The organism is Klebsiella sp. GFKo11 (assembly GCF_056490265.1).
Map to the genome: position 1 here is coordinate 5852707 of NZ_CM151369.1, position 57671 is coordinate 5910377.

The following is a 57671-nucleotide window of genomic DNA, read 5'->3' on the forward strand; positions in this document are numbered from 1 at the left end:
TATGGATCATGTTCAGGGCCTGTTCCCGCTGCGCTGGGGCGTGGGCAAGCCTATTGCGGTCTACGGCCCGCCTGATGAACAGGGCTGCGATGACCTGTTTAAGCATCCGGGGCTGCTCGATTTTAGCCACACCGTCGAGCCGTTTGTCATGTTTGAGCTGCAAGGACTACGCGTGACCCCGCTGCCGCTAAACCACTCAAAACTGACTTTCGGCTATCTGCTGGAGGCAGCCCATAGCCGGGTTGCCTGGCTGTCCGACACCACCGCCCTGCCGGAAAAAACGCTGAAGTTCCTGCTTAACAATCAGCCGCAGCTGATCATCATTGACTGTAGCCACGAGCCGCGCCCGCAGCCGCCGCGCAACCACTGCGATCTCAACACCGTGCGGGCGATTAATCAGGTGATTGGCTGCCCGCGAGTGATCCTCACCCATATCAGCCATCAGTTCGATGCGTGGATGATGGCGCATTCTCTGCCTGCGGGATTTGAAGCGGGATTTGACGGTATGGAGATTGTGCTGGATTAAGAGCCTATCCCAGTAGGCGTTATTGGCGCAGCCAGCTTGAACACGACCAGCGCGCAAGAACCGGAGCGTACACGTAGTACGTGAGGATTCTGAGCACTGCCCAGGTTCAAAATGGCAAGCAAAATAGCCCTAATGGGATTGGCTCTAAGCGCACTTCATCGTCTCTTCACTAAACATCACTACCTTCCCTTCAGACTTAACCATCTGAAGGGAATCATATGAGCACAACGCGCCCCATCTTTCATCATGCCTGCTGGTTTGCATTACTGGGACCCTATGTTGGCGTACTGTGGGCGATTGTCGCCATCACATTACAATCTCGAAATCCGTCATTCAGCTTTCTGTGGGACATTGTCACCATATTGCCGTTTTTTCTCATCATCACATGGTTGATTGGCGTCGTCCCTGCGCTGTTAGCGGGCATTGCCATTGCCTGTTTACCTGCGGAAATCTACGCGTTTCACTATCGGCGTATCCTCGCTAGCGCAATAATCGGCGCGGCCATTAGCGCAGCAGCCGTGATATTAGCGATGCTGCTTCTTTCCAACCCAAACCTTAAAAATTTTATCCTCATCTTCCATGACAACGATTTCAGGACAATTGCGGGTTCAGGCCTGTTTGCCGGTCTTGTCATGGGGGGGTTAATACCTTATCTGCCGGGAATGAAGTCGGAGGAAAACGCTGGATAAACGGTCCCCGACAGCGTTAACATAACGACGTTTTACTCTCCGTATTATCGCGGCTGCTGAACCCGATTAATCTGAGAGAGAAAACATAATGGAAACAACCCGTAACCGGGACTGGCGCATTGCGCAAAAGCAGCGCAATAAGTCTCGCGATGTTCACACCGCCCTTTTACGTTTTCGTAGTGAAAAAAACTGGAAGCTGCTCTATATGCGTTCAGAAAAATTGCTACGGGCCGCACAGCTGGGAATGGAATATCCCCGTAAAACCCGTCGCCAATTGGCGCACCAAGGAATAGAAGAGCTGTTATCAAATTGATCAACGTGCTTTTTGTTTGTAGCCGCAATCAATGGCGAAGCCCTACGGCGGAACAGGTGTTCCGCCGTTATCCTGGTATGAACGTTCGCTCTGCGGGCACCAGTCGGAACGCCAGAAAACCCCTATCCCCGGAACTCCTCAATTGGGCGGATATCATCTGCGTGATGGAGCAAAAACATAAAAATCGTCTTGTCGCCGAATATCGTCGCCTGGTCGAAAATAAACCGCTTTACGTGCTGGATATCCCCGACGACTATCGCTATATGGACCCCGAACTCGTCGCGCTGCTGGAAGAGATTGTCCCCACCCTGCCCGAACTAAACTCACTTTAGACCGCCGCTTCACCCTGACTTCATTCTCACTTCACAATAATGAAATACCTTTCCTGAAGGACAAAAAAGAACTCAGGGAAAGGAAATGACGACAACACGACGAATTATTCACCATGCTGGCTGGTTTACATTGCTGGGGCCATTAGCGGGTATACCGGTTGCGATGATAGCGATAGTCGCCATTGCATTGCAGTATCATGATTCGCCAGGCGGCTTTCTGCGGCATATTGCCACCATATTGCCAATCATGTTCATCGTCACATGGTTAGTTGGCGCCACCCCGGCGCTATTGGCGGGTATTGCCGTTGCCTGTCTGCCTGCGGAAATCTATGCGTTTCACTATCGGCGCATCCTCGCCAGCGCGGCGATCGGTCTGGTCATTAGTGTGGCAATTACGCTATCAAGTGTGCTGTTTTTCACCGATAAAAATCTTATGCACTTTATCCTGCGTGAAGAAATTTTCCTGGTAGTGGCGATTTCCGGCCTGTTTGCCGGTCTTGTCATGGGATGGCTGATACCTTATCTGCCGGGGATGAAGCCGGAGGAAAACGCCTGATGAATAAATTTCTGCACCATATTTGCTGGTACGTGGGGCTTGGACCGTTTATCCCGCTGCCATTGATCCTCTTTTTTCCCGGCGGAGGTTCGATAACCAGACTCTTAGGGCAGCTTCCTGAGATATTATCCCTTACCTGGATTGTTGCCGCGCTGCCCGCACTGCTTTCAGGCGTTTTTATGGCCATTCTGTCAGGGCAAGTTTATCGCATCTGGTTTTGGCGTTTATTGACAGGGGGAATAGCGGGCGTTGTGATAACGGTTATTTGTTGCGGCATCATCGGCGCATTTATCCCGATGCTTTTCTATGTGCTTCCGCTCCTCATCGTCTCGGCGCTGCTGTCCGGTATGGTCATGGGGCTGATCATCCCCTGGCTACCGCCGCGAGTCGCCCCACATCAATAATCATCATCCAGCCGACGCTGATCGCTCTCCAGTTGCCGACGATCCTGGTCCAGCTGGCGCTGACGATCGTCAAGCTGGCGGCGACGATCCTCAATTTGCCGCTGCCTGTCGTCATACTGCCGCTGGCGATCGCTATTTTGCTGACGGCTGCCCTGATAGCGCCCGTCATCATAATCATCATCCGAACGGCTATCGCTGGGGTGATAGGCATCATTAATGGCCTGCTGAATATTACCAATGGCGTCGTCAATAATATCAGCGTGCGCCAGCGGGTTGGCCAGCGCCAGGGTGCAGAAAAGCAAAGCGGTAGAGTAACGTTTCATAAAGCCAGTCTCATCGGTGGGCTGGCTCTACGTTAATCAACGGCTATCATCGCGAGTAGCGGAGGAATCTCAAATCCGCTGTTGTTCAATCGCGCCGATAGCATCTACCCGACCCTGATGACGCCCCCCTTCAAACTCGGCTGCCAGCCAGGCATCGACGATCATTTTCGCCAGTTCAAGACCAATCACCCGCGAACCAAAAGCCAGGATATTGCTGTCATTATGCTGGCGTGAAAGCTGCGCGGAATAAGGCTCGCTGCACACGACGGCGCGAATACCGGGGTGTTTATTAGCGGCGATAGAGATGCCGACGCCGGTACCGCAGATAAGAATTCCGCCGTCCACTTCCCCGGCGGCAACGGCCTGAGCGACGGCGCTGGCGTAGCGCGGATAGTCGGTGCGCTCCGTTGACCATGCTCCTTTATCCACGACCTCGATACCGCGCTGGTGCAGGTGCGCCAGAATATCGTCTTTCAGGATAAACCCGACGTGATCGCAGCCAAATGCAATCCTTTTCATACATAGCCTCGCCTGTTGTTAACTTTACGAACATAGGTTGTCTTGTGATTTAAACGGCAATTTTTGCCGATTTAAACAGCAAACCTACCGTCATCTGCGCCTGTTCTACACGGCACCATTTCACAAATCAAGTGTAAAAAACATTTAATCCGAGTATTTTCAATTTTTAAAACGTTAAAATAAACAACATAACTAAATGATTTTTATGCATTTAAATCATAAATTCATTTTTTAAAGATTCAATGAAACTTCACAAAATACAAAACTTTATAAAAATACATTTTTTGTGAAGTTGATTGTATCTTTTCTGTTTTGCCTGTGGTGATATAGTGGCGTCTTCATTTTATGGACAAAGAGAAAGCGATGAGTCAGTCAGAATCCAGTTCGCTCCCCAACGGTATCGGCCTCGCCCCCTGGCTTCGCATGAAGCAGGAAGGTATGACCGAAAACGAAAGCCGAATCGTCGAATGGTTGCTTAAGCCCGGCAATCTGAGCGATGCGCCAGCTATAAAGGATGTCGCGGAAGCGCTGTCGGTATCCGAAGCCATGATCGTGAAGGTTTCTAAACTGCTGGGCTTTAGCGGTTTTCGTAATCTGCGCAGCGCGCTGGAAGCGTATTTTTCGCAATCTGAACAGGTCCTCCCGGCAGAGCTCTCTTTTGATGAAGCGCCGCAGGACGTGGTGAACAAGGTCTTTAACATCACCCTGCGCACCATTATGGAAGGCCAGTCGATCGTCAACGTTGATGAGATTCACCGTGCGGCGCGCTTCTTTGCCCAGGCCAATCAGCGCGACCTGTACGGCGCGGGCGGCTCTAACGCCATCTGTGCTGACGTGCAGCACAAATTTTTACGCATCGGCGTGCGCTGCCAGACTTATCCGGACGCGCATATCATGATGATGTCCGCGTCGCTGCTGAAAGAAGGCGACGTAGTGCTGGTGGTTTCCCACTCCGGGCGCACCAGCGATATTAAATCGGCCGTGGAACTCGCGAAGAAGAATGGGGCGAAAATTATTTGTATCACCCACAGCTACCATTCGCCGATTGCCAAATTATCTGATTTTATTATTTGTTCGCCAGCACCAGAGACACCTTTATTGGGACGAAACGCCTCAGCACGTATATTACAACTGACACTATTAGATGCGTTCTTTGTTTCAGTTGCACAACTAGATATTGAGCAAGCGAATTTAAATATGCAAAAAACCGGCGCAATTGTTAATTTCTTTTCACCAGGCGCGCTGAAGTAAATAAAAAGCTGATCCCACATCAGTGGGATCAATAAAACTGTACCTTACACCGAGAGTATTGATATGAATAAATATCTGAAAATTTTCAGCGGTACGCTCATGGGCGTCATGTTATCCACCAGCGCCTTTGCCGCCGCCGATTACGCTGTCGTATTAAAAACATTATCCAACCCATTTTGGGTTGATATGAAAAAAGGTATTGAAGACGAAGCAAAAACGCTGGGTGTGAGCGTCGATATTTTCGCCTCCCCTTCGGAAGGCGATTTCCAGTCGCAGTTGCAGCTATTTGAAGACCTGAGCAACAAAAACTACAAAGGTATCGCCTTTGCGCCGCTCTCCTCCGTAAACCTGGTGATGCCGGTGGCTAAAGCCTGGAAAAAGGGCATCTATCTGGTCAACCTCGATGAAAAAATCGATATGGATAACCTGAAGAAAGCCGGCGGCAACGTGGAAGGGTTTGTCACCACCGACAACGTGGCGGTCGGGGCAAAAGGCGCAGACTTTATCATCGACAAGCTGGGCGCTGAAGGCGGCGAAGTCGCTATTATCGAAGGCAAAGCCGGTAACGCGTCCGGTGAAGCTCGTCGTAACGGCGCCACCGAAGCCTTCAAAAAAGCCAGCCAGATCAAGCTAGTTGCCAGCCAACCCGCCGACTGGGACCGTATTAAAGCACTGGATGTTGCGACTAACGTGTTGCAGCGTAACCCGAACGTCAAAGCGATTTACTGCGCTAACGACACCATGGCAATGGGCGTCTCGCAAGCCGTCGCTAACGCTGGCAAAACGGGCAAAATTCTGGTCGTCGGCACCGATGGCATTCCGGAAGCGCGCAAGATGGTCGAAGCCGGGCAGATGACGGCTACCGTCGCGCAGAACCCGGCGGATATTGGCGCAACTGGTCTTAAGCTGATGGTCGAAGCCGAGAAGAGCGGCAAGGTGATCCCGCTGGATAAAGCCCCGCAATTTAAGCTGGTGGATTCTATTCTGGTGACGAAATAATTTAGGTTTCTTGCGGTCTGGTGCCCTCACCCCAACCCTCTCCCACAGGGAGAGGGAGAAGGGCAGACCGCGCCAAACTCACCAATAGCGCCAGGCGGGTTAGGGTGAGGAGAAGACAGCACGTTCCCAGTAATAGGTAATAAAGGAAATTCTCTATGCTCACGCCATATATTTCGATGGCGGGGATCGGCAAATCCTTTGGTCCGGTTCACGCATTAAAATCGGTTGATTTAACTGTTTACCCTCACGAAATACATGCGTTATTAGGGGAAAATGGTGCCGGTAAATCAACGCTGATGAAAGTTCTGTCGGGAATACATGAACCGACCAAAGGCACCATTACCATTAATAACGTCAACTACCACAAGCTGGACCATAAATTAGCGGCCCAGCTCGGCATCGGTATTATTTATCAAGAACTCAGCGTTATTGATGAATTAACGGTGCTGGAAAATTTATATATTGGTCGTCACCTGACGAAAAAATTCTGCGGCGTCAATATTATCGACTGGCGAGAAATGCGCGTGCGGGCGGCAATGATGCTGCTGCGCGTTGGATTAAAAGTCGGCCTGGACGAGAAAGTGGCGAACCTGTCCATCAGCCACAAACAGATGCTGGAAATCGCCAAGACGCTGATGCTCGACGCCAAAGTGCTGATTATGGATGAACCCACCTCTTCGTTGACCAACAAAGAGGTGGATTACCTGTTTCTGATCATGAACCAACTGCGCAAAGAGGGCACCGCCATCGTGTATATCTCGCACAAGCTGGCGGAAATTCGCCGCATCTGCGATCGCTATACGGTGATGAAAGACGGCAGCAGCGTGTGTAGTGGGATGGTCAGCGAAGTGAATAACGATGACATCGTGCGCCTGATGGTGGGTCGCGAGCTACAGAACCGCTTTAACGCCATGAAAGAGAGTACCGGCAACATCGTGCGCGAAACGGTCTTCGAAGTGAAAAACGTCACCAGCCACGACAAGAAAAAAGTTCGCGATATCTCCTTTAACGTTAATCGCGGTGAAATTCTCGGCTTTGCCGGACTGGTGGGCTCCGGGCGCACTGAATTGATGAACTGCCTGTTCGGTGTCGATAAGCGCGCAGGCGGCAAAATCTACCTGAATGGCAAAGAGATCTCTCCTCGCTCGCCGCTGGACGCTTTAAAGAAAGGCATGGGCTACATCACCGAAATTCGCCGGGAAAACGGCTTTTTCCCCAATTTTTCCATCGCCCAGAATATGGCGGTCAGCCAGAGCCTCAAGCGCGGCGGTTACAAAGGCGCAATGGGGCTATTTCACGAAAGCAGTGAACACAAAACGGCCGAAGAGCAGCGCCAGCTGCTGGGGCTGAAGTGTCATTCCGTCGATCAGAATATTGGCGAGCTTTCCGGCGGAAACCAGCAAAAAGTGCTGATATCCAAATGGTTATGCTGCAACCCCGAAGTCATTATTTTCGATGAGCCAACGCGCGGTATCGACGTCGGCGCAAAAGCCGAAATTTATAAAGTGATGCGCCAGCTGGCCGATGACGGAAAAGTCATCCTGATGGTGTCGTCCGAACTTCCTGAAATTATCGCCGTCTGCGACCGCATTGCCGTGTTCTGCGAAGGGCGACTGACGCAAATCCTGACCAATCGCGACGATCTGAGCGAAGAGGAGATTATGGCATGGGCACTACCACAAGAGTGAAAGGCGACATGGACGAGAAAAAACCGTTTAACTTCGCGCTGTTCTGGGATAAATACGGCACCTTTTTTATCCTCGCAATCATCGTCGCGATATTTGGCACCCTGTCGTCGGAGTATTTCCTGACGACCAACAATATTACGCAGATCTTCGTGCAGAGTTCGGTGACCGTGCTGATCGGCATGGGCGAATTCTTCGCGATCCTCGTCGCCGGGATCGACCTGTCGGTCGGAGCGATCCTCGCGCTCTCCGGGATGGTCACCGCCAAGCTGATGCTGGCGGGCGTCGATCCGTTCCTTGCGGCGCTGATTGGCGGCGTGCTGGTGGGCGGTGCGCTGGGAGCGATTAACGGCTGCCTGGTCAACTGGACCGGCCTGCATCCGTTTATTATCACCCTTGGCACCAACGCTATTTTCCGCGGCATTACGCTGGTGATTTCCGATGCCAACTCGGTGTACGGCTTCTCATTTGGCTTCGTTAACTTCTTTGCCGCCACGCCGCTAGGCATTCCAGTACCGGTCATTTTCTCGCTGATTGTGGCGGTTTTGCTGTGGTTTTTGACCACTCGCACCCGGCTGGGACGCAATATCTATGCGCTGGGCGGCAACAAAAACTCCGCGTTCTACTCCGGTATCGACGTCAAATTCCACATGCTGCTGGTGTTTATTATCTCCGGCGTTTGCGCTGGCCTTGCGGGCGTGGTTTCTACGGCACGTCTCGGCGCGGCGGAACCGCTGGCGGGCATGGGCTTCGAAACGTACGCCATCGCCAGCGCCATTATCGGCGGCACCAGCTTCTTCGGCGGCAAGGGACGCATCTTCTCAGTGGTCATTGGCGGTTTAATCATCGGTACCATCAACAACGGACTGAATATTCTGCAAGTACAAACCTACTACCAACTGGTGGTGATGGGCGGATTAATCATCGCGGCTGTCGCTCTCGACCGTCTTATCAGTAAGTAAGGAATTTATAATGAAAATTGCTCCCTCTTTAATGTGTATGGATCTGCTGAAATTCAAAGAACAGATCGAGTTTATCGACCAGCACGCAGACTATTTTCACATCGACATTATGGACGGCCATTTTGTACCGAACCTGACGCTGTCGCCGTTTTTCGTCAGCCAGGTGAAGCGGCTGGCCAGTAAACCGCTGGACTGCCATCTGATGGTCACTCGCCCGCAGGATTACATCAGTCAGCTGGCGCAAGCGGGCGCGGACTTTATCACCCTGCATCCGGAAACCATTAACGGCCAGGCCTTCCGCCTGATTGAGGAAATCCGTCGCCACGGTATGAAAGTAGGGCTGATCCTCAACCCGGAAACCCCGGTTGAGACCATGAAATACTACATTCATAAAGCCGACAAAATCACGGTGATGACCGTCGATCCAGGCTTCGCCGGACAGCCGTTTATCCCGGAAATGCTGGAGAAAATCGCTGAGTTGAAAGCCTGGCGCGAGCGCGAAGGACTGAGCTACGAAATCGAAATCGACGGCTCCTGCAACAAAGCGACCTACGAAAAACTGATGGCGGCGGGCGCAGATGTCTTTATCGTCGGCACGTCCGGTCTCTTTAACCATGGTGACAACATCCATGACGCGTGGCAGGTGATGGCGGAGCAGATCCTGGCGGCGAAAAACGAGGTACTGCCTCATGCAAAAACAGCTTAACGTCGTCGCGGGCGTGGATATGGGGGCGACCCATATCCGTTTTTGCCTGCAAACGGCGCAGGGCGCAGCGCTGCACTGCGAAAAACTGCGCACTGCGGACGTTATCGCCGCCAATGGCCTGGTCAGCGGTATTCAAAACCTGCTACAGCGACAGCTTGCCAGCCACTCTGCCCACTGTTGTGGGCTGGTGATGGGCTTTCCGGCGCTGGTGGCGAAAGACAAACGCACGATTATCTCTACCCCCAATCTGCCTCTGACCGCCGACGATCTGTATAACCTGGCCGACCGGCTGGAAGCAGCATTAGGCTGCCCGGTGGAGTTTTCCCGCGACGTTAATTTGCAGCTCTCGTTTGACGTCCAGGAAAATGGTCTGCAAGAGCAGGAGGTGCTGGCGGCTTATCTCGGTACCGGAATGGGCTTCGCTATCTGGCTGAACGGCGCGCCGTGGACCGGGGCGCACGGCGTGGCGGGCGAACTGGGGCACATTCCACAGGGCGATGACGCTCTCACCTGCGGCTGCGGTAATCCCGGCTGTCTGGAGACCGTCTGCTCCGGCATTGCGCTTAAGCGCTGGTACGAACAGGAGCCGAGGGCTTATGAACTTGGCGAGCTGTTTATTCACGCCGTACAGGAACCGTTTGTCCAGACGTTGTTGAACCACGCCGCTCGCGCCATCGCCACCAGTATCAACCTGTTCGACCCCGACGCGGTGATCCTCGGCGGCGGCGTGATGGACATGCCCGCCTTTCCGCGCGATGCGCTAATCGAAATGGTCAAAACCTACGTTCGCCGTCCTCTGCCGTACCAGGCGCTGCGCTTTATTGCAGCATCCTCATCGGCCTTTAACGGCGCACAGGGCGCGGCGGCGCTGGCCCGCAGCCGTTATTTACCTCTGCTTGTGACAGCTTAATTTATTAACGTTGAACCTGATGTCAGCAAATTCGGCATCGGATTCAACGTTTCATGAAATATTACATTCAACAAAATAAATTCTGCGCCGTTAAACATATCAAATGCAATTATATCCATTATTCATCCCTCTGTATTTCGCACAAATACCTTATAAAAATAGTTAACTACCTCACACTTCTTATTCTGAAAAAATAAAAAAAAGTCATATTATTTGAAAAAGCGAAACCGCGTTTATTTCATTAAGATAAACATTCACAAAACAAATAAAAAATAAGGATATATATGAATAACTCAAAGTTATTCCGTTTAAACAGGACTTTTATTGCCATCACTGTAGCAACAGGCTTTTTTACTCACTCTTCGTTTGCCAATGAAACCCCTAAGGCCGCAACTGAATACACGCAACAAATTAACCAGCAATATACTCAGTCACTGCCGTTCAGCGATCGCCAGGATTTTGAAGACGCCCAGCGCGGGTTTATCGCACCGCTGCTCAATGAAGGCGTGTTAACCAATGACAAGGGTAACGTTTATTATCGCGCTCACGATTATCAATTTGATATCAATGGCCCATCACCAGAGACCGTAAACCCTAGCCTGTGGCGGCAGTCACAGCTCAATGGCATTTCCGGTTTGTTTAAAGTTACCGATCGTATGTATCAGGTGCGCGGCCAGGATATTTCCAATATTACCTTTATTGAAGGTGATACCGGTATTATCGTTATCGATCCGCTGATTTCCGCGCCTGCGGCTAAAGCCAGCCTCGACCTGTACTTTCAGCATCGACCAAAAAAACCTGTCGTAGCGGTCATCTATACGCACAGCCACATCGATCATTACGGCGGCGTAAAAGGCATTGTCTCTCAAGACGACGTGAAATCTGGCAAAGTGCAGATTATTGCCCCAGCCGGCTTTATGGAAGAAGCCATCAGCGAAAACGTGCTGGCAGGCAATATCATGAGCCGTCGCGGTTCTTATTCTTATAGCTCTTTATTACCACACAACCCCCAGGGCAATATCGGCAACGGTTTAGGCGTGGCCGTCACAGGCGGCTTACCAACCATTATTCCGCCAACCATTTCCATCACTAAAACCGGCGAGAAGCGGGTAATTGACGGTCTTGAATTCGACTTCCTGATGGCTCCAGGCAGCGAAGCGCCTTCTGAGATGCATTTCTATATTCCAGCGCTAAAAGCCCTGTGTACCGCAGAAAATGCCACCCATCTGCTGCATAACTTCTACACTCTGCGCGGCGCAAAAACCCGTGATACCAACAAGTGGACGGCGTACCTGAACCAAACGTTGGATATGTGGGGCAGTCAGGCCGAAGTGCTGTTTATGCCGCATACCTGGCCTGTCTGGGGCAATCAGCACATTAACGACTATGTTGGCAAATATAGAGACACCATTAAGTACATTCACGATCAGACTCTGCACCTGGCCAACCAGGGCTATACGATGAATGAAATCGGCAACATGATTAAGTTGCCACCGGAGCTGGAAAAAAACTGGGCCAGTCGGGGTTACTACGGTTCCGTCAGTCATAACGCCCGTGCGGTTTACAACTTCTACCTCGGCTATTTCGACGGTAACCCGGCGAATCTGGATCCTTACGGGCAGGTCGATATGGGTAAACGCTACGTCGAAGCGTTGGGTGGTGAAAAACACGCAATAGAACTGGCACAGCAGGCTTATGACAAGGGCGATTATCGCTGGACGTCAGAACTGCTCAAGCAGGTTATCGCCGCTGACCCTGACAACCAAACAGCAAAAAATCTGCAGGCGAATTCTTTTGAACAACTGGGCTATCAGGCCGAGTCTGCCACCTGGCGCGGTTTCTACCTGACTGGTGCGCAAGAGCTTCGCAACGGCGTTAAAAAACTCCCAGTTGGTGCGACCACCTCCCCGGATATGCTCAAAGGTATGACGGTAGAAATGCTGTTTGATTACATGGCTGTGCGTCTGGATAGCGAGAAATCTGCGGGCAAAGATATTAGCCTGAACTTCAATCTGGATAAGGGAGATACTCTCAACCTGACGCTTAACGACAGCGTATTAAACTACCGTCAGACCCTGCAGCAGAAAGCCGATGCATCGTTCGATATTAGCCGAGCGGATCTACACGCCGTACTGGCAGGCCAGGCGAAGATGGCTGATTTGATCAAAGAGAAGAAGGTTAAGGTCACTGGCGATGCGGCTAAACTGGATGAAATCGTCAACTGCCTGGATAACTTTGATTTCTGGGTAAATATCGTTACGCCTAATTAAACCACCGCTCAAAACGCTGAACGGCGGCTATCAGGCCCACAGCTAAAAAATACCCCCATGCCGCGTGACGTCCGTCGCGCGGTATTTTTTCGACACGTCAAAACTGACGATAGCCTGTTTTTCGTCATCATTTAGCACAAAAAAACGACGTATTATCAGTCGATACCCACAATGAAAACATGGCATAGAAGATGCATAGTAACGGCGCGATAGCGCGTATGCGCCAATTGATTAACTGGAGCAAGACCGATGAAAAAAGTCGTCACGGTTTGCCCATATTGCGCATCAGGTTGCAAAATCAACCTGGTGGTCGATAACGGCAAAATCGTCCGGGCTGAGGCGGCGCAGGGGAAAACCAACCAGGGTACCCTGTGTCTGAAAGGCTATTATGGCTGGGATTTCATTAATGATACCCAGATCCTGACCCCGCGCCTCAAAACCCCAATGATCCGTCGCCAGCGTGGCGGCAAACTGGAATCCGTCTCCTGGGATGAGGCGCTCGACTACGTCGCCACCCGTCTCAGCGCCATTAAAGAGAAGTATGGCCCTGACGCAATTCAGACTACCGGTTCGTCCCGCGGGACGGGTAATGAAACTAACTATGTGATGCAAAAATTCGCGCGCGCCGTTATTGGTACTAATAACGTCGACTGCTGCGCTCGCGTCTGACACGGCCCTTCGGTTGCAGGTCTGCACCAATCGGTCGGTAACGGCGCTATGAGTAATGCCATCACTGAGATCGACAATACCGATCTCGTATTTATCTTCGGGTACAACCCGGCAGATTCACACCCTATTGTGGCGAATCACGTAATTAACGCCAAACGCAATGGGGCGAAAATTATTGTCTGCGATCCGCGTAAAATCGAAACCGCGCGCATTGCCGATATGCACATTGCGTTGAAAAACGGCTCGAACATCGCGCTACTCAACGCCATCGGGCACGTCATTATTGAAGAGGATCTCTACGATAAATCCTTCGTCGCCAGCCGTTCTGAGGGCTTCGAGGAGTATCGCAAAATCGTCGAAGGCTATACGCCGGAGTCGGTGGAAGAGATTACCGGCGTCAGCGCTCAGGAGATCCGCACCTGCGCCCGCATGTACGCCAGCGCGAAATCCGCCGCGATCCTGTGGGGCATGGGCGTCACTCAGTTCTACCAGGGCGTGGAGACCGTGCGTTCACTGACCAGCCTGGCGATCATGACCGGCAACCTCGGCAAGCCGAGCGTCGGCGTCAACCCGGTGCGTGGTCAGAACAACGTTCAGGGCGCCTGCGATATGGGTGCGCTGCCGGATACTTATCCCGGCTATCAGTACGTCAAGTTCCCGGAAAACCGCGAGAAATTCGCCAAAGCCTGGGGCGTTGACAGCCTGCCGGAACATACCGGTTATCGCATCAGCGAACTGCCGCATCGCGCGGCGCATGGTGAAGTGCGGGCGGCGTACATCATGGGTGAAGATCCGCTTCAGACCGACGCCGAGCTGTCCGCCGTGCGTAAAGCGTTTGAAGAGCTGGAACTGGTTATCGTCCAGGATATTTTCATGACCAAAACCGCATCAGCGGCTGATGTCATCCTGCCGTCCACTTCGTGGGGCGAGCATGAAGGTGTCTATACCGCAGCGGACCGCGGCTTCCAGCGCTTCTTTAAAGCGGTAGAGCCGAAGTGGGACCTGAAAACCGACTGGCAGATCATCAGCGAAATCGCCACCCGGATGGGCTACAAGATGCATTACAACAACACCCAAGAGATCTGGGATGAGTTGCGTCATCTGTGCCCGGATTTCTACGGTGCCACCTACGAGAAAATGGGCGAACTGGGCTACATCATGTGGCCGTGCCGCGATGAGTCCGACGCCGATCAGGGGACCTCTTATCTGTTTAAAGAGAAGTTCGATACCCCGAACGGTCTGGCGCAGTTCTTCACTTGCGACTGGGTCGCGCCGATTGACAAGCTCACCGAGCAGTACCCGATGGTGCTGTCGACGGTGCGTGAAGTCGGCCACTACTCGTGCCGCTCGATGACCGGCAACTGTGCGGCGCTGGCCGCGCTGGCGGATGAACCTGGCTATGCGCAAATCAATACCGCCGATGCCGAACGTCTGGGCATTGAGGATGAAGCGCTGGTGTGGGTTAACTCGCGTAAAGGCCGCATCATCACCCGCGCGCAGGTTAGCGATCGCCCGAACAAAGGGGCGGTCTATATGACCTATCAGTGGTGGATTGGCGCCTGTAACGAGCTGGTGACCGAGAACCTGAGTCCGATAACCAAAACGCCGGAGTACAAGTACTGCGCCGTCAACATTGAGCGGATCACTGACCAGCGTGCCGCCGAGCAGTACGTGATTGACGAGTACAATAAGCTGAAATCCCGCTTGCGCGAAAGTGCGATGGGTTAATCAAGCCGCCTCCCCGGAGGTGGTGCTTCGCACCTGTCCGGGCTTGTATGATGACTCCATCAGAAAGAACCGGCCAGTTCTCTCTGATGGCGGTCCGGATGCCGTGTCCGGGCTTAGGCTTTCGCGCCTGTTCCGTAGATCCTTTGCACCGGACCGCCGTTCTTTCTCATGTGATAAACCGGACAGTATCATGGACCGGCTTTCACCGGTAACCCGTATTCGCAAGGTTGGTTTCACTATGGAAAATGAACTGCACTTCATCGGCATTGATGTTGCCAAAGCTAAGCTCGATGTTGATATCCTGCGCCCTGATGGTCGACATCGCGGTAAAAAATTCGAAAATACGCCCTCCGGACATGAAGCGCTTGTCCGCTGGCTTCGCAGCCATGATGTGAACCATGCCCATGTCTGCATGGAGTCCACCAGTACCTACATGGAAGAGGCTGCCGCGTATCTGAGTGATGCCGGTTATACCGTCTCCATTATCAACCCCGCCCTGAGTGCCGCCTTCGCCCGTAGTGAAGGGTTGCGCAGTAAAACCGACAAAGTCGATGCCCGTATGCTGGCGCACTTCTGCCGGGAGAAACGTCCGTCAGCATGGGAGGCACCGCACCCGACAGAGCGAGCCCTGAAAGCGCTGGTGTTACGGCATCAGGCGCTGACAGAGATGCAGACGCAGGAGAAAAACCGTCAGGAAACAGCCCCGGAGGTCCAGTTAGCGAGCATCGATGTGCTCCTGGAGTGCCTGAGTGCTGAACTGAAACGTATCGAAAAACAGATAAAAGACCTGACGGACAACGACCCGGATATGAAGCAACGGCGGAAGCTGCTGAACAGCATCCCGGGTATCGGCGAGAAAACGGCGGCGGTCCTGCTGGCGTATACGGGACTGAAGCTGAGGTTTGCCACAGCGCGGCAGTTCGCCGCGTATGCAGGGCTGACGCCGGTGCAGCATGAGTCAGGCAGTAGCGTGATGCGGGCGAGCCGGATGAGTAAAGCGGGTCCGGTTCAGTTGCGCAGAGCATTATATATGCCAGCAATATCAGCGCTGTATCACACGGCGTGGGGAAAAGCGTTCAGAAAGAGACTGGAAGGGAATGGCAAACGCGCGAAAGTTATCATAGGGGCGATGATGCGCAAGCTGGCGCAGGTGGCGTACGGAGTGCTGAAGTCAGGGGAGCCGTTCGATGCGTCACAACATGGAATAGCGGTAGCGTAGGGACGAAAAGACTGCGGGAATAGAAAAACAGCACCCAGAGGGTGCTGTCGGTGGTGTGTCTGTCATCCAGAAACCGGAGAGAGCCCCGCAACTAAAAATGGTTGCCGATGCTCACAGTATCTACCGGACCGCAAACGGCTGTGAATTTGTAATCCCGGATGGCGGCTAACTCCTTATCCGGGCTACCGGACCGCAAACGGCTGTGAATTTGTAGCCCGGGCAAGGCGCGCTAGCGCCGCCCCCGGGAAACAGGCGGCACTATTGTTCGGGTAAAGCATGAGAACTCCCCACGAGTTCCCGTCGTTTTCTTCTTCTTCGCCTCCCTTTATACTGCTCACTATGTCCTCTACCGATAATAAAAAATGAAATACCTCTCTTTACTGCTGGTGATGGTAAGCCTCACCGCAGGAGCCATGGAACCTGGCAGCCAATACAAACAGCAAGCCGAAGCGGGCGATCCGCGCGCACAATATTACCTGGCGGATACTTACGTCAGCTTCGGTGATTTTCCGCAGGCCGAATACTGGGCGCAAAAAGCGGCTGACAAGGGTGACGGCGATGCGCTAGCGCTGCTGGCCCAACTTAAGATTCGCAATCCGCAGCAGGCCGACTATCACCAGGCCAAAGCGCTGGCGGAACAATCCGTGCAGGTTGGCAGCAAGGCGGGTGAAATCGTTCTCGCTCGGGTACTGGTGAACCAGCAGGCCGGAACGCCGAACTATCCGCACGCCATTACGCTGTTGCAGGATGCCGCTCGGGACCCGGAAAGCGACTCCGCCGTCGACGCCCAAATGCTGCTGGGATTGATCTACGCCAGCGGCGTTCATCCTCCGGAAGATGACGCAAAGGCGACGCAGTACTTTAAAGAGAGCTCCGCCCTCTCCCGCACCGGCTATGCCGAATACTGGGCCGGAATGTTGTTCCAGCAAGGGGAAAAAGGCTTTATCGAACCGAATAAGCAGAAAGCGCTGCACTGGCTCAACGTCAGCTGTCAGGAAGGGTTTGATACCGGGTGCGAAGAGTTCGACAGGATCAGTAAAAGATAAGAAAAAGCCCGGTGCGATATGTCACCGGGCTTTTTATTTGGACAAGCCTGCTTTAAACATTGTGCCCGCATTTCTGCCGGGCGGCGGCTAACGCCTTACCCGGCCTACGAAACCCACAATATCAAACGCTAGCGCAAGTGAAACGTAATTCATTGCGCCGTTTTATCAAATTTGCCCAGCACTTCACGCTCATACGCCAGCGCTTTTTTGCGGTCAAACTTGTGTTCCCATTTGGCGATAACCAGTACCGCCAGCGCATTGCCCACCACGTTCAGCGCGGTACGCGCCATATCGAGGATACGGTCAACGCCAGCGATAAACGCCAGCCCTTCCAGTGGGATCCCCACGCTGCCCAGCGTCGCCAGCAGCACCACGAAGGAGACGCCCGGCACACCCGCAATCCCTTTCGACGTCACCATCAGCGTCAGCACGAGGGTAATTTCCTGCCAGATAGAGAGGTCAATACCGTACAACTGGGCGATAAAGATAGCCGCGATGCTCTGGTACAGCGTTGAGCCATCAAGGTTAAACGAGTAGCCGGTCGGCACCACGAAGCTGGTGATCGCCGCCGGTGCGCCATAGGCTTCCATCTTCTCAATAATACGCGGCAGCACGCTCTCAGAGCTGGCGGTGGAGTACGCCAGAATCAGCTCGTCTTTCAGAATACGAATCAGGATCCAGATACTTAGCCCGCATACACGCGCCACGATGCCCAGCACCACCAGTGCGAAAAACAGAATCGCGAAGTAAACCAGAATCACCAGCTTCGCCAGCGGCCACAGTGAGGCGAAGCCGAAGGTCGCCACGGTCACCGAGATCAGCGCAAATACCCCGATCGGCGCATAGCGCATCACCATGTGCGTCACTTTGAACATGGTTTCGGAGATGGAACGGAACACCGTGACCAGCGGTTCACGATGGGTGGCGGGCAGCGAAGATAAGCCTAAACCGAACAGCACCGAGAAGAAGATGATCGGCAGCATGTCGCCTTTCGCCATCGACGCCACGATGTTGGTCGGCACCAGCGAAAGGATCGTGCCCATGAAACCATGCGCGTGGCTCTGCACTTCCGCCGTGGTGCTCTGATATTTCGAGATATCGACCGCCGCCAGCTGCGACATATCGATCCCGGTTCCCGGCTGGAAAACGTTAGCCAGGGTAATCCCCAGCACGATCGCCACCGTAGTGATCACTTCAAAATAGATAATGGTTTTCGCGCCGATACGGCCCAGCTGTTTCGCATCACCCACGCCCGCAATGCCAACCACCAGGGTCGAAATCACAATCGGTACAACGATCATTTTTATCAGATGGATAAAGATATCGCCGGCAGGCGTCAGGAGATTCGAGATTAACCAGTCGCGGCTTTCAGCGTGGTAATGCAGGTAACTACCCAGAAGTATGCCCAGCACCAGGGCCAGCAAAATTTGCCAGGCCAGGCTGACTTTTGTTTTTTTCTTCACTACAGACTTCCTCAATGAAAGGCACCATTCCAGGAGGTAATGACGCCTGCTGAAAGGGGTATGAATTGTGTTGCGTTGCTTTATAGGATTATTTAACGCGCAGTATCAGTATCATTTGCACGGCATGCTGCGCAAGTCTTTAAGAACAGGGGTTTAATCTTGTTTTCTGCATAAACTCGCTAATATTGTCGCCTTACATTGCATAAGTATTTGTTATAAAAAATATTTAATAAATTCAATTTCTATAAATCCACTCAAGAAATTATTTCACCTCAAAGTTTCATTTGATTGCTTTTCATTCAGTTTAATTAATGCGTGATCTGCCCCCCAAATAGTAAACAAAGCCGCCAAAAGCCCTACTATTAACGTTTATTTGACATATATTTAACAACCTACAGGAGAAAAAAAGCCATGAGCCAAATACACAAACACTCTATTCCCGCTAATATTGCGGAACGCTGCCTGATTAACCCGGAACAGTACAAGGCGCAATATCAACAATCCATCACCGACCCCGACGCGTTTTGGGGTGAGCAGGGCAAAATCCTTGACTGGATCAAACCCTATACTCGCGTGAAAAACACCTCTTTCGCGCCGGGCAACATTTCCATCAAATGGTACGAAGACGGCACCCTGAACCTGGCCGCTAACTGCCTCGATCGCCATCTGGCGGAGCGCGGTGACCAGACGGCGATCATCTGGGAAGGCGACGACGCCAGCCAGAGCAAAAACATCTCTTATCGCGAACTGCATCATGACGTCTGCCGCTTTGCCAACGTCCTGCTCGACCTCGGCATTAAAAAAGGTGATGTCGTCGCTATCTATATGCCGATGGTGCCGGAAGCAGCGGTGGCTATGCTGGCCTGCGCCCGCATCGGCGCTATCCACTCGGTGATTTTCGGCGGCTTCTCGCCGGAAGCGGTCGCCGGGCGCATCATCGACTCGAACTCCCGTTTGGTTATTACCTCTGATGAAGGGCTGCGCGCCGGTCGCGCGATCCCTCTGAAGAAAAATGTTGATGACGCGTTGAAAAATCCAAACGTTAAAAGCATTGAGAACGTGGTGGTCTTCAAACGTACCGGCGGCAAAATCGACTGGCATGAAGGCCGCGACCTGTGGTGGAGCGATCTGATTGAGAAAGCCAGCGCAGAGCATCAACCGGAAGAGATGAACGCCGAAGACCCGCTGTTCATCCTTTATACCTCCGGCTCGACCGGTAAACCAAAAGGCGTACTGCACACCACCGGCGGCTACCTGGTCTATGCGGCCTCAACCTTTAAATACGTTTTCGACTACCATCCCGGCGATATCTACTGGTGTACCGCTGACGTCGGCTGGGTCACTGGCCATAGCTACCTGCTGTACGGCCCGCTGGCCTGCGGCGCGACGACGCTGATGTTCGAAGGCGTGCCAAACTGGCCAACCCCGGCACGCATGTGCCAGGTGGTCGATAAGCATCAGGTCAGCATTCTCTATACCGCACCCACGGCGATCCGCGCGCTGATGGCGGAAGGCGATAAAGCGATTGAGGGCACCGACCGCTCCTCCCTGCGCATTCTCGGCTCCGTCGGCGAGCCGATTAACCCGGAGGCCTGGGAGTGGTACTGGAAGAAGATCGGCAACGAGAAATGCCCGGTGATGGATACCTGGTGGCAGACCGAAACCGGCGGCTTTATGATCACCCCGCTGCCGGGCGCCATTGAGCTTAAGGCTGGCTCCGCTACGCGTCCATTCTTCGGCGTTCAGCCGGTGCTGGTGGATAACGAAGGTACGCCGCTGGAAGGCGCAACCGAGGGCAACCTGGCCATCGCCGACTCCTGGCCGGGCCAGGCGCGCACCTTGTTTGGCGATCACGAGCGCTTCGAGCAAACCTACTTCTCCACTTTTAAAAATATGTACTTCAGCGGTGACGGCGCGCGCCGTGATGAAGACGGTTATTACTGGATCACCGGCCGCGTGGATGACGTGTTGAACGTTTCCGGGCACCGCCTGGGCACTGCCGAAATTGAATCCGCGCTGGTGTCGCATCCGAAAATCGCTGAAGCGGCAGTGGTAGGCATTCCGCATAACATCAAAGGCCAGGCCATCTACGCCTACGTCACGCTTAATCATGGTGAGGAACCTTCGCCGGAGCTGTACGCCGAAGTACGCAACTGGGTACGCAAAGAGATTGGGCCGCTGGCCACGCCGGACATCCTGCACTGGACCGATTCACTACCGAAAACCCGCTCGGGGAAAATCATGCGCCGTATTCTGCGCAAGATTGCCGCGGGCGATACCAGTAACCTTGGCGATACTTCAACGCTCGCCGATCCTGGCGTGGTGGAAAAACTGCTCGAAGAGAAGCAGGCCATCGCTATGCCATCATAAAAACCGATCCCCTACACCCTCTCCCCACCAGGGGAGAGGACATAAATAAATACTCCCCCAAGGATTTCAGGTAGCAGGAAAGCGGTAACCAGGCTGATTCCCGACAGTTAACTGCCGGGCGGATGAGTGTTGCCGACAGATGGCGCGTGGATGACGAAAAGGGAACCTCTGGAGACGCTACGATGAACGATCAGATTTGTCAGCGGATAGAAAATAGTGCGCATTTTAGGGAGCTTGTTGCAGCCCGGCAAAGGTTTGCCACCATCCTGTCACTGATTATGTTGGTGATTTATGTGGGCTTTATTTTGCTTATCGCCTTCGCCCCCGGCTGGCTGGGCACGCCGCTGCATGCGGGAACCAGCGTCACCCGGGGTATTCCGATCGGTATCGGCGTAATCGTTATCTCTTTCGTACTAACCGGAATTTACGTCTGGCGGGCAAACGGTGAATTTGACCAGCTGACGAAGAGCATTCTCAGCGAGGTTAAAGCATCATGAAGAAAGTTCTGACGGCGCTCGCCGCCACGCTCCCTTTTACCGCCAACGCCGCAGACGCCATCACCGGCGCGGTACAGCGCCAGCCGACCAACTGGCAGGCGATTATCATGTTCCTGATTTTCGTCGCTCTGACGCTGTACATCACTTACTGGGCGTCAAAACGCGTGCGTTCGCGTAGCGATTACTACACTGCAGGCGGCAATATCACTGGCTTCCAGAACGGCCTGGCAATTGCCGGTGACTTTATGTCGGCGGCCTCGTTCCTCGGGATTTCCGCGCTGGTTTACACCTCCGGCTACGACGGATTGATCTACTCCCTCGGCTTCCTGGTCGGCTGGCCGATTATCCTGTTCCTGATCGCCGAGCGCCTGCGTAACCTCGGACGCTACACCTTTGCCGACGTGGCATCTTATCGTCTGAAACAGGGGCCGATTCGCATCCTCTCCGCCTGCGGTTCGCTAGTGGTCGTGGCGCTGTATCTGATTGCCCAGATGGTTGGTGCCGGTAAGCTTATCCAGCTGCTGTTCGGCCTCAATTACCACATCGCGGTGGTGCTGGTCGGCGTACTGATGGTGCTCTATGTGCTGTTCGGCGGCATGCTCGCCACCACCTGGGTACAAATTATTAAAGCGGTGTTGCTGCTGTTCGGTGCAAGCTTTATGGCCTTTATGGTGATGAAGCACGTCGGTTTCAGCTTCAATAACCTGTTTACCGAAGCGATGGCGGTCCATCCTAAGGGCTCAGCGATTATGAGCCCCGGCGGGCTGGTAAAAGACCCGATATCAGCGCTGTCGCTCGGTCTTGGCCTGATGTTCGGTACTGCGGGGCTGCCGCACATTCTGATGCGTTTCTTCACCGTGAGCGACGCCAAAGAAGCGCGTAAGAGCGTGTTCTACGCCACCGGCTTTATGGGTTATTTCTACATCCTGACCTTTATCATCGGTTTCGGCGCCATCATGTTGGTAGGCGCAAATCCGGCGTTTAAAGACGCGGCCGGGCAGCTTATCGGCGGCAATAATATGGCGGCGGTGCATCTGGCGGATGCGGTCGGTGGCAACTTGTTCCTTGGCTTTATCTCAGCGGTCGCCTTCGCCACGATTCTGGCGGTGGTTGCTGGCCTGACGCTGGCGGGAGCTTCGGCTGTTTCGCATGACCTGTACGCCAACGTCTTTAAGAAAGGAGCAACCGAACGCGAAGAGTTGAGAGTGTCGAAGATTACCGTGCTGATTCTGGGCGTGGTGGCGATTCTGCTGGGCATCCTGTTCGAGAATCAAAACATCGCGTTTATGGTCGGTCTGGCGTTCTCTATCGCCGCCAGCTGTAACTTCCCGATTATCCTGCTGTCGATGTACTGGTCGAAGCTGACCACGCGTGGGGCGATGATTGGCGGCTGGCTGGGCCTGTTGACCGCAGTGATTCTGATGATCCTCGGCCCGACCATTTGGGTGCAGATCCTCGGCCACGAAAAGGCGGTATTCCCATATGAATATCCGGCGCTGTTCTCTATCGCCATTGCCTTTGTTGGTATCTGGTTCTTCTCCGCTACCGATAACTCAGAGGAAGGATTGCGCGAGCGCGAGCGGTTCCGCGCGCAGTTTATCCGTTCGCAGACCGGTATCGGTATTGAGAAGGGTCAGGCGCATTAAGTTCTTTCGTTCCCCCGACCTGACGGTCGGGGAACGTTTCATTTTAGTTATAGCTAAACGTTATTGTGCCGCTCGCATTAGCGGTCCCCGGCGTCACTTCAGCGCCAGTTTTATAATAGTTAGTCGAAAACGCCAGCGAGTTTGACGCCGCCGCCCCGCCTGGGTTAGCAGGATCGGTGAATTTCGTATAACTGGCCTCTGCGCCTGAATTCGTTATCGTGGTTCTGTTAGTTTCTGCAAATACCCTGTAGGTAGTGGTATTCACAGACAGCGGCGCGCCGTTGATATTCAACTGAACCCCTACACCGGTAGCCACGTTTTCACCAGGCGTTAACGCAATCACGGTGTGGTCCGGATTATCCCCCTCCGCTTCTGTCGCCGTAATACGCATCGTCACGTTAGTCCCTGGCTCACAGGTCAGCGCCAACGTTTGCTGGGCGGAGCCAACTTTGCTGGAGAGATTAAATTCACTCGTTTTAACCGAACCCATTGGGAAATTTAGCGCGGTCGTACTTGCCGTGCAGCCCATCGGCGTCAGCTGGATTTTCGTCGTTCCGGTCACGTGCAGTTGAGAAATAACCATCGTTCCAGAACTATCTTTAATAGAAACTGAGGAGACGGGATCCTTCAGCGTCAGGGAGCTATTGCTGGCGATCGCCCCGCCCGTAGCAATAAGCTGCAGCTGATACTTTGGGGTATAATTTGTAGCAGCCCAGGTATCAAGAATCCCATTTGGCTTGCCCAGGTAGAAGTTTGCATCACCGATATAATGCTGGCTATAATCCGCATTAAAATCATCAGTATCACCACCATATTCCCCGGTAACATTCAACCACACCTTAACTCTGAGACCGATACCGGGCACGCTAGTTGTATATATCCCGTCGCTAACAGATGAAATGGTATTTCCTGAAGACCATGCAAACTGAGCATATATATTACCCTGGCAGTTAAGAACCGAGGTTTGCGATCGGGTGATTTGGCCAGAATCATAAAGAACCGTCCCGGCCGAGTAACTCCCAGCATTAATCAATATTTGCTCTGGAAGATTCGTCATCGACACATCACCATAATTGGTGCCGCTGGTACATGACCAACCATAAATTGGGAAGAGACAAACCAGCAATAGTAAAATATATTTTTTCATAAATCTCCCTGACGAAAAACAAATCACTTATATGACACATTAAAAGTGACCGTATAGACGACATTTCCTGCCGTTACATGACCGTAGGGTGTATACATTCTGGCGCTCATATCAAAAGTATGCCCCGAGGAGCTATCATTGAATACATAGGTATAGCTATCGTTTGGCCCCAACGTTTTCTGATCCTCTGCACTAAGCAGTTGCAGCCCGACGTCCTTGGCACCATAAATCAACTCATTTTCATAAATCGCGGTGTAGGTACTATCAAACGGAACACCATTAAATGTTATCGCTGCTGAAGTCGTGCCTGTCGAGCAATTATCAAAGACCAGTGACACTGCTGTGGTTTCACTCGTCGCCCCCGGTTTGCCGGTCAGATATTGATAGGAAACCGTGCCCAGGTCGATAGCATTGGATGGCTTCACGGACACTTCACATACGGGCTCTTCAATCGTACCGGTGACATTAAAATTAACGGTACTCGTCGCATCATAAGCCCAGGCAGGCATCGTGCCGCTCAGCAGAAGCCCTGTAATCAATAATAGCGTTCGAGATTTCATCGATGGTTTAGCATGATTTACCCGCATCGCTACCGTTCTGACTTTCTGGTTTAAACCGAATATATTGATATTCATCATCGGCAATCCGCTTCATAAAAAACAATATCATCAACTGATTTATTGGACGACAAATCATATTTGAGATAGCACTGGGTATTTTGAGCATCACCCCACTTCACAAATAGCCGGCCTTTTTCCGGGAGCCCGGTAAGATAGGCCTGCCCGGAATCACCAACAATGGAACTGCGGTCTTCTTTATGGTCCCGGCTTTCATCATCTAACGTAATAACGGCGCCAAAAGGCACAGCTTTATTCTGGTAACGCAAGGTCATCATCGCTTTATAGCCAATCCAGGTATCGTATTTTACCTTAACGATAGCGCTGCGCGTCGGTACCACCGTTCTGACGATATTATCAATTTCCGCCCCCGAGACCTGTTGCTCATCAAGGGAGAGATTATTTTCATGGTAGGGCCGAACAAAGGGCACGACGGCGTATCCAGCAGAATCGGTCATCACGTTAGTCTGTCCACGTACTGCTACATCGCTGACGCCGGGCGCTTCAACCAGCGCCACGCTTTCGCCAAGATAGCGTGAAAAAGTGACGCCACCGGAGTGGGCAACCATCCCGCCGCGCAGCGAGTAATTATAATGAGAGCTATAGCTGTCATAACCGTATCCAGCCGCCACTTCACCTTTTGAACCTTGATAGTTCAGGTTGACGTTCCCCGAGGTACTTCTGTCGTTTGCGTTATATCCTTCCTGCACGTTCCAGTTCAGGGAACGGTCCGTAAAGGCTGTGCCATTTAAACCAAGGCTATGCGTGGTGTCGCCCTTCCGACTACTGTTCATATTGTAGTTAGCCGACATATCTGCGCCGAAAGGTACGCTCACGGTGAGGGAAATAATATTATCGCTGGACGGCGAACTATCACTGTCCTGGCTAGTGCTCTGCACATTTCGGTTATAGGAGTAGTTGATAAAATATGACACCCGACCAAAGGTGTTGCTATAACTCACCCCCAGAGACTCCATACGTGAATTATCCCAGTAGGACTCACTGACCAGTGAAAGGGAGAGTGAGCCAAAACCAGAGAATATCTGCGAAGCCGATGCGTCAAAACGATCTTTCGTCCGCCCGGTTGATGAACAACAACCGCTGTAAGCATTCTCGTTATCGATAAAATTTTGCAGCGAGTAGTAGCCATGCGTTGAATAACGATAGCCAGCGACGGAAAAGTTGGTTCCCGTCAGCGGGAAATCTTTACTAAAGCGCACGCGATAAGACTGCCCTTCGCTGGATGACGTTTTATCCGATGCAGGATTTTCTTTTATATCAGCCACAGACTGGGAAGCATCAAATGAGAGCGCGCCGACAGAACCCAGATTAAACCCAGCCCCCAGCAGCAAATTACTATATTTATCTTCTAATTGCTGGAAACCACTGTATAGCGTGACGTTACTCAGTGCCCCCCAGGCAACCGTTGATTGCAGGAAGTTATACTCCTTTCCTCCTGAACTCCCCGAGCGCGTTTTACCACTGCTGAAAGAGTAATCGACCTGTCCCTCACGTTGCAAAATCGCCAGCGAAGCGAAAGGCACAACAAAGCTCTGTTCGCTGCCATCGGACTCTTTTACCGTCACATAGAGATCGCCCGCGCTCCCGGTTGGGTAAAGGTCGTTTATTTCGAATGCGCCAGGAGAGACCGTGGTTTTATAGATGCTGTATCCGTTCTGATAAACCGTCACGTCGGCGGTCGTGCGGGCGATCCCTTTAATCACCGGCGCAAAACCATTCATGCTATCCGGGAGCATCTCTTTATCTGAGTTCAGTTGCAGACCGGTGAAGCTGATACTGTCAAACACGCCTGATGAGGTATAGGTCTGCCCCATTATCATCTGGCCTTTCAGGGCGTGAATATCACGTGAAATATAGCTGTAGACGGAGTCCCACTGATTACCATCATTATTATGATTGAGGGTGCTGTAATTTCGTAAACGCCATGGTCCAACGTTCAGACCTGGTTGCAGGCTGACAAACTGGCTGGACGTCGATTCGCCGCCGTGTCGCGGATCGGTTTTTTGCCCGGAAAGATTATAGTTAAACAACCCGGCAGTAATGCCCTGCTGCCATCTGCTTTCGGGAACATAACCCTGCGGACGGTGCAACATGGCGACCTGAGGCAATGTGAAATCGACCCGCTGATGCGAAAGCTGTACCGCCGTCTCCCATCCGGGGATCGCGGACAGCTTTGCGCACCCGGATCCAGCCACCGTGAGTTCGGGATAATCTTCGGTTTTGATCGACCACTCTTTCAGTTGCGCAACGCTGATACACGGCTGAACAGAAGAATCATCACCTTCATTTTGCGGCTTGAAAACGATGGATTCAGAAGTAATAAACTTGTCGTTAAGATAGACATCGAGATTGTATTTACCCGGAGGTACGGTTTCCTGGGAGATATAGGATAAGTCTACGGCTGTCGCACCCGTTTCATTCACTTCAAGTAAGTGTGGGTTAAAGTATTCCCCAGCGACAGTCGGTAATGGGATTGTGCCAAGACAGCAGAGAATAGCAATGTAGCTGCTTTTCAATACAAATGTATTATTACACTCAATATCATTGAATGATGGCAGTATATTTCGGTCCTGACATACCATAATCATTGATCACGCTCCATGTGACTTCTCTTTTCCCAGATGAAGATGCGCTTGCTGCCGGTATTTTTATCGTTGAGTAAGGGGCAACAAACCACGCTTCAGGCACTGCCTTGCCATTAATAAATATCCCTGAGAAATTCATATATAGTGGAGAGTCGTTTTTCACCTTCAGCACTCTTCCTTCACTGGACCATTGCAGTTTCTCAGAGTAGTTTTCTGGAATGGCTTTTTTTAAGGCTGCGGGTCGATAAATAAGTTTAATTCGGGAGTTGATAGCAAATTGCACCATGTTCTTGTCTGGTGCGTTTTCCATTGCAGGAATCCCTTTAACATTAAGCCAAAACATCGACTCCCGATCTTCCGGCAGAGGTTTACCTGAACGGAGAATGCGCACAAACCCTTGTTCACCCGCCTTCAATCGGAAAAGAGGAGGGGTAGTAATAAATGAATCTTTCGCGGGTGTTGTCCCATCCACAATGGAGATCCAGGACTGTACTATATTTGTAACATTATCTTTATTTTGAACAGACACTGTCGTTGTCTTTTGTGTGCCATCGAAGATAACGCGCGTGCCACCAACAACCACACTCGCCTGCGATACGGAGATACAGGAAAATAAAAAAACACAACATAATAATCTGTTCATAGCAGTGTCCAAACAGGGAAAGCAAACTGCTTTCCCTTTATATATTTTTACTTAATTAATAATAGGTAACGTTATAAGTTACTGTCGTCGACACCGGACCTTTAGTTGGGTCAGAGGCACCAGATTTAGCCATTTTTACGGTAAACGGAACGGTTGCTGAACCGGAGGTGATATCAACATTAGAGCCTTCGGTATTGTTCTTCTGTAAAGCTCCGGCGTTATCAAAAATAGCGACAGCTACATTGGCAGCTGGGGTCCCTGAAGCCTGGTTTTTAAAATAATCACTATTGTAAGTATCCGCTTCACCACCAAAGGTAATTTTGGCTTTAGTCAGTGCCCCTGCGTCCGTAGGGCAAGCGGTCAAATTGAAAGTGAAACTTTTCGCCGCGCTATAGGTATTAGCTTTTAAGTCTGCTACCGAGACAGTCCCCATCTCAATAGAGGAAACGCCGCCATCAATAGTGGCAGTACACGTCGTATCGGAAACCGTTCCGGTAAACTTGATAGTGTTATCCGCATGAGACATTGCAACCAGAGAGCAGCCCGCAGATAAGGCCAGAATTTTAGCTAAAGTTTTTACATTGGTTTTCATTGGTATTCCCCTATTTATCCAGATTAACAATCAATCCATCAATTGTTTATGGCGATATATTAGAGAATGGGATTGGATACCAACCTGATATACAGGTTGATATATTTCCTGGGAAATGAATTGCTTGCATATAATATTAATTATAAATACCAATGCAAGAGCTTTAGCTCCACATGAATCCATTCAATAATAAAAGCTCACGTCGCTAAGATAACCGAAAGTAGGAGTATTCTCAACAAGGTTGAGACATCTCGCTTAAGGATATAATTAGTCACCATCAATAATCACGATGTATAACTTGAAAATAAACAAGAAAAATCATGATATTATAAAATAAATACATTCACACAAAAAATATAAAATACAAAACACATACTCAAAACAACTATAAAATCACTAAAAAATGAAACATTTAGTTACAATTCAAACGTAAAGCAATTGAGAAAATTCGCGAAAAAACCAATAAAAAACACACCTAATCTCTATTTAACATTAATATCGCAACTGATTGAATCATCAATTACATAAGTATATACATGTAGCGTTAATTAACATTTTCTATTAAAAATACTTAATACACCATTATATTTCCCAGTCTATCCGCAAAGATAATAATCGTGATAATGATTATCAAAACATCGCCCATCGCACCAACGGCGCGGCCAATACCATCACCACACCGGAAAGCATCATCACCAGGCTGGCGACCACGCCCTCCTGCGGCCCTAGCTCATAGGAACGAGCCGTTCCGGCACCATGAGACGCCGCGCCAAATCCCGCCCCTTTCGCCATCCCCTCTCGAATAGAAAGACGCAGAAACAGCACATCGCCCACCGCCATACCAAATACCCCGGTCACGACCACAAACAGGGCGACTAAATCAGGCTGACCGCCCAGCGGTTTGGCTGCCGCCAGCGCAAAGGGCGTCGTCACCGAACGTACCGCCAGGCTACGCTGGATCTCATCAGGCAGCGTAAACAGCCGCGCCAGCCACACCGAGCTGGTCACCGCAACAACCGACGCGGTAGTGACGCCAGCGGCCAGCGACATCCAGTGGCGCTTAATAATCGTCAGGTTGTCATACACCGGGACGGCAAAGGCGATGGTCGCCGGACCCAGCAACCACAGCAGCCAGTGGGTTTCCCCGATATAGCTTTGATAGGAGATATGGCCAAATACCAGGATCAGTACCAACAGGACTGGGGTAAAAACCAGCGGCATCAGCGGGAGCTTATGAAAGCGTCGATAGAGACGTTTGTTGGCAAAATAGAGCCCCAGCGTAACGATAAGACACAGGACGCTCAGCTGAAAATCACTCATGTTTCATCCTGCTCACTTCATAGCGATACACTTTATCGACCACCCACGCCGTCGTGCCCAGTACCATGATGGTGCTCAGCCCAATAACCAAAAAGATGCGCCAGCCATCAACCATCAGCAGTTGGGCGTAGTTCACGACCGCAACCACTGCTGGCACGAAAAACAGCAGCATCTCCGCCAGCAGCCAGCGAGCCCCGGCGCGTACCCAGTTTAAGGGGATAACCCGACAGACAATCAGCGCCAGCAGCAGCAACATGCCGACTAAATTTGCCGGAAGCGGCAGGTGCAACCAGTTAACCAAATATTCAGCGCAGACAAACAATCCGGCATAGATCAGTACCTGAATCGGTACCTGAAGGCGTTGCATGACGAAAGGCGTCACGCGAGCTGGCGCGAAGGCCATGAGCGGAATTCCTGAAAAAGATGACAGGCGTGCAGTATAGAGAGCCGCCAGGCCTGGTAGAAATGAATTAAAATCATCACAGGTATAGTCTCAGGGAATAATTATGGATATCCGAACGCTGCGTTATTTTGTTGAAGTAGTCCGCCAGCAAAGCTTTACCCGTGCGGCGGAGAAGCTATTCGTCACGCAGCCCACCATCAGCAAGATGCTCAAAAATCTGGAAGATGAGCTGAACTGCACCCTGCTGATTCGCGATGGGCGCAAGCTATTGCTGACCGATACCGGGCGGGTGGTTTTCGAGCGCGGACAGGCCATTCTTGGTGAGTTTCATCAGCTCGAGTCGGAGCTGAGCGATATTAATCATCTGCACAAAGGTGTGCTGCGTCTGGGGATCCCGCCGATGGTGGGAATGCTGATGGCGGAACCGATTAGCCACTTTCGCCAGCGCTACTCGGGCGTTGAACTCAAGATTGCCGAGTTTGGCGGATTGACGGTGCAGCAGGCCGTGAGCAACGGCGAGCTGGATTTGGCGATGACGGCGCTCCCCGTTGATGAGGCCAGCGGCCTGAGCACGCTGTCGTTGTTTAGTCATCCACTCTGCGTGCTTACTCCGAGAACAGCGCAGTGGGAAAGCATATCGTCACTGTCTCCGAAGGCGCTCGCCGAGCATCCTCTGGTGATTTATAACGAAGATTTTGCCCTCAGCCAGCAGTTGATGCAGCTTTTTACCCAGCACGAGGTTAAGCCGCGTATTGCGGTGCGTAGCGGGCAGTGGGATTTTCTGGCCGCGATGGTACAAGCGGGGATTGGGATAGCGATTCTGCCGGAGCCGATTTGCCAGCGTCTCGATGCGCAAAGTTTTTGCTGGATACCGTTGCAGAGCGAGCTGCGTTGGGAATTGGGGATGATTTGGCGGGAGGGCGTGTATATGTCGCACAGCGCGCGGGCATGGCTGGAGTGCAGTAAGGCATTCTGGCTGGAGTGAGCTCCCGGGTTGCGGCGTAAACGCCTTACCCGGGCTACAGATTCCCAATCGTCTGAGGGACGGTAACCCGGACAAGGCGCGTCAGGCGCCTCCGGGGAACAGGTTCGGGATTAATGATCTTCGATTAACAGCGCTTCCAGCAGGTCGAGATCGTGCAACATCTTCTGCAGCGTCTCGTTGCTGATCTGCCGGGTGGCACGCAGGTGGTATAGCTCCCCGCGCTCTGAACGCAGCGCAGCCAGGCGGAATCGACGTTCGAGGCTCTCTTCCAGCATCGACGTTTCCACATCGTTACGTCCATCGACCCGACGACGCAGGTTACCAATTACCCGCGAACTAACCTCGGTCAGCAGCTGATTATCGATATTCTCTTTAGTGTCTGATGCCAGGCGCTCTTCCATTTTCTGAATCGCGACAATCGCCACGTCCGCCGTTGCCGCCCGCGCCAGACGCTCTTCTTTGCGCTGCTGAACGTGGTCGCTCGACTCGATATGGCGCAGCAGAATCGGCAGCGCAATCACACCAACAAACAGGGAGAACAGAATCACCCCGGCGGCAAGGAACACCAGCTCATAGCGCGCCGGGAAGACGTTACCGTCCGGCAACAGCAGAGGAATCGACAGCACACCGGCAAGAGTAATCGCCCCGCGCACCCCGGCGACGGAGGAGATCAGCAGTTCACGCGTGGTCCAGGAGCCAAACTCCATCGGTTTCTTTTTCAGGAAGCGCTGGCTCAATTTACGCATCGTCCACAGCCAGCCAAAGCGCACCAGCATCAGGGCGGCGTAAATCAGGATGATATCGGTAAATAGCATCCAGGTTTCAACGTTCGGATCCGCCTCTGCCGCCACCAGCGAGCTCGACAGAATATCCGGCAGCTGCAGCCCCAACAGCAGGAAAACCATGCCGTTAAACACGAATTCCAGCATCGCCCAGGTGCTGTTAGCACGCAGGCGCATCGCCAGCGGTGCGCTGCGCATCACGCCGGAACGGGTGATGGTCATCCCCGCAGCAACCGCCGCCAGGATCCCGGAAAAACCGATATGTTCGGCAATCAGGTAGGAAGCGAACGGCAGCAGGAACAGCAGGACAATCTGCGTTGCCGGTTCATCGCCGCCCCAACGGCTAAGAAAGCGCATTGAACGCCCGTACAGCCAACTGACCACGAATCCTGCAAGAATGCCGCCCACCGCCACTTTGAAGAACTCTACCGTCGCTCCGCCGACGGTAAAGACCATCGTGCCCATCGCTACCGCGACGGCAAACTTCAGGGAGACCAGGCCGGAGGCGTCGTTCATCAGCGCCTCACCCTGCAAAATCCCCATAATTTTTTTCGGGATGCGCCCTTCACCAACAATCCCTGAGAGCGCTACGGCATCCGTCGGTGACAGCACCGCCGCCAGCGCGAAGGCCGGTATCAGCGGAATGCCCGGCACGATCCAGTAGATGAGGTAGCCAATACCGACCACCGTCACCAGCACCAGCGCTAGCGCCAGACCAAATATTTCTCGCCCATGCTCAATGAACTCGCGGGTCGGCGTCTTCCAGCCATCAGCAAATAGCAGCGGCGGGATAAACAGAACCAGAAAGAGTTCAGGGTCGAATTCGACGTGTAGTCCAAAGGTAGGCCAGGCCAGCATCGCGCCAATGCCTATTTGGATTAAAGGTAGTGGAACCTGAAAGGGCAGTACGCGTGTAACCACCCCGGAGAGAGAGACCACGAGGGTCATGATGAGTATGGTAAAGAATATTTCCATGTGTTCCCTGTTTGCTGCGTTTTCTTTTTTTACATCTGAGGCGTCATGTCTCGAAATGGTACGCTACTCAGATTAACGCAAAAGGAAACAGGATGTGGCTTAAAAATAAATCGGGCGGCCAAAGCCGCCCGTGATTAGCAGAAAAAGTTAAATCGCCCAGCCGCCAGCGTAGAAAATAACCAGCGCCGCCGCGATGATCACCGTCCCCAGGTTCAGCTTGCGCCACTCCCCGGACACCAGACGACCAATCACCAGTGAAGCAAAGCCAATCATGATGCCGGTAACGATGTTACAGGTCAGCACGATAAAGACCGCCGTAATCAGGCCCGCCATCGCATCGACAAAATCGTTAAAGTCGATTTTCGCCACGTTGCTCAGCATCAGCAAGCCAACGTACATCAGCGCCGGAGCCGTCGCGTACGCTGGTACCAGATAAGAGAGCGGAGAGAGGAACAGGATCAGCAGGAACAGCACGCCAACGGTTACCGCAGTCAGGCCCGTTTTGCCGCCAGCCGCCGTACCGGCAGCCGATTCGATATAGACCGCTGCCGGAGCCGCACCGACCAGACCGGAGAAGACGCTGCTCAGGGAGTCAGTGGTCAATGCTTTGCCGCCGTTGATAATCTGCCCGTCTTTATCCAGCAAGTTTGCCTGACCGGCTACCGCGCGGATGGTGCCAGTAGCATCAAATACTGCGGTCATCACCAGCGCCAGCACGCTCGGCAGAACGATGGGGTTCAGCGCGCCCACGATATCCAGGCTACCGATCAGCGAGTTGCCGTGCTCGTCGCTCAGCGACGGCATAGCGAAAACACCGGAGAAGTGAACGTTAGGATCGAAAATCAGGCCGATAACCGACACGCCGATAATCGTCAGCAGAATACCGCCCGGCACTTTGAGTTTTTCGAGGCCGATAATCACCGCCAGCCCCACCAGCGACATAATCACCGGGAAGCTGTCGAAATTACCCAACGCCACCGGCAGGCCGTCCAGCGGGTTTTTGATGACCAGACCAACGCCGTTGGCGGCGATCAGCAGCAGGAACAGGCCGATACCAATCCCCGTGCCGTGCGCAACGCCCTGCGGCAGATTACGCAAGATCCAGCTACGAATACCGGTTGCGGAAATCACGGTAAACAGCACGCCCATCAGGAACACGGCACCCAACGCTACCGGAATACTGATCTGTTGGCCCAACACCAGGCTAAAGGCGGTAAAGGCGGTCAGCGAAATCGCGCAGCCAATTGCCAGCGGCAGGTTCGCCCACAGTCCCATGAGCAGAGAGCCAACGCCCGCCACCAGGCAGGTGGAGACAAAGACCGCCGCCGGTGGGAAACCGGCTTTTCCGAGCATACCCGGCACCACGATGACGGAATACACCATCGCCAGAAAGGTCGTAAGACCGGCAACGATTTCCTGGCGCACGGTGCTGCCGCGAGCAGAAATTTTAAACCAGGCGTCCAATGAACCGCCGGTACGCGCTGAAGGCGTAGACATAGAAAACTTCCCCTGAGAATTTTTATCGTTCGTTTGGATGCGAGGTGGACCATCCACTGCCAGTTAAACGCGATCTCCTTGTGCTACATCGCAGCGCCAGGGGCTGTGAAAAGCAAACGTTTAACTCCGCGCATACAATACGGTGTGAAGAATGACTTTGCTCCCCCCTGTTAGCAGAGGAAATGATGAGCAAAATAAAAAGGCAAACGATTATCCAGCCTTTAGATGGGCCTTTTCAACTGAAGATTGCCGTATTTCGCTAAATTTCGCTTATGACGTTCAGGAAATAACCAGCCGATGCGCAAACGTTATCGTCCATGCGCAATCCGGTAACATTTTTGCATTGCACTGATAGCAACTTTTTCCGGTCATCGGCTTTAGTAATGGATCACGCGCCGGGAAGGGTAAAGGGACCACCGCGCTCAATCGCCCTCTGCCACGCCGGGCGCTGCTCTATGCGCTGTACCCACTGCGTCAGATGCGGTAAATGGTCCACACCGCCGCGCGCCAGCAACGCCATCGCCGGGAAGCTCATCTGGATATCCGCCATACTCAGTTCGGCTCCGGCAAACCATCGGTGTCGGGAAAGATGCTCTTCAATAAAACGGGCGTGCGTTTCCACTTGCCGGTTAAGCCAGGCTTTTTGCACTCCTTTGCCCAATGCGTTGCCTAAAGTGCGCATGCCGAACGGTACTGGGGGTTTACCGAGGCTGGCAAATACCAGTTTCATCAGCATCAGAGGCATCAGCGAACCTTCGGCGTAGTGCAGCCAAAAACGGTATTGCAACTTATCTTCTATCGACTGCGGCCTGAACCGCTGAATGCTGTCATAGGTCTCCTGCAAATATTCCAGGATTGCGCCAGATTCCGCGAGGATGTAGCCGTTATCTTCCACCACCGGCGATTTACCTAGCGGATGAATATCTTTCAACTCCGCCGGGGCGAGCATATTTTTCCCCCGCTGATAAGAGACTATCTGGTAAGGCAGTTGCAGCTCTTCCAGCGCCCATAGCACGCGCTGCGATCGTGACTGATTGAGATGATGTACCGTCAACATGGGCTTCTCCCGCTGTTTGTTCAAATTAACTATAGGAACAGGCGGCGAATGACGGAAATTTTCCGGCAAACCAAAGAGGAAAAATCAGCGGGAAGTGCCACACTTAAGTTGTCGGCACAAACCGGAACCTCAATCAACACATTGCGCAATACCGAGGGGAGCCGACGTCGGGGGAAACCCTCCTGCGAAGCAGCGGGATAGTGCGAAAGACCAAGACCGGAAAACAACTAAAGCGCCCTGTTGTGGCGCTTTAGTTTTTTTACTCCTCTTCCAACAGCCGCGCGCCGGTCCCCTCTTCGCCCAGCTTATCGCCAGGGTTACGTAACGGGCAGTCGCGACGCGACAGGCAGCCGCAGCCAATGCAGCCATCCAGCTGATCGCGCAGTGCGGTCAGGGTGTGAATGCGCCGATCCAGCTCTTCCCGCCACTGGGATGACAGCATCTTCCACTCTTTGGCGCTGAGGTTATGCCCTTCCGGCAACACGCCGAACGCATCGCCAATCGTCGACAGCGGAATACCAATACGTTGCGCAATTTTAATGATCGCCACCGCGCGCAGGACATCACGCCGATAGCGCCGCTGATTACCGGCGTTACGCTGGCTGTGAATCAGCCCCTTGCTTTCATAAAAGTGCAGCGCGGAGACAGCAACACCGGTTCGTTTTGCCACTTCGCCGGGGGTCAGCAGCATTTTGATGCGAGGGGATTTCTTTTCCATAAAGCGCTTTACCTCAAGTTAACTTGAGGAATTATACTCGCCCACAGACAAAACGACGAATCGAGAATTGAGAGAGGCCGCAATATGTCCCATCACGATATTATCCAAACGCTTATTGAATGGATTGATGAACATATCGATCAACCACTTAACATTGATGTAGTCGCCAGAAAATCGGGCTATTCGAAATGGTATCTGCAGCGGATGTTTCGTGCAGTGATGCATCAAACCCTGGGGGATTACATTCGCCAGCGCCGCCTGCTGCTTGCCGCAGAAGCGCTAAGAACCACCCAGCGCCCTATTTTTGATATCGCGATGGATCTTGGCTACGTGTCGCAGCAAACATTTTCGCGGGTTTTCCGCCGCGAGTTCGACCGCACGCCCAGCGCCTATCGCCATCAAATCTCCGCGTGAAGATGTTGTTGATGCGGGCAAAGGCTGGTGCGGGCGTTAGTCAGCCACTGCATAAACTCCAGCGGTGGCATCGCTTTCGCAAAGTGCCAGCCCTGACAGTATTGCACGCCGTGCTTTTGTAACCACGCCACCTGGTCGGCCGTTTCAACCCCTTCGGCAACGATCTTTAAATGCAAGCTGTTAGCCATCTGAATAATATGTTCAGCAATCAGGTGGCTGGTGCTGTTGTTCGTTAGCGCATCAACGAAGGATTTATCAATCTTGAGGATGTCAACGTTCAACGAATGGAGGTTGTGCAGGTTGGAGTAGCCGGTACCAAAATCATCAATCGCAATTTCATACCCCGCGTCGCGGAAGGCCTGAATCACCGGGGTGGTTTTCGGCACATCGATAAACCCGCGCTCAGTCACTTCGATTTTAATCTGCTCCACGCTAACTGCATGGCGGTGGACCTTTTCGTTGATGTGCTCAATCAATCTCGCGGAGTGGAAATCCGAAGCCGAAAGGTTGATTGTCACGTATAAATGCGGGTGCCGGGCCAGAAACTCGCCCATATCGGCGAATACCTCATCCACCACATAGTCCGTGACCTGCGCAATCATCCCCTCATTTTCCGCCAGCGGGATAAACTCCGCCGGGCTCATCACCGGGCCATCAAATCCAGGCCAGCGCAACAGCGCCTCGGCACCCACGCAGCAATTATTTTTGATATCCATGATCGGTTGGTAGTGCAGGCACAGTTGGCGACGGTTTAGCGCTCGCTGCAGCATGCTGCGCGGAGAATGATACTGCTGTCGGGTGCGTGACCACACCAGCAAAAGCAAGATGCTGCAAATCAGCCCTAGCGGCAGGGTCAGCGTGACCTGATTATAAAAATTCTGATAATAGCTCACCCGCGAAGTGGACATAATGACGGCTATCGGGCGAACGGTGGAGTGGGCAATGGTATAAACGCGTCCATCCTGATGAAAAAACGCCTCTTCATCACGGATCAACCGATGCAGTTGACCGGAGTCTGCATTCGTACTGACGGAAAAAAACTGGTTGGTTTTGGTATCAAAAACGCCCCATGCCAGATCGCGGTCGCTGGTTATCAACGTGCTAAAGGAAAGCGGATGAATCACCGCCACATAATGACCGCGCTGCATATAGTTCATGGCATAGCTGGGATAAAAAGGGGTTTCGCGGTAGTAGTAAATCGCAATATCCGGCTTTTTGGTATACGTCGCAGCCGGAATGCGCCATCCGGCCTGGCGACGTACCGAAGTCGAACAGAAAAAATGCGTGCCATTGGCATAGATTAAATCGTCGATGTAGAGCAGGCCGCGAACAATGCCCAACATATATTGCTGATGCTGTGGCGAGCATAGCTCCCCCTGATATAACCTGGCTTTATCGCGCGCCTCATCGGCTTCACGAATGACCACCTCAGTTTTTTGCAGCGCCAGCTTAGAAAACACCCGTAGCTGATCGGTGGTTTCCGCTTTGGCGCGTATTTGTGCAAACCACAATGCCAGCATCACCGGTAGCAGAATAACCAGCACGATGCCAAATACTCTTAACGCCTTATGTGGCGAGCTATGACTCATTTCCGCTTTTTATCCATGCGATACGCCTTAATCAAGGTGAAAGGCCCCGATGACTCTGCTTACTGTGATATGAATCAGGGCAATTCAGCAACCCACGCTTTGACGTAAAAACCTCATAACTATGAATCATGAATAATACTGACTTATAGAAGGCTGGAGAAACATTCTCAACATAATGAGATTAGCTCCACTATTTCATTCGGTTTATCCGTATAATTGGCGGGAATAAGTAATAAAATCCGCAGAACATAAACGCGAATAAAAAAGAATTGCGGCTGGCTATCGTTTATAATCGCCTTCTGAATGAAAGATACATCCCTCCCTCTCTTATTAACCACTCAAATAAAGGGGTTAATAAGCGCAAGAAAAGTACTTTTTTTGGCTGGTGAATAAAAGAACAATTGTGATATAGTTCACATTAGTTGATGAAACAAGAACGTTGTTTCATTACTCTCTTGTTTGCCTGTAGATAGCCAGAGCACCACGTCATCGTTAGTCTCGTCAGGTTGTCAAAGGCTCCCGCATTTCTTTGAGGAAAGGTTGATGGCTACCATTACTACCAGTGTCGTACTTTTGCGCTGGCCACTCGTGAGCGCAGTGCTGATGTTCCTGGCCAGCTCGATGAATATTCAGCTGCGTAAAAGTGATTATGCCGGTTTAGCGGTTATTTGTAGCTGTGTAGGCCTGGCCGCAGCCTGTTGGTTTGCCACCGGTCTGTTAGGTATTACGCTGCTGGACGTTGCAAAGATCTGGGGCAATATCAAAGATGTCATGATTGAAGTCATGAGCCAGACCCCGCCGGAATGGCCGATGATGATGACCTGATGTAAAAAAAGCTTCCCAACGGGAAGCTTTTTTTACCGCTATTTGCCCATTTTCGACAGCATCTCCGGGCGCATAAATTTATGAATCACCAGCATAAACAGCAGCGACGGCACCAGTAAAATCAGCGCCGTAATTGACGATACTTGATAGTTGCCCGACATACTGGCGTTATACAGCAGCAGCGGCAAGGTGGTGATATCCGGCGCGCCGACAAAAAAGGTGCCGGTAAATTCGTCCAGCGATTCCAGAAAGACAAAAATGCTGGCGGCGATAATTCCCGGCGAAGCCTGCGGCAGCACAATATGCCAGAAGGTGTAAATCGGTCCGGCCCCCAGATTACGCGAAGCCCTCGCCAGTAGCGGATCAACCGCCGAAAAGGCCGCCACGCAAATCCACACCGAATACATCAACCCATGTACGCTGTGCACCAACACAACCCCCGCTACCGTGCCGTTAAGCCCCCATTGATAGAAAAGCCGGGCGATATTCATGTACACCGTCAGATTGGGAAACGCCTGCGGGATCAGAAACAACAGCATAAACAACACCCGTAGCGGCATCCCGCGCCTTGAAAGCGCGTAGCCCGCCGGAATGGAGATCAGCAGACATACCAACACCGATAGCAGCGCAATCAGCACGCTGGTCAGCAGCGAGCCGGACACATCGCTGTAGGGGCTGAATACCTGATACCAGTATTTCAGCCCCCATTGGCTGGGCAGTGAATGCGGGAAAAACCAGCTCTCCGCCACCGTCCAGATGAGCAAGTTCAGCAGCGGGCCAAACATCGCCAGCAGCATAAAGACTACCAGTAACGTTTGTAGCGGCAGGCTGGCGCTCAGCTTTCTGCGGCCTTTCGCCAGCAGCGTTCCCGGTCGTGTCATGATTGCCTCTTTCATTATTCGCTCCCTTTTTGCTGCAGACTATGGCGCAGATAAAACCACGACAGCGCCCCGCAAATCAGCAACGACACCACGCCAAGCGCGTTAGCGACGGCATAGTCGCCATAGGAATTAACGCGGAAGGCCATATCCACGGTCATCATCGTCGGCGAGCCGACGCCTATCATCAGCGGGACCGACAGCACCGACATCATGGTGACGGTGGAGAGCACCAGCGCCACGCCGATTGCTGGCAGCACCTGCGGCAAAATAATGTCGAACAGAATACGCGGACGCGATGCCCCAAGATTACGCGCCGCCAGAATTTGCGATTGCTCAAGCGCGGCCATCGCTCCGCAGATAAGCAACGTGGCAAACGCCAGTTGCTTCCAGACAAAAGTGATAATAATCCCCTTCCAACCCAGCCAGGAGACGGTCTCCAGCGGAGTGATGAGGTCAGTTGCCACCAGCGCGTTGTTCATCAAGCCGTTTTTGGCCAGAAAGGTACGCATCATCTGCGCGGCGACGATAAAAGGGATAAACAGCGGCAGGCGATACAAAAACCCCAGCATGCGGACAATAGGGCGACAGGGCGAGAGCGTGATCACCGCCGAAAGAGTAATGGAGAGAACCGCCAGCAGCGCCACCGAAGCCAGCACAATAATCAGTGTAAACAGAATATCGCTGGAATAGAGCGCATATACCTTACGGAAATGAGCCAGCGTGAGGCGCTGCGCATCGTCGGTAAAGGCGGCGATCAGCGAGAAGCCCAGCGGGTATAAAAAGAGCACGGCGATCATCAGCGCGGCCGGAGCGACCAGCAGCAGATATTTCAGCGAAGTACGCATAGCAAACCTGGTGTCAGCAACAAGAAAAAGCTCAGGGCGACGTCACGCCGCGCCTGAGCATCAGCAGTCAATTAATTGGCGACCTGGCTTTCATAGCCTTCTTTGATGTCGTCAAAATATGGCGTAATCGGGAAGCTCTTACCGTATTCCGCCAGCGCCTGCGGCGAAATTTCAGCAAACAGTTTTTGCCAGGTTTGCGCATCAAGCTTCGGCTTCACCTGTTCAGCGTCAATCCCCGGATACCAGTTAAACTGCTTCACGATCCCCTGCGCCTGCACTTCCGGGCTGGTCGCCAGTTCAATAAACTCACGCGCTAGCTGCGGGTTCGCCGCCTTCGCCGGGGTCACGTAGTACATCGGTTGGCCCGGCATCCCCGGCGCCAGCAGCGACAGCTTAATCGACGGCGGCAGCTTGCCCTGATCTTTCCAGCTGTAGAACATATCCACCCACACCGGCCCCATCATGATTTCGCCGCGGCTCAGCATATCGAGCGTCCCGGCGTTACCCGGCGTGAAGGTAACGTTCTTATTAAACGCTTTCAGCTTCTCGTAAGCCTGCCCCCAATTTTTCTCAACGCCTTTATCGTACGGCAGAGAAGACAAACGCTGGGCATCGGTGCCGTAGGCGTAGATCCAGCCCACCACAAAGCTGACGCCGGACATGCCATTCTTAATGCCGTTGTAGCCAAAGGCCTGCGGATTTTTTTGCGCCCAGCTCACCAGTTCATCGTAGGACGCTGGAGGCGTTTTAATGGCATCGCTATTCCAGGCAATGGCGGTCTGGCTTAAAAACATCGGCATAACGTAGCCGTCGACGTTCACCCCAAGGGCGTTCTTCGCGTTGTCGGCGCTCACCATTGAACCGGTCTTAATCTGCTGGCGATACTTCTCCAGCAGCCCTTTCTCCACCAGCTCACCACCGGCTTTCTGATGCACCACTGCCACATCAATATCCCAGCTCTGCGCGCCGCTCTCTTTTTGCGCCGTCAGCTTTTCAATGATTTTATTCGACCCCGCGTCTCCCGGACCGGTGCCGACAACCTGAACTTTGACTCCCGGATGCGCCGCTTCAAACTTCGGCCCCAGCCAGGTTTTGACGTAATCCACCATATTCTGATCCCCCGCCGTAGCAACGTGAAGAACGGTGTCGGCCTGCGCGCCGTAGCTCAGGAATAATGCAATCACTACCGCAGCTTTCGTTTTCGTAAACATGGTCTATCCCCAGAATGAACGCGATGAAGTTAATGGGTTTGTGATGAAGGAAAAATATGCAGTGCGGGCGCCGGGACATGTAGCCTGACCGGCGAATGCGCGGGCCAGCAGTGCGCGGAATCCGCCAGCAGGACACGGTCATGACAGCGCACGCTATGGCGATATAAGTTGCCGAGAAAAGCACTTTGTTCAACCACGCCGCTCAGCGTTAACCCTTCTGGCGCGGCGCTCTCGGATAATTCATCAAGCGCGGCGTCGGCGCTGCGAAAATAAATAATATGGTCGTGAAAATGCTCAGCGGAATATTGCCCGGCTGCGCGTAGATAAATACCCTCTGCGGCAAAGAGTTCGCTGGCGGAAATTTTATTATCCGCGCCCATAAAATCGGCAACAAAAGGCGTAGCCGGGCGCTGATAAATATCCTCTGGCGAACCTATTTGCTCAATACGACCGTTATTTAATACCGCAATGCGGTCGGCCATTACCAGCGCCTCCTGCTGATCGTGAGTAACGATTAACGAGGTAAAGCCGAGTCTTTTTTGCAGCGCTTTGATTTCGTGGCGTACGTTAAGTCGCACTTTCGCATCAAGGTTTGAGAGCGGTTCATCCAGCACCAGAACATCCGGCTCTATCGCCAGCGCCCGAGCCAGAGCCACCCGCTGGCGTTGACCGCCGGAAAGTTCAGTCACCTTCACATCAGCCAGACCGTTGAGATTGACGATATTGAGCAACTCCGCCACCCGGCGATCAATGTCGTCGCCCCGCCATTTGCGCAGCTTCAGGCCATAGCCAATATTACGTGCCACCGTCATATGCGGCCACAGGGCATAGCTTTGGAAGACCATGGTGATATTGCGCTGCTCCGGTGCGCTGCGGGTAATATCGCGTCCGGCAACGGCAATCTCTCCCGTCTGCGTCGGAATAAACCCGCAAAGCGCGTTCAAAAGCGTTGTTTTCCCACAACCGGAAGGGCCCAGCAGGGCAATCATTTCCCCTTTCTCAACGCTCAGATCGATATTATGCAAAACGACTTTATCGCCGTAGCTAATCTTTAACCGGGAGATCTGTAAATAGCTCATATTCGATACCCAAAAATCTCTGTGCCTGCATTTTTATCGCTTTGATGAACACGTGTTCATTTGAATGTAAAAAAAATGCAACGTTGACTCGACATGATGTGGGCCTACTTTGTCGGGTATTTGTGACAATTTAATTAAGCCCCCTAAAATTTCGGCGAGGGAAAATGAAAATAGATGTTCTTGGCTGCGGCAGCGCTTTCTCCAGCGAACAAAATACCTCTGCACTACGGGTTATCGACGCCCAAAACCGACAGTGGCTGATTGATTGCGGCCCCACAATCCCCCGGGCGCTGTGGCGGCGCAGCGGCGATATCAACGAGATTGACGTTATCTATTTCACCCACGTTCACCCGGACCACTGCACCGGCCTGACGGCGCTGCTCAACTACTGGAAGAGTTTTTCCCGCCAGAAGCCGCTGATTATCTACAGCCAGCCGCAGCAGCGCCCGGTCCTGATGCAGTTGGCAGCGCTGGCAAACTGGCCGCAAACAACGTTGTGTTTTGCCATCGACTGGCGTGACAGTGCAGAGTCCTGGACGTGGCATGACTGGCATATTCAGACTGCACAAACGCAGCATGAGCTGACCAATCGCGCCATTCGTATCACCTTCGGCGGGCAAACCCTGTTCTACAGCGGTGATGGTCGCCCGACGCCGGATTCCATTGCGCTGATGGCAGGGGCCGATTTGGTATTTCAGGAGTGCGCCTCGCTGACCGCGCTGGCCGATGACGCCTCGCACGGCGATTTCCCTTCATGCCTGGCGCTATTCCAGCAGCTCAATTTGCGTACGATGGGACTCTATCACTGCTACGACGCGATATTGCCCGCGCTGAAATTCGCCTGCCGGCCATGGGAAGGCTTGTTCGTTAGCCACGACGGCCTGCAGTATGAGCTCCATCATTCGGAACGCCCGATATGACTTCATTGCCGCGTAAACAGAGTATTACCGCGCAGGATGTCGCCCAGCGTGCGGGGGTCTCACGGGCCGTAGTTTCCCGCGCCCTGAGCAATAACGGCAGCATCTCTCCCGATACCAGAGAGCGCGTACTGCGCGCGGCCGAAGAGCTGGGGTATCAGGTTAATTTCCTCGCCCAGGGGTTAAACCGACGGCGCAGCCATCTGATCGGCGTGATCGTTTCGCGCATCAGCGATCCGTTTCGCAGCAGCCTGCTTGACGCGTTGCTCAGCGAGATCCAGCGCCGCGGTTTTCAGGCGCTGGTGAGTGAAATCCGTAGCGAACAGGATCTGGCGCAAACCCTGCGGCGCTTCGCCCAATTTCGCGTTTCCGGCGTTATCGTCACCTCCGGGCAACCGCCGGAATCGCTGGTTAACGAGTGCGTTCAGCAGCAAATTCCGGTGGTAGGCATCAATCGCCAGCCCAATATCCCCTGCGTCGATTACGTTTGCTCGGATAATGTCGCCGGAGCGACCCTTGCCGCCGAGCAGCTGGTTCGTGCTGGCTGTCATCGATTCGGTTGGCTCAACCATCATCACTCAACCTGGGCAGGACAAACGCGCGGCGCGGCATTTTCTCAAGCGCTGCTGGCACTCGGCGTGGATACTCAACGTGACCTGCACGCCCTTTTCGCACCGGTTGAAGGCTACGACGGCGGTTTTCAGGCCGCCGCCAGCGCCGACGACAGGCTACAGGGTATTTTCTGCGCCAATGCCCAGCTGGCCTGCGGTTTCCTTGACGGCATGCGCCTACGCGGCAAGCAGGCTCCCGAAGATTTTCAGCTCATTGGTTTTGACAATACGCCGCAAACGGCGCAATACAGTTATCAGCTCAGCACCTTGCACCAGGACGTTGCGGAGATTTCCCGCCAGGCATTAGCGCGCCTGCTGGAGCGGGCCAGCGATCCTTTACAGCCTTCGCGCACCACGTGGGTGGGGGTGCAGTTAATTCATCGGCGTACGTCGCCATCAACCGATAAGAGCAGGCTATGACGGAAGAACAACAGCAGTCATTATGCGAATTGATTCGCCAGTTGGGCGCGCAGGCACAAGCGCTGCGCGATACGGGGCTACAGATAGATAAAAAAGCGCGTCAGGATTTTGTCTCGCAGGCTGATCTGTTTGTGGAAAAAGAGATCAAGGACTGGCTGAAGATCCACTGCCCGCAGGATGGTTTTCTCGGCGAAGAGAGCGGCCTGGAAAGCGGTGAGCAAGGAACCTGGGTGCTCGACCCTATCGACGGAACCACTAACTACATTCAGGGGATGGACTACTGGTGTATTTCTCTGGCTTACGTTCTGCACAATACGCTTGAACTGGGGATTATTTACGCCCCTGACCGAAATGAATTTTTCTTTGCCCGCCGCGGTAAAGGTGCCTTTCTTAACGATCAGCGCCTGACATTACGCGAACCGGATCCGGAAACGGTGGTAATTGGGATGGGGCGTTCCAGCCGCGCGCCCGCGGAAAACTATACCCGAGCCCTCACTCGCGTCATCAACGCGGGAATGGAGTACCGTCGCTTTGGCGCAGGAGCGTTAATGCTGGCCCACGTCGCCACCGGGCAGGTGCACGCCTATTACGAAGAACATATGAATAGCTGGGATGCGCTGGCAGGAATGCTGCTGATCGTCGAAGCGGGCGGTGCCAGCAATGACTTTTTAGCCGACGATGGCTTGCTGCGCGGTAACCTGGTGCTGGCCGGGTGCGTCGATGTACAGGCCCGGCTTTCCGCTCTGCTGCCCGCATAAATCAGGCGTCATGTAGATTTGGCTGTCCGGACTACCGCCATATCGCCCCACGCGGGTAATTGTTCGGGCAGCGTTTAATCGCGCAGTGAGCCTGGTAAGAGCAGGATTCTGCCGCTGCCGCCGTGGAGTGATACGGACAGGAAGGTCGTTCCCGCAGCCTCTCCCACTGCGCTTCGTCATAGCGCGTGATGTTGTAAACTTTTAATGAATGATACTGATCATTTATTAAAACTCTTGAGGAGTACAGCTTCATTGACTCCCCAGGCAACAGTAAAATATCGGCTTCGTACCAAAGGATAAACTTTAAAAACCGCAGGCTGGAGATCGAGGAAAAGGCCACACCGGAGTGTGGACAGACAAGAGTATTATGAATAGTCCATTTCATTTTCTATCCTTGTATCTGTTACTGATAAATAACGTTTTATATATTGATAGCACTCATCATAAATACCCGCAAGGTTATCACACAACAATGTGACACAAGACAATACTCAAACACCAACCATACTTATTTAGATGTATAGAAAATGCTGAATTCTAATAATTAATAACTAATTCTCATGATGACAGCCACCGTATGCACAGGCTCATGTATACCCGTCATACTTCAAGTTGCTTGTGCGTTGGCTACGCTCGTTCGCCCGAATCACTTACTCAAGTAAGCTCATCGGGACTTTCTCCCTTGCCGCCTTCCTGCAACTCGAATTATTTTTGGTATATAAACTAAAATATATTTACAATAAATTACAGGCTGCCGTTTAGGGCAGCCTGTACTCGTTTTTGGGTAAGCCGCAGGCGTTATTACCAGGTTTTTCCGATATTAAACTGGAACTGCTCGGCTTTATCACCATCATATTTTTTAAACGGCTCGGCCCATGAGAAGACCAGCGGACCTAGCGGCGACATCCACTGCACCGCAATCCCGGCGGACATGCGAATATGCGACGGATCGCCATAGTCTGGGATCCCCGCGGCCAACGTCTGGCCGGTATTTTGCCAGGAGGTGCTCCATACCGTCCCCGCATCGAGGAATAACGACGTGCGCAGGCTGTCGGCGTATTTGTCATTCACAAATGGCGTTGGCACAATAAACTCGCTGTTCAGTACCGCCATCGCGTTACCGCCAACCGCATCGGACGAGGAGTCCAACGGGCAGGTGCTGTAGCTACTTTCAGAACCATTACAACGATAGTAAGCCGCTTTTGGGCCAATCGTATTCGAGGAGAATCCGCGAACCGACGTCGAGCCACCAGCATAGAAATTATCATAAAACGGCACCGATTTGCCGTTCAACCTATCGGCATATCCCGCGCGCAGGTGCTCCATCCACACCCAGCTTTTGTTTTCGTTCAGCGGCAAATACTGCGTGGTATCAAAAGTGACTTTGTAATAGCTGTTATCCGAGCCGGGTACCGTGACCTTGCCGGTCAGGCTGCTCTTATTCCCTGCACGCGGGAAGAAGCCGCGGTCCAGATCGTTATAGCTCCAGCCGAGGCTGACAAAATAGTCATTAGCGCTGTAGGTTGCGCCGCTATCACCATCCTTGGTCACCACGCTGGGGTAAATACCCCGTGAGTTAAGATAGCTCCAGGTCGTCAGTTCCGGGTCCATATTAGTCAGGCGGTTATGAACATAATCCACGCCCAGATTGAGGGAGTTGTTCTCGCTGATCGGGAATCCAAGCGTACTGCCAACGCCGTAACTTTGCTGATTGTAACTGCCGCTATCGGCATCAGAGGCATCGTAGCTGTTATAGAAAATTTCCCCCCCCAAACTCACGCCGTCGACGGTGAAATAAGGGTTCGTCGCCCCCAATTCAAGATAAGACTGGTAGTTATTGCGCGTGCCGTTGAAGCTAACGCTATTGCCGGTGCCCAGCCAGTTATCCTGGGTGACGCCAAGCTGATAGCTCACGCCGCTGTCGGTACCGAAGCCCAGACCAACGTTGAAAGAGCCGGTGTTGCGTTCCTTCACCTTATAGACCACGTCCACCTGATCCTGGCTACCGCTTACCGGGATGATTTGCTTATCAACAGTTTCAAAAAATCCGCTGCGATCCAACCGCGTTTTTCCCTGTTCGACTTTTTCATCGTTCAGCCACGCGCCTTCCATCTGGCGCATCTGACGCCTCAGCACCGCGTCACGCGACGTATCGTTACCCTCAAAACGGATCTGTCGTAGTGAGTAACGGCGTCCTGCATTAACGTTGATATGCAAAACCACACTTTTTTTCGCATCATCAATATCCGGGGCGGTGTTAACCTGCGGCCAGGCATAGCCATATTTCCCCAACAGCGTCTTAATACTATTTTCTACCGTCGTAATTTCCGCGCCGCTATACCATTTATTTGTTAACGGCTTTACCAGCGCCTCAATCTCTTTATTATGCTGCGCCATATCGCCAGTCAACATCGTGCTGGCGATTTTATAACGTTCACCTTCTGCAAGATTAATGGTGATATACAGAGACTTTTTATCCGGTGTCATACTGACCTGACTGGAGTTAATCACAAACCGCGCATAGCCGCGATCGAGATAATAACTACGCAGCGTTTCTAAATCCGCCGCCATCTTTTGCTTTTGATATTTTTTATCGCCGATCACGTTCCACCACGGTACGGTATCGCGCAACTGCAGCTGGTCCAACAATGTTTCTTCACTAAAAGCCTGGTTGCCAATAATATTAATTTGCGCGATTTTTGCCGAGACGCCTTCCTGAAAAACAAAGGTTAAATCAACGCGATTGCGCGGCAGCGGTGTGACAACTGCATGAACCTGGGCGCTGTATTTACCCACACTGTAATAGAAATCCTGTAATCCTTTTTCGATTTCCGTAAGCGTGTTGCGATCCAGCGCGCTGCCTTCTTCGATACCCGTGGCGGCCAGGTTCTCTTTCAGGGCATCATCCTTTACGGACTTATTGCCAGAAAAGCTGATTTTGGCGATGGTTGGTCGCTCTTTCACCTGCACCACCAGCGTGCTGCCATCCCGCAGAATCTGCACATTCTCAAAGTTTCCGCTGGCGTACAGGGCACGAACCGAGTCGCTGATATCCTCGTTCGAGACCTCTTCTCCCGTATGAACGGGCATGCTTAACAGCGCAGCGCCGACGGTAACGCACTGCAACCCCTCAAAACGAATATCATCAACGGTATATGAGGTTGATGCATAAAGCGTTAAAGGAGAAATCAATAGCCCGGCGATGATACTCGTTTTTTTTAGCATGGAGGTGTCGTCTAAAAGATATTTGGCAATAGCAGATATCTGCTGGGAATAACAGTGTTCTTTCCGGCGGACAGAATATGACGCAACCTGAAATAACCTGAACGAGGCGCAGAATTGCACGCAATTATGACGATAAAATGGAGAAAAAATGGATGTTAGAGAATGTTGAAAAAATTGTTTTTGGATTGAACTTTCTTCCTGACCGTTAGTCATATAAGCGTTTACTGACACTATCAAAACCATTTAATCATTTTGTTTTTTTAATTTAAAAAACAAAAAGCCCCCTTTCTCATTGGTTGAAAGGGGGAAAAGATCTTGTTAGGAATGATGCTCTCTGGGATAGACCAGGAACAGGGAGAAATTAACCTATAATCCCGTAGATAAAATGAAGAAATATTGAATATACCCTAAATAATTCGAGTTGCAGGAAGGCGGCGACGCAGTGAGTCCCCAGGAGCTTACTCCAGTAAGTGACTGGGGTGAGCGAGGAAAGCCAACGCACAAGCAACTTGAAGTATGACGGGTATAAATTATGTAGCCCGGTTCCCATAGTGATGAAATGAGTAGATAACATGCCGCGAAATGAGATCCAACAATCCGTACTCAACGAATTAGTGCAATGGATAAAAAAAAATCTTGAAAAGAAGCTCACCATGCATGCTCTGAGCCTCTTTTCCGGCTATTCCGAGTGGCATCTGTTTCGCCTATTCCGCCACTATTTTAACATGTCGCCAATGGAGTATATTCGCCAGCAGCGAATGCAGCTATGTCTTAATCTGTTACAGATGCAACCCGCCTTTCGCATTGTCGATATTTGTATTATGGCTGGTTATGAGGATATCAGCGCTTTTAACCGTACTTTCAAGAGATATTATACCGTTACTCCAAGCCAATATCGTAAAAATCTGAATACGCACCAATAAGGGATTCCCCCTCCTCCGCATTGCTGCGGTTGGGAATGGAAGGGGGAAGAGGAACAACTTTAGAATGGAAATGGCAGGATGCCACTGTTAATCGTTTCCGGGATCAAGCAGACCCGATCAACAGAGACAAGTATAAGCTGCTAAGTTGAGTTAATTGTGTAGAGGCCGTGGAGATTTTGTCATCATTTATATCAGCGACACATCTTTCAAAAATAAAAAAGCCGGAATAATTAAATATCCCGGCTGGTGATTAACGGATAATTAGAAGTGCGTATTCACGCTGACATAAAACGTCCGTCCTGACTCGTTATAGGTCTCCGCGCCTGCACCATACAGATAAGCACCGGTCGTCGAGTTCCCCGTCGTCTGCGCATTCCCGGCGCGATAGTGGCGAATATCAAACAGATTATCCACTCCGCTGGTCAGACTCAGGTTTTTGTTCACATCCCAGGTCGCACTAAGGCCGACAATGCTGTACGGACTGACTTCGTTCAGCTCGCTGCCGGACACCGCTTCACCCTTATAGTTGAAGCGCTTCGGTTTCTGACGACCATACCAGGTGAAGGTGCTCTGCAACGAGAGATCGTTGCGTACCTGCCAACTTAGGGTTGAGTTAAGCGTAAACTGCGGGATCACCGATAGACGATCGCCGGTGGTTTTGTTCTTACTCTGCAACATCCACGTCAGATTGTTGCTCCAGTTGACCGTTTCACTCACCGGCAGGTTTAACGAGCCCTCCAGCCCTTCGACCAGCGCCTTCGGTACGTTTTCCCACTGATAAATATTGGTGGTGCCGTTGCTGGCGGTACTGACCGCCGAGTAGCCGGACTCTATCTTATTGTGGTAGTCGTTACGGAAGTAAGTCAGCCCAGCCTGATAGCCGTCATGCTTGTACTCCAGGCCAATCTCTTTATTGACGCTGGTTTCTGCCTTCAGGTCGCTATTGCCCATCAGATAACAGGCGGAGCTGCTGGCGTAGCAACCCTGTCCGTTGCTGTACAGAATATAGTTCGGATTGAGCTGATAGAGGTTCGGCGCTTTATAGGCGCGAGCAATCCCCAGCTTCAACGTCCAGTCATCCGACAGCCCCTGCGAAAGGTTCAGCGACGGACTCCAGTTATTGCCGACGATGCTGTGATGGTCAAAACGCAGAGCGGGCGTCAGCATGGTGCTATCGGTCAGTGCAATATTGTCTTCGGTAAACAGCGAGAAAATCTCAGCGCTGGAATACGGACTACGCCCGGTTGCCGAGATGCCGTCAATAGAGCCATAAGAGAGAGACTGGGTCGTCGATACGCCATCTTTCATCCGCTGCTGGTTCCACTCGGTCCCCAGCGTCAGGTTTTGCTCAAACCCGAAGGTAAACGGAATATTCACCTCGCTGTGCAATAGCACATCCGACAGGTCGATATCGGAGAATTCGCTTCCGGAGAAGATCCCTTCCGTTCCGCCCGCCAGCCCCTCGTTCATGCGCGAGTTACGGGTGTGCTCATATTGAGCATAGGTATTGCTGGTCACGCCATTATCCCAGCCGCCGGTCCACGTCACCCCGTAAGTCTGCCGATATAGGCGGTTAGTCTCTTTGCCGTACATACTTTTCACCAGCGTGCTGGTGTTGGTATTTTGCGTGTCGCCAGCATACAGATTACCCTGGCGGCTGTAGCCGGTTTCGAACTCCAGCGCCTGCATCGGCGCAAACTCCCAGCGCAGTTTGCCGTGGATATCTTTGTTCTCTACGCCTTCACGTCCCGCTGGATAAGAGCCCGCATAGGTACCGGTTCGTGCCGCTTCGTGGCCGGAGTTAATATCCTGGGCGTCGGCCTGCGTTTTGCTCAGGTTGCCCCATAAATTAAAGCTAACCTCATCCGACAGCGGGCCGTTGAGGCTAAAGTTCGTGCGCTTCGTCGACCCCTCTTTACGGTGCTGAGGAGCGTTCATATAGGTATTCCAGGCACCATGCCACTCGCTGGTCGCCGGTTTAGTGACAATATTGACCACCCCGCCCATTGCGCCATTACCGTAGCGGGCCGCCGCAGGGCCGCGAATGACATCGATATGGTCGATCATTTCTGCCGGAACCCAACTGGTATCACCGCGCGTATCACGGTCTCCGCGCCAGCCATAGCGCACGGAGTTACGGCTGGTCACCGGTTTACCGTCTACCAGAATCAGCGTGTTCTCCGGTCCCATACCGCGAATATCGACCTGGCGGTTATTACCGCGCTGGCCGCTGGTGGAGTTGCCGGTAAGGTTGACGCCCGGTTGGGTTCGAATCAGTTCTGAAACGTCGCGAGCCGGTGGATGCTTGCGGATTTCATCGGCGGTAATAGTGGATACGCCGGGGGCTTGCAGGTTCTGCGTTGCCGCGGTCACGACCATCGTTTCATCATGATTTTCTGCGGCAATCGCCGTATCGGATTTCTTTGTTTCGTCTGAAGTGTTGCCCTCGGCGGCCAGCGCTGGCAGCGCCACCCCCAGGATAGCCATGTGGATCAGCACGGCCAGCGAGTAGTGCGAAGAGTGTTTCATGGAATATGCCCTGTTTTCTTTTATTGCTGTCGGGGCACGCCTTCTTCATCAGTCATATAAACAACGGCAGTGACTTCCATGCATAGGGCAACGTCTCTGGTTTTGGCGTAAGCAGAGCCCTCCCGATGCAATACCGGGATATCGATTCAAAATTTACGCCAAAAATAGAAATTTTTGCCCTGGCAACACGAAGAAATAAACGCGCCACGCTATTCTTTGATAGTGTTTGCCGATCAGCACGCAATAGGATTATTGTGCCGAACCACGTTATTAGAAATGAGATTTATTATCAAGTTGATAGTTATTCATCATGCAAATAAATTAAAATACAAAGCAAAAACAGACAGATGAAAAAATTTAAATCTATTTAATACCATGACAAAATTAAACAAATGAATTATATCTACATTAAAAAAACACAATTCATCCATATTATTTCCACAATTATTTAAATAAGCTCGATTTTATTATTGCAATATAAACACTGATCTTGTTAAATAATTAACATCCGGATTTGTAGTCCCTCATACATACTGCCTGGCATGCTAACTGCGCAGGATTGACTAGAATAAAACAATCCCCCTGCGGAGCACCGCGCCATGAACACCCTGTCGTCATATCGATACCTTATCGGCTGGCTGACCTGCCTTGCCGCCCTGCTATTTTTCAGTTCGGTTAACGCGGCCTCAGAAAATACACGCGCTGAGCCAGACGAACGCGAGGCCCTTGAAGTTAACGTCGAGGATATGTTGCAACCATGGCAGGGCGATTTGCCGGGTATGCTCGACCGACGAACAATCCGGGTTTTAACCACCTACAGCAAAACCTTTTTCTTTATCAACAAAGGCACCCAGCGCGGCGCCACGCACGATATTTTTATGGAGTTTGAACGCAGCCTGAATCAAAAATTAGCGAAAGAGAAGAAGCTTAAGCATCGCCATCTCAAAGTGCGGATCATTTTTGTTCCCGTTGCCCGCGACCAGCTCATCAGCGCGCTTAACGCCGGTAAAGGGGATATCATCGCCGCTAACCTGACCATCACACCGGAACGTCAACAGCAAATGACGTTTACCGCGCCTATCTATTCCCACGTTCAGGAGCTGCTGCTTTCTGGCCCTGGCTCTCCTAAAGTGGAAAATCTGCAACAACTCTCCGGCAAGACGGTATTTGTGCGCACATCGTCGAGCTATTACGCAAGCCTGGTTGCGCTCAATGCGCGCTTTGCGCAAGAGTCCCTGCCGCCCGTGATTATTAAACCAGCCCCCGAAGCGCTGGAGGATGAAGATTTAATAGAGATGCTCAGTGCCGGACTTATCCCGCTGACCGTGGTCGATCGCCATAAGGCGATGTTCTGGAAACAGGTTTTTCCAAAAATTCAGGTTCACCAGGACATCATTCTGCGCAACGAGGGCAATATTGGCTGGGCGGTACGCAGCAACAGCCCGCAGCTTCTCACGTTACTTAATCATTTCATCAAAGAAAACAGCCAGGGCAGCAAGCTGGGTAATACGATCCTGCTGCGCTATCTGAAAGATGCTAAATACGTTAAAAACGCGGCGGCGCAGAAGGAGCGACGTAAGTTTCTCACGATGGTGGAAATTTTCCGTAAATACGGCGATCGCTATGACGTCGACTGGCTGCTGATGGCCGCACAGGGGTATCAGGAATCGCGGCTTAATCAGTCGGTACGGAGCCACGTTGGCGCAATTGGCGTTATGCAGGTGATGCCGAATACCGGTAGGGAGCTGAAGGTCGGCGATATTAAGCAGCTCGATCCCAATATCCATGCGGGGGTGAAATATATGCGCTGGATGATAGACCATTATTACGGGGATGAACCGATGACTCAGCTTGATAAGGCGCTGTTCTCATTTGCTTCTTATAACGCCGGCCCCGCGCGCATCGCCCGACTGCGCACCGAGACCAAAAAGCGCGGCTTTGACCCCAACGTTTGGTTTGGCAACGTCGAGTATCTGGCCGCCGAAAAAATTGGTTCTGAGACCGTGACCTATGTGAGCAATATTTATAAGTACTACATCGCTTACCGACTGATCGTCGATGAAATGGCGCGTAAGCAGCAGGCGACAACGGATTCAAAAAACCAGACTGCTCCGGCAACAAACGCGCAGACCGCGCCAGCCACGCCGTAGAAACCCGGCTGACAATTTACTTTTCAAAATAGAAAAAGCCCCAAATGGGGCTTTTTCAGAGATAACTTCACAACGTCTGACTTACAAAGCAAAACGGCGCGCTTAGAACGGGATATCGTCGTCAAAGTCCATCGGCGGTTCATTGGAAGGTGCTGCCGGAGCCTGCTGCTGCGGACGAGACTGCGCGCCGCCGCTGAACTGGTTGCCGCCCTGCGGCTGCTGAGGTTGACCCCAACCGCCCTGCTGCTGACCGCCTGCGTTGCCACCTGCCGGAGCGCCTGCGCCCTGTTGACGGCCGCCGAGCATTTGCATCGTGCCGCCAACGTTAACCACGATCTCGGTGGTGTATTTTTCCTGACCGGATTGATCGGTCCATTTACGGGTACGCAGCTGGCCTTCGATATAGACCTGGGAACCCTTACGCAGGTATTCACCAGCCACTTCTGCCAGTTTACCGAACAGCACCACGCGGTGCCATTCAGTCTGCTCTTTCATCTCACCGGTCGCTTTGTCACGCCAGGATTCGGAAGTAGCCAGCGTAATGTTGGCAACTGCGCCACCACTAGGCATATAGCGTACTTCCGGGTCCTGGCCCAGGTTACCGACGAGAATCACCTTGTTTACGCCTCTGCTGGCCATGTTTGTCTCTCCTGAATGCGTTTATTAATAAATAGTGTAAACGCGCGAGTGTACCATTTCCAGGTGGTATTTTGATAGCTGCGAAGAAGCTTCCAGATATCACGCGCGACCTGACATTTTTACACAGCCCGTCGGAAAATGCATTCCAATACTGTATATTCAAACAGGTTAAATTGTGTCATAATTAGCCGTTTCTGCCGTTTGTCCTTCAAGCAAATCAGGCAATCCGCGTATCTACCGGGAAAGGTGAATGGATAAGATCGAAGTTCGGGGCGCCCGCACCCACAATCTCAAAAATATCAACCTCGTTATCCCACGCGACAAACTCATTGTCGTCACCGGGCTTTCGGGTTCAGGCAAATCCTCACTGGCTTTCGACACCTTGTATGCCGAAGGACAGCGTCGTTACGTTGAGTCGCTCTCCGCCTATGCGCGGCAGTTCCTGTCGCTGATGGAGAAACCTGATGTTGACCACATCGAAGGGCTGTCGCCAGCGATTTCCATTGAACAGAAATCAACGTCCCATAACCCCCGCTCAACGGTAGGTACTATTACCGAAATTCACGACTACCTGCGTCTGCTGTACGCTCGCGTCGGTGAACCTCGTTGCCCGGATCACGACGTCCCGCTGGCGGCGCAAACCGTCAGCCAGATGGTCGATAACGTGCTCTCGCAGCCGGAAGGTCAGCGTCTGATGCTGCTGGCGCCGATCATTAAAGAGCGCAAAGGTGAGCATAACAAAACGCTGGAGAACCTCGCCGGGCAAGGATACATCCGCGCAAGGATCGACGGCGAAGTCTGCGATCTCTCCGATCCGCCGAAGCTTGAACTGCAAAAGAAACACACCATCGAAGTGGTAATCGACCGCTTCAAGGTGCGCGAAGATCTCAGCACGCGTCTGGCTGAGTCCTTTGAAACCGCGCTGGAGCTTTCCGGCGGGAGCGCCATCGTCGCCAATATGGACGATCCCAAAGCGGAAGAGCTGCTATTTTCCGCTAACTTCGCCTGCCCGATTTGCGGCTACAGCATGCGCGAGCTCGAACCGCGCCTGTTCTCCTTCAACAATCCGGCAGGCGCTTGTCCAACCTGCGACGGCCTGGGAGTACAGCAATATTTCGATCCTGAACGCGTTATCCAGAACCCGGAGTTATCGCTGGCGGGTGGCGCGATTCGTGGTTGGGATCGGCGCAATTTTTACTATTTCCAGATGCTGAAATCGCTGGCAGAACATTATGAATTCGATGTTGAAGCACCGTGGGGCACGCTGAACGCCAACGTACAGAAAGTCGTTCTCTACGGCTCAGGCAAAGAGAATATTGAATTCAAATACATGAACGATCGCGGCGACACTTCCGTTCGCCGTCATCCGTTCGAAGGCGTTTTACATAATATGGAGCGCCGCTACAAAGAGACCGAATCCAGCGCCGTGCGCGAAGAGCTGGCGAAATTCATCAGCAACCGCTCCTGCACCAGCTGCGGCGGCACGCGTCTGCGTCGCGAAGCACGTCACGTATTCGTGGAAAATACGCCGCTGCCGACCATCTCGGATATGAGCATCGGCCACGCGATGGACTTCTTCAACAATCTGAAGCTCTCCGGTCAGCGCGCGCAAATCGCCGAAAAAGTGCTGAAAGAGATTGGCGATCGTCTGAAATTCCTCGTTAACGTCGGCCTGAATTACCTGACGCTTTCCCGTTCGGCGGAAACTCTCTCCGGCGGTGAAGCCCAGCGTATCCGCCTCGCCAGCCAGATCGGCGCAGGTCTGGTCGGCGTGATGTACGTGCTGGATGAACCCTCTATCGGCCTGCACCAGCGCGATAATGAGCGTCTGCTCGGCACCCTGATCCACCTGCGTAATCTCGGCAACACCGTTATCGTTGTCGAGCACGATGAAGACGCCATTCGCGCCGCTGACCACGTTATCGATATCGGCCCTGGCGCCGGTGTGCACGGCGGTCAGGTCGTGGCTGAAGGTAAGCTGGAAGATATTATGGCGGTGCCGGAGTCGCTGACCGGCCAGTTTATGAGCGGTAAGCGCAAAATCGAGGTGCCAAAACAGCGCGTTCCGGCCAACCCGGAGAAAGTACTGAAGCTGACAGGTGCGCGCGGCAACAACCTGAAAGATGTCACGCTGACGCTGCCGGTGGGCCTGTTTACCTGTATTACCGGCGTTTCTGGTTCGGGTAAATCAACGCTGATTAACGACACGCTGTTTCCGATTGCCCAGCGC

51 protein-coding genes (2 of these 51 only partly in view) are annotated in these 57671 nt (G+C 52.4%); 28 read left to right on the forward strand and 23 right to left on the reverse strand.

Going from position 1 to position 57671, the window contains the following annotated elements:
* The 6 genes from phnP to cbrB (AC07P6_RS28115) all read left to right on the forward strand — a co-directional run.
* A protein-coding gene (gene phnP, locus AC07P6_RS28090; RefSeq protein ID WP_478315184.1) for a phosphonate metabolism protein PhnP crosses the window boundary here: on the forward strand, nucleotides 1–526 show its 3' portion. 233 nt of this gene lie to the left of the window's left edge; the window shows 526 of its 759 coding nt (coding positions 234–759); its start codon lies off the left edge, out of view; it ends in the stop codon at nucleotides 524–526.
* A gap of 218 nt (nucleotides 527–744) precedes the next feature.
* Nucleotides 745–1215 (forward strand): inner membrane protein CbrB, encoded by a 471-nt coding sequence (gene cbrB / locus AC07P6_RS28095; RefSeq protein ID WP_478315185.1) that lies wholly within the window; start codon nucleotides 745–747, stop codon nucleotides 1213–1215.
* Between the two features lie 88 nt (nucleotides 1216–1303).
* Nucleotides 1304–1528: a hypothetical protein gene (locus tag AC07P6_RS28100; RefSeq protein ID WP_182235679.1), complete on the forward strand. Its 225-nt coding sequence runs from the start codon at nucleotides 1304–1306 to the stop codon at nucleotides 1526–1528.
* Complete coding sequence (locus AC07P6_RS28105; protein ID WP_478317106.1) at nucleotides 1528–1860, forward strand: low molecular weight protein tyrosine phosphatase family protein; 333 nt, start codon at nucleotides 1528–1530, stop codon at nucleotides 1858–1860. The genes AC07P6_RS28100 and AC07P6_RS28105 overlap by 1 nt, the downstream gene beginning before the upstream one ends.
* A gap of 85 nt (nucleotides 1861–1945) precedes the next feature.
* Nucleotides 1946–2416 carry an inner membrane protein CbrB gene (gene cbrB, locus AC07P6_RS28110; protein WP_478315186.1) on the forward strand — a complete coding sequence of 157 codons (471 nt, stop codon included), beginning with the start codon at nucleotides 1946–1948 and terminating at the stop codon, nucleotides 2414–2416.
* The gene (cbrB, locus tag AC07P6_RS28115) at nucleotides 2416–2820 is read left to right on the forward strand and encodes an inner membrane protein CbrB (RefSeq protein WP_478315187.1); all 405 of its coding nucleotides are present in this window, start codon (nucleotides 2416–2418) and stop codon (nucleotides 2818–2820) included. Before cbrB (AC07P6_RS28110) ends, cbrB (AC07P6_RS28115) begins: the two co-directional genes overlap by 1 nt.
* Here cbrB (AC07P6_RS28115) and yjdP read toward each other — a convergent pair.
* Together yjdP and rpiB are read right to left on the reverse strand one after the other, a co-directional pair.
* On the reverse strand, nucleotides 2814–3143 hold the full coding sequence (yjdP, locus tag AC07P6_RS28120) for a DDRRRQL repeat protein YjdP (protein ID WP_181483983.1): 330 nt from the start codon (nucleotides 3141–3143) through the stop codon (nucleotides 2814–2816). The two genes, cbrB (AC07P6_RS28115) and yjdP, sit on opposite strands and share 7 nt — an antisense overlap.
* A gap of 69 nt (nucleotides 3144–3212) precedes the next feature.
* On the reverse strand, nucleotides 3213–3662 hold the full coding sequence (gene rpiB, locus AC07P6_RS28125) for a bifunctional allose-6-phosphate isomerase/ribose-5-phosphate isomerase RpiB (protein ID WP_434660583.1): 450 nt from the start codon (nucleotides 3660–3662) through the stop codon (nucleotides 3213–3215).
* Nucleotides 3663–4025: 363 nt separating this feature from the next.
* Between rpiB and AC07P6_RS28130 the strand changes: the two genes are divergently transcribed.
* From AC07P6_RS28130 to AC07P6_RS28175, 10 genes are all read left to right on the forward strand, one after another.
* Nucleotides 4026–4913, forward strand: a complete 888-nt coding sequence (locus AC07P6_RS28130; RefSeq protein ID WP_110274538.1) for a MurR/RpiR family transcriptional regulator — start codon at nucleotides 4026–4028, stop codon at nucleotides 4911–4913.
* A gap of 63 nt (nucleotides 4914–4976) precedes the next feature.
* On the forward strand, nucleotides 4977–5912 hold the full coding sequence (gene alsB / locus AC07P6_RS28135) for a D-allose transporter substrate-binding protein (RefSeq protein ID WP_182235675.1): 936 nt from the start codon (nucleotides 4977–4979) through the stop codon (nucleotides 5910–5912).
* A gap of 155 nt (nucleotides 5913–6067) precedes the next feature.
* Complete coding sequence (gene alsA, locus AC07P6_RS28140; protein WP_478315188.1) at nucleotides 6068–7600, forward strand: D-allose ABC transporter ATP-binding protein AlsA; 1533 nt, start codon at nucleotides 6068–6070, stop codon at nucleotides 7598–7600.
* A complete protein-coding gene (gene alsC / locus AC07P6_RS28145; RefSeq protein WP_110274541.1) occupies nucleotides 7579–8559 on the forward strand; it encodes a D-allose ABC transporter permease in 981 nt (326 codons plus the stop codon). Before alsA ends, alsC begins: the two co-directional genes overlap by 22 nt.
* A 10-nt stretch (nucleotides 8560–8569) precedes the next feature.
* Nucleotides 8570–9265 (forward strand): D-allulose 6-phosphate 3-epimerase, encoded by a 696-nt coding sequence (gene alsE / locus AC07P6_RS28150; protein ID WP_304255186.1) that lies wholly within the window; start codon nucleotides 8570–8572, stop codon nucleotides 9263–9265.
* Complete coding sequence (gene alsK, locus AC07P6_RS28155; RefSeq protein WP_478315189.1) at nucleotides 9249–10175, forward strand: allose kinase; 927 nt, start codon at nucleotides 9249–9251, stop codon at nucleotides 10173–10175. The genes alsE and alsK overlap by 17 nt, the downstream gene beginning before the upstream one ends.
* A gap of 284 nt (nucleotides 10176–10459) precedes the next feature.
* Nucleotides 10460–12445, forward strand: coding sequence for an alkyl/aryl-sulfatase (locus tag AC07P6_RS28160; RefSeq protein WP_478315190.1), 1986 nt, complete (start codon nucleotides 10460–10462; stop codon nucleotides 12443–12445).
* A 249-nt stretch (nucleotides 12446–12694) separates the two neighbouring features.
* Nucleotides 12695–14842 (forward strand): formate dehydrogenase subunit alpha, encoded by a 2148-nt coding sequence (fdhF, locus tag AC07P6_RS28165; protein ID WP_110274544.1) that lies wholly within the window; start codon nucleotides 12695–12697, stop codon nucleotides 14840–14842.
* 238 nt (nucleotides 14843–15080) lie between these two features.
* Nucleotides 15081–16061, forward strand: a complete 981-nt coding sequence (locus tag AC07P6_RS28170) for an IS110 family RNA-guided transposase (RefSeq protein ID WP_478316951.1) — start codon at nucleotides 15081–15083, stop codon at nucleotides 16059–16061.
* A 362-nt stretch (nucleotides 16062–16423) separates the two neighbouring features.
* The gene (locus tag AC07P6_RS28175; RefSeq protein WP_142514441.1) at nucleotides 16424–17107 is read left to right on the forward strand and encodes a tetratricopeptide repeat protein; all 684 of its coding nucleotides are present in this window, start codon (nucleotides 16424–16426) and stop codon (nucleotides 17105–17107) included.
* A 149-nt stretch (nucleotides 17108–17256) separates the two neighbouring features.
* On the opposite strand, the gene gltP is transcribed toward AC07P6_RS28175, so the two are convergent.
* Complete coding sequence (gene gltP, locus AC07P6_RS28180) at nucleotides 17257–18570, reverse strand: glutamate/aspartate:proton symporter GltP (RefSeq protein WP_112215858.1); 1314 nt, start codon at nucleotides 18568–18570, stop codon at nucleotides 17257–17259.
* A gap of 411 nt (nucleotides 18571–18981) precedes the next feature.
* Between gltP and acs the strand changes: the two genes are divergently transcribed.
* The 3 genes from acs (at nucleotide 18982) to actP (ending at nucleotide 23083) form a co-directional block, all read left to right on the forward strand.
* Complete coding sequence (acs, locus tag AC07P6_RS28185; protein ID WP_304255179.1) at nucleotides 18982–20940, forward strand: acetate--CoA ligase; 1959 nt, start codon at nucleotides 18982–18984, stop codon at nucleotides 20938–20940.
* A 182-nt stretch (nucleotides 20941–21122) separates the two neighbouring features.
* Nucleotides 21123–21437: a DUF485 domain-containing protein gene (locus AC07P6_RS28190; RefSeq protein ID WP_110274548.1), complete on the forward strand. Its 315-nt coding sequence runs from the start codon at nucleotides 21123–21125 to the stop codon at nucleotides 21435–21437.
* Nucleotides 21434–23083: a cation/acetate symporter ActP gene (gene actP, locus AC07P6_RS28195; protein ID WP_181483991.1), complete on the forward strand. Its 1650-nt coding sequence runs from the start codon at nucleotides 21434–21436 to the stop codon at nucleotides 23081–23083. Before AC07P6_RS28190 ends, actP begins: the two co-directional genes overlap by 4 nt.
* A 43-nt stretch (nucleotides 23084–23126) precedes the next feature.
* On the opposite strand, the gene AC07P6_RS28200 is transcribed toward actP, so the two are convergent.
* The 7 genes from AC07P6_RS28200 to AC07P6_RS28230 form a co-directional block, all read right to left on the reverse strand.
* Nucleotides 23127–24230, reverse strand: a complete 1104-nt coding sequence (locus AC07P6_RS28200; protein ID WP_478315191.1) for a type 1 fimbrial protein — start codon at nucleotides 24228–24230, stop codon at nucleotides 23127–23129.
* 23 nt (nucleotides 24231–24253) lie between these two features.
* Nucleotides 24254–24868, reverse strand: a complete 615-nt coding sequence (locus tag AC07P6_RS28205; protein ID WP_478315192.1) for a fimbrial protein — start codon at nucleotides 24866–24868, stop codon at nucleotides 24254–24256.
* The gene (locus tag AC07P6_RS28210) at nucleotides 24865–27456 is read right to left on the reverse strand and encodes a fimbria/pilus outer membrane usher protein (protein WP_478315193.1); all 2592 of its coding nucleotides are present in this window, start codon (nucleotides 27454–27456) and stop codon (nucleotides 24865–24867) included. The genes AC07P6_RS28205 and AC07P6_RS28210 overlap by 4 nt, the downstream gene beginning before the upstream one ends.
* Nucleotides 27410–28096 (reverse strand): fimbrial assembly chaperone, encoded by a 687-nt coding sequence (locus AC07P6_RS28215; protein ID WP_478315194.1) that lies wholly within the window; start codon nucleotides 28094–28096, stop codon nucleotides 27410–27412. Before AC07P6_RS28215 ends, AC07P6_RS28210 begins: the two co-directional genes overlap by 47 nt.
* A 55-nt stretch (nucleotides 28097–28151) precedes the next feature.
* Nucleotides 28152–28688 carry a fimbrial protein gene (locus AC07P6_RS28220; protein ID WP_478315195.1) on the reverse strand — a complete coding sequence of 179 codons (537 nt, stop codon included), beginning with the start codon at nucleotides 28686–28688 and terminating at the stop codon, nucleotides 28152–28154.
* A 630-nt stretch (nucleotides 28689–29318) separates the two neighbouring features.
* On the reverse strand, nucleotides 29319–30008 hold the full coding sequence (locus AC07P6_RS28225) for an LrgB family protein (protein WP_478315196.1): 690 nt from the start codon (nucleotides 30006–30008) through the stop codon (nucleotides 29319–29321).
* Complete coding sequence (locus AC07P6_RS28230) at nucleotides 30001–30411, reverse strand: CidA/LrgA family protein (RefSeq protein ID WP_478315197.1); 411 nt, start codon at nucleotides 30409–30411, stop codon at nucleotides 30001–30003. The genes AC07P6_RS28225 and AC07P6_RS28230 overlap by 8 nt, the downstream gene beginning before the upstream one ends.
* A gap of 103 nt (nucleotides 30412–30514) precedes the next feature.
* Here AC07P6_RS28230 and AC07P6_RS28235 point away from each other — a divergent pair, with 103 nt between their 5' ends.
* Entirely contained in the window at nucleotides 30515–31396 is an 882-nt protein-coding gene (locus AC07P6_RS28235; protein ID WP_478315198.1) for a LysR substrate-binding domain-containing protein, read from the forward strand.
* A 110-nt stretch (nucleotides 31397–31506) separates the two neighbouring features.
* Here AC07P6_RS28235 and AC07P6_RS28240 read toward each other — a convergent pair whose 3' ends face one another.
* From AC07P6_RS28240 to soxR, 4 genes are all read right to left on the reverse strand, one after another.
* Nucleotides 31507–33153 carry a Na+/H+ antiporter gene (locus AC07P6_RS28240; RefSeq protein WP_304255161.1) on the reverse strand — a complete coding sequence of 549 codons (1647 nt, stop codon included), beginning with the start codon at nucleotides 33151–33153 and terminating at the stop codon, nucleotides 31507–31509.
* A gap of 147 nt (nucleotides 33154–33300) precedes the next feature.
* Entirely contained in the window at nucleotides 33301–34650 is a 1350-nt protein-coding gene (locus AC07P6_RS28245) for an NCS2 family permease (protein WP_478315199.1), read from the reverse strand.
* A 388-nt stretch (nucleotides 34651–35038) separates the two neighbouring features.
* Entirely contained in the window at nucleotides 35039–35707 is a 669-nt protein-coding gene (locus AC07P6_RS28250) for a glutathione S-transferase family protein (RefSeq protein WP_478315200.1), read from the reverse strand.
* Between the two features lie 259 nt (nucleotides 35708–35966).
* Nucleotides 35967–36425, reverse strand: coding sequence for a redox-sensitive transcriptional activator SoxR (gene soxR, locus AC07P6_RS28255; RefSeq protein WP_110274561.1), 459 nt, complete (start codon nucleotides 36423–36425; stop codon nucleotides 35967–35969).
* A gap of 84 nt (nucleotides 36426–36509) precedes the next feature.
* Between soxR and soxS the strand changes: the two genes are divergently transcribed.
* Nucleotides 36510–36839, forward strand: a complete 330-nt coding sequence (gene soxS / locus AC07P6_RS28260; RefSeq protein ID WP_110274562.1) for a superoxide response transcriptional regulator SoxS — start codon at nucleotides 36510–36512, stop codon at nucleotides 36837–36839.
* Here soxS and AC07P6_RS28265 read toward each other — a convergent pair.
* Nucleotides 36824–38428: an EAL domain-containing protein gene (locus AC07P6_RS28265; protein ID WP_304255154.1), complete on the reverse strand. Its 1605-nt coding sequence runs from the start codon at nucleotides 38426–38428 to the stop codon at nucleotides 36824–36826. The two genes, soxS and AC07P6_RS28265, sit on opposite strands and share 16 nt — an antisense overlap.
* 543 nt (nucleotides 38429–38971) lie before the next feature.
* Here AC07P6_RS28265 and AC07P6_RS28270 point away from each other — a divergent pair.
* Nucleotides 38972–39253 carry a YjcB family protein gene (locus AC07P6_RS28270; RefSeq protein WP_181484005.1) on the forward strand — a complete coding sequence of 94 codons (282 nt, stop codon included), beginning with the start codon at nucleotides 38972–38974 and terminating at the stop codon, nucleotides 39251–39253.
* A gap of 38 nt (nucleotides 39254–39291) precedes the next feature.
* Here AC07P6_RS28270 and AC07P6_RS28275 read toward each other — a convergent pair whose 3' ends face one another.
* From AC07P6_RS28275 to AC07P6_RS28290, 4 genes are all read right to left on the reverse strand, one after another.
* Complete coding sequence (locus AC07P6_RS28275) at nucleotides 39292–40149, reverse strand: ABC transporter permease (RefSeq protein WP_434660632.1); 858 nt, start codon at nucleotides 40147–40149, stop codon at nucleotides 39292–39294.
* Nucleotides 40149–40979 (reverse strand): ABC transporter permease, encoded by an 831-nt coding sequence (locus AC07P6_RS28280; RefSeq protein WP_434660635.1) that lies wholly within the window; start codon nucleotides 40977–40979, stop codon nucleotides 40149–40151. Before AC07P6_RS28280 ends, AC07P6_RS28275 begins: the two co-directional genes overlap by 1 nt.
* A 71-nt stretch (nucleotides 40980–41050) precedes the next feature.
* Complete coding sequence (locus AC07P6_RS28285; RefSeq protein WP_304255147.1) at nucleotides 41051–42190, reverse strand: ABC transporter substrate-binding protein; 1140 nt, start codon at nucleotides 42188–42190, stop codon at nucleotides 41051–41053.
* A gap of 29 nt (nucleotides 42191–42219) precedes the next feature.
* The gene (locus AC07P6_RS28290) at nucleotides 42220–43269 is read right to left on the reverse strand and encodes an ABC transporter ATP-binding protein (protein WP_434660638.1); all 1050 of its coding nucleotides are present in this window, start codon (nucleotides 43267–43269) and stop codon (nucleotides 42220–42222) included.
* Nucleotides 43270–43433: 164 nt separating this feature from the next.
* Between AC07P6_RS28290 and AC07P6_RS28295 the strand changes: the two genes are divergently transcribed.
* The 3 genes from AC07P6_RS28295 to AC07P6_RS28305 are packed head-to-tail and all read left to right on the forward strand — an operon-like array spanning nucleotide 43434 to nucleotide 45975.
* Nucleotides 43434–44189 (forward strand): MBL fold metallo-hydrolase, encoded by a 756-nt coding sequence (locus tag AC07P6_RS28295; protein ID WP_434660640.1) that lies wholly within the window; start codon nucleotides 43434–43436, stop codon nucleotides 44187–44189.
* Nucleotides 44186–45217: a LacI family DNA-binding transcriptional regulator gene (locus tag AC07P6_RS28300; RefSeq protein ID WP_478315201.1), complete on the forward strand. Its 1032-nt coding sequence runs from the start codon at nucleotides 44186–44188 to the stop codon at nucleotides 45215–45217. The genes AC07P6_RS28295 and AC07P6_RS28300 overlap by 4 nt, the downstream gene beginning before the upstream one ends.
* The gene (locus AC07P6_RS28305) at nucleotides 45214–45975 is read left to right on the forward strand and encodes an inositol monophosphatase family protein (RefSeq protein WP_228727453.1); all 762 of its coding nucleotides are present in this window, start codon (nucleotides 45214–45216) and stop codon (nucleotides 45973–45975) included. The genes AC07P6_RS28300 and AC07P6_RS28305 overlap by 4 nt, the downstream gene beginning before the upstream one ends.
* A 31-nt stretch (nucleotides 45976–46006) precedes the next feature.
* Here AC07P6_RS28305 and iraM read toward each other — a convergent pair whose 3' ends face one another.
* Together iraM and bamA are read right to left on the reverse strand one after the other, a co-directional pair.
* A complete protein-coding gene (gene iraM / locus AC07P6_RS28310) occupies nucleotides 46007–46360 on the reverse strand; it encodes an anti-adapter protein IraM (protein ID WP_182235650.1) in 354 nt (117 codons plus the stop codon).
* A gap of 416 nt (nucleotides 46361–46776) precedes the next feature.
* Complete coding sequence (gene bamA / locus AC07P6_RS28315) at nucleotides 46777–49200, reverse strand: outer membrane protein assembly factor BamA (protein WP_478315202.1); 2424 nt, start codon at nucleotides 49198–49200, stop codon at nucleotides 46777–46779.
* A 572-nt stretch (nucleotides 49201–49772) separates the two neighbouring features.
* Here bamA and AC07P6_RS28320 point away from each other — a divergent pair.
* Nucleotides 49773–50123 carry a helix-turn-helix transcriptional regulator gene (locus AC07P6_RS28320; protein ID WP_181484015.1) on the forward strand — a complete coding sequence of 117 codons (351 nt, stop codon included), beginning with the start codon at nucleotides 49773–49775 and terminating at the stop codon, nucleotides 50121–50123.
* 261 nt (nucleotides 50124–50384) lie between these two features.
* Here AC07P6_RS28320 and AC07P6_RS28325 read toward each other — a convergent pair whose 3' ends face one another.
* On the reverse strand, nucleotides 50385–52652 hold the full coding sequence (locus AC07P6_RS28325; protein WP_478315203.1) for a TonB-dependent siderophore receptor: 2268 nt from the start codon (nucleotides 52650–52652) through the stop codon (nucleotides 50385–50387).
* Between the two features lie 599 nt (nucleotides 52653–53251).
* Here AC07P6_RS28325 and AC07P6_RS28330 point away from each other — a divergent pair.
* Entirely contained in the window at nucleotides 53252–54802 is a 1551-nt protein-coding gene (locus AC07P6_RS28330) for an MltF family protein (RefSeq protein WP_478315204.1), read from the forward strand.
* 102 nt (nucleotides 54803–54904) lie between these two features.
* Here the strand turns inward: AC07P6_RS28330 and ssb1 are convergent, their stop codons facing one another.
* A complete protein-coding gene (gene ssb1 / locus AC07P6_RS28335; protein WP_110274575.1) occupies nucleotides 54905–55441 on the reverse strand; it encodes a single-stranded DNA-binding protein SSB1 in 537 nt (178 codons plus the stop codon).
* A 250-nt stretch (nucleotides 55442–55691) separates the two neighbouring features.
* On the opposite strand from ssb1, the gene uvrA reads away from it, so the two are divergent.
* Nucleotides 55692–57671 carry the 5' portion of an excinuclease ABC subunit UvrA gene (gene uvrA / locus AC07P6_RS28340; protein ID WP_181484019.1) on the forward strand. The gene runs 846 nt beyond the window's last position, so only the first 1980 of its 2826 coding nucleotides appear in the window; its start codon is at nucleotides 55692–55694; its stop codon lies off the right edge, out of view.

Bases quoted from the DNA above. Each gene is read 5' to 3' on its own strand.
- actP (WP_181483991.1), top strand. From the start codon at position 21,434: ATGAAGAAAGTTCTGACGGCGCTCGCCGCCACGCTCCCTTTTACCGCC.
- alsE (WP_304255186.1), top strand. From the start codon at position 8,570: ATGAAAATTGCTCCCTCTTTAATGTGTATGGATCTGCTGAAATTCAAA.
- AC07P6_RS28280 (WP_434660635.1), bottom strand. From the start codon at position 40,979: ATGCGTACTTCGCTGAAATATCTGCTGCTGGTCGCTCCGGCCGCGCTG.
- AC07P6_RS28295 (WP_434660640.1), top strand. From the start codon at position 43,434: ATGAAAATAGATGTTCTTGGCTGCGGCAGCGCTTTCTCCAGCGAACAA.
- AC07P6_RS28325 (WP_478315203.1), bottom strand. From the start codon at position 52,652: ATGAAACACTCTTCGCACTACTCGCTGGCCGTGCTGATCCACATGGCT.
- AC07P6_RS28250 (WP_478315200.1), bottom strand. From the start codon at position 35,707: ATGTTGACGGTACATCATCTCAATCAGTCACGATCGCAGCGCGTGCTA.
- iraM (WP_182235650.1), bottom strand. From the start codon at position 46,360: ATGAAATGGACTATTCATAATACTCTTGTCTGTCCACACTCCGGTGTG.
- AC07P6_RS28225 (WP_478315196.1), bottom strand. From the start codon at position 30,008: ATGAGTGATTTTCAGCTGAGCGTCCTGTGTCTTATCGTTACGCTGGGG.
- soxS (WP_110274562.1), top strand. From the start codon at position 36,510: ATGTCCCATCACGATATTATCCAAACGCTTATTGAATGGATTGATGAA.
- AC07P6_RS28205 (WP_478315192.1), bottom strand. From the start codon at position 24,868: ATGATGAATATCAATATATTCGGTTTAAACCAGAAAGTCAGAACGGTA.
- AC07P6_RS28305 (WP_228727453.1), top strand. From the start codon at position 45,214: ATGACGGAAGAACAACAGCAGTCATTATGCGAATTGATTCGCCAGTTG.
- AC07P6_RS28290 (WP_434660638.1), bottom strand. From the start codon at position 43,269: ATGAGCTATTTACAGATCTCCCGGTTAAAGATTAGCTACGGCGATAAA.
- AC07P6_RS28175 (WP_142514441.1), top strand. From the start codon at position 16,424: ATGAAATACCTCTCTTTACTGCTGGTGATGGTAAGCCTCACCGCAGGA.
- AC07P6_RS28200 (WP_478315191.1), bottom strand. From the start codon at position 24,230: ATGAAAAAATATATTTTACTATTGCTGGTTTGTCTCTTCCCAATTTAT.
- alsK (WP_478315189.1), top strand. From the start codon at position 9,249: ATGCAAAAACAGCTTAACGTCGTCGCGGGCGTGGATATGGGGGCGACC.
- AC07P6_RS28240 (WP_304255161.1), bottom strand. From the start codon at position 33,153: ATGGAAATATTCTTTACCATACTCATCATGACCCTCGTGGTCTCTCTC.
- AC07P6_RS28170 (WP_478316951.1), top strand. From the start codon at position 15,081: ATGGAAAATGAACTGCACTTCATCGGCATTGATGTTGCCAAAGCTAAG.
- AC07P6_RS28245 (WP_478315199.1), bottom strand. From the start codon at position 34,650: ATGTCTACGCCTTCAGCGCGTACCGGCGGTTCATTGGACGCCTGGTTT.
- alsC (WP_110274541.1), top strand. From the start codon at position 7,579: ATGGGCACTACCACAAGAGTGAAAGGCGACATGGACGAGAAAAAACCG.
- cbrB (WP_478315186.1), top strand. From the start codon at position 1,946: ATGACGACAACACGACGAATTATTCACCATGCTGGCTGGTTTACATTG.
- AC07P6_RS28100 (WP_182235679.1), top strand. From the start codon at position 1,304: ATGGAAACAACCCGTAACCGGGACTGGCGCATTGCGCAAAAGCAGCGC.
- AC07P6_RS28275 (WP_434660632.1), bottom strand. From the start codon at position 40,149: ATGAAAGAGGCAATCATGACACGACCGGGAACGCTGCTGGCGAAAGGC.
- AC07P6_RS28220 (WP_478315195.1), bottom strand. From the start codon at position 28,688: ATGAAAACCAATGTAAAAACTTTAGCTAAAATTCTGGCCTTATCTGCG.
- yjdP (WP_181483983.1), bottom strand. From the start codon at position 3,143: ATGAAACGTTACTCTACCGCTTTGCTTTTCTGCACCCTGGCGCTGGCC.
- alsA (WP_478315188.1), top strand. From the start codon at position 6,068: ATGCTCACGCCATATATTTCGATGGCGGGGATCGGCAAATCCTTTGGT.
- AC07P6_RS28230 (WP_478315197.1), bottom strand. From the start codon at position 30,411: ATGGCCTTCGCGCCAGCTCGCGTGACGCCTTTCGTCATGCAACGCCTT.
- AC07P6_RS28265 (WP_304255154.1), bottom strand. From the start codon at position 38,428: ATGAGTCATAGCTCGCCACATAAGGCGTTAAGAGTATTTGGCATCGTG.
- bamA (WP_478315202.1), bottom strand. From the start codon at position 49,200: ATGCTAAAAAAAACGAGTATCATCGCCGGGCTATTGATTTCTCCTTTA.
- ssb1 (WP_110274575.1), bottom strand. From the start codon at position 55,441: ATGGCCAGCAGAGGCGTAAACAAGGTGATTCTCGTCGGTAACCTGGGC.
- soxR (WP_110274561.1), bottom strand. From the start codon at position 36,425: ATGGAAAAGAAATCCCCTCGCATCAAAATGCTGCTGACCCCCGGCGAA.
- alsB (WP_182235675.1), top strand. From the start codon at position 4,977: ATGAATAAATATCTGAAAATTTTCAGCGGTACGCTCATGGGCGTCATG.
- AC07P6_RS28190 (WP_110274548.1), top strand. From the start codon at position 21,123: ATGAACGATCAGATTTGTCAGCGGATAGAAAATAGTGCGCATTTTAGG.
- AC07P6_RS28300 (WP_478315201.1), top strand. From the start codon at position 44,186: ATGACTTCATTGCCGCGTAAACAGAGTATTACCGCGCAGGATGTCGCC.
- AC07P6_RS28285 (WP_304255147.1), bottom strand. From the start codon at position 42,190: ATGTTTACGAAAACGAAAGCTGCGGTAGTGATTGCATTATTCCTGAGC.
- AC07P6_RS28160 (WP_478315190.1), top strand. From the start codon at position 10,460: ATGAATAACTCAAAGTTATTCCGTTTAAACAGGACTTTTATTGCCATC.
- acs (WP_304255179.1), top strand. From the start codon at position 18,982: ATGAGCCAAATACACAAACACTCTATTCCCGCTAATATTGCGGAACGC.
- AC07P6_RS28320 (WP_181484015.1), top strand. From the start codon at position 49,773: ATGCCGCGAAATGAGATCCAACAATCCGTACTCAACGAATTAGTGCAA.
- cbrB (WP_478315187.1), top strand. From the start codon at position 2,416: ATGAATAAATTTCTGCACCATATTTGCTGGTACGTGGGGCTTGGACCG.
- cbrB (WP_478315185.1), top strand. From the start codon at position 745: ATGAGCACAACGCGCCCCATCTTTCATCATGCCTGCTGGTTTGCATTA.
- AC07P6_RS28215 (WP_478315194.1), bottom strand. From the start codon at position 28,096: ATGAACAGATTATTATGTTGTGTTTTTTTATTTTCCTGTATCTCCGTA.
- AC07P6_RS28130 (WP_110274538.1), top strand. From the start codon at position 4,026: ATGAGTCAGTCAGAATCCAGTTCGCTCCCCAACGGTATCGGCCTCGCC.
- AC07P6_RS28330 (WP_478315204.1), top strand. From the start codon at position 53,252: ATGAACACCCTGTCGTCATATCGATACCTTATCGGCTGGCTGACCTGC.
- AC07P6_RS28270 (WP_181484005.1), top strand. From the start codon at position 38,972: ATGGCTACCATTACTACCAGTGTCGTACTTTTGCGCTGGCCACTCGTG.
- AC07P6_RS28235 (WP_478315198.1), top strand. From the start codon at position 30,515: ATGGATATCCGAACGCTGCGTTATTTTGTTGAAGTAGTCCGCCAGCAA.
- rpiB (WP_434660583.1), bottom strand. From the start codon at position 3,662: ATGAAAAGGATTGCATTTGGCTGCGATCACGTCGGGTTTATCCTGAAA.
- AC07P6_RS28210 (WP_478315193.1), bottom strand. From the start codon at position 27,456: ATGATTATGGTATGTCAGGACCGAAATATACTGCCATCATTCAATGAT.